The organism is Streptomyces sp. NPDC055632, from assembly GCF_053618675.1.
This window is the reverse complement of sequence record NZ_JBSHHY010000034.1, coordinates 1-57671: the sequence shown is the minus strand read 5'-3', so window position 1 is coordinate 57671 and position 57671 is coordinate 1. Positions and strand designations below refer to the sequence as shown.

The window sequence follows — 57671 nt, the reverse complement described above, 5'->3', positions numbered from 1 at the left end:
GCCACGCGTGCGCGTCCCGGAGGGCCCGTCCGGCCCCGCCCCGGTGCCGTCCGCCCAGACGAGCGGGTACGCCTCGCCGCCGGTCCGCTCGACCCACCGGAGGCGGTCGAGCACGACGGCGCGCCGGTCCTCGGGGGCCCGCTCCGCCAGCCCGCGCAGCAGGTCGCGCGTCCTGCGCAGCGCCATCGGGGACCCGGTGGCGGCGAAGAGCACGTCGTCGACGGCGGTCCGGACGCAGCGGTCCCAGCCCGGGACCGGAACGCTCACCCGCGTCCGTCCGGCGGGGTCGTGGAACCGTCCGACGTCCAGGTCGCGGCCGGCGAGGAGGAGCAGCAGGGCCTCCAGGCGGTCCAGGGCCTCCACCGCCGTGGCCGGGTCGTTCACCGCCGGGGACAGGGCGCGCAGGGCGATGTCGGCGAGGAGCCGCAGGGGGAGTTCGGGATCCTGGTCGAAGGTGCGCTCCACCCCCGTCGACAGGGCTCCGAGGAGCGTCGCCGCCCGCGGGCCGTCCCCGGTCACCCGGGCGATCACCGCGCCCTCCGACAGGGTCGTACCGGGAGCGACGCGGAAGGCGACCGAGGAACCGTCCTTCCGGGCGGCGTCCAGGAGGAAGGGCACGTCGACGCTCTGCAGCACGGCCGGCGGCCCCGTCCAGCGCACTTCCGCGTACGTGCCCGTGCTCGTGTCCGCGTCCGTACCCGTGCTCGTGCTCGTGCTCGTGTCCGTTTCCGGCTCCGGCTCCGGGGAGGGCGGCGCGTACGGGCGGACGTACAGGCCGTCGTACAGGGCGTGCGCGCGGGTGGTGATCGCGGTGAGCGAGTGGCCGAGCTGGATCGAGTCGAACGCCTTCATCTGCAGGGTGCGCATCAGACCGAGCGCGACCAGGGTGAGGAGCATGGCCGCGCACGGGACGAAGGTGGAGACGGTCTTCCGCGAGCCGATGGCCAGGCCCGAGGTGACGCAGAAGACGAACAGGCCGATGGTGAAGGCGAACGTCCGCCAGACGACCGGCTCGTGGCGGAACAGGCCGAGGCGCGGGGTGAACGTGCTCGCGGAGAACTGGACGACCAGGAAGAGCAGCGAGTAGATGACGCTCACCAGGCCGATGACGCCGAAGCCCAGGGTGAACAGCACGCTCACCACCCGGCCCGCGTCCACCTGCGGTCCGCCGGTGACCAGCGGTGCCGCCAGCCCCAGTCCCAGACCGGCGACCGCGCAGAGGAGTTGGGAGAGGTCCCGGCGCACGGCGCGCGAGGGGCGCCGGAACGGCGTGGCGCGCCGGGGGCGTCGCCGCGCCCCGGACCGGACGGCGCCGTCGGCATGACCCGGCATCCGGCCTCCTCCGGGGTTGCCGTGGACCGCGTGCGGAGAAGGGGTCGTTTGGCCGGCCGCCGCCCCGTGACCGAGGTCGGGAACACGGCGGCCGCCGGACCGGTGTCCGCCCGTCGACCGTACCCCGCGGAGTACGCGCTGTCGTCCGGGCACGTGGTCGCACGGCCGGTGGATCAGGTTCCGACGGACTCCCAGAAGTGGCCGACGATCCCGTCCAGATACACGCGCCCCTCGTCGCCCGTGGTCCCCGAGGCGCCCCAGCTGCTGACCGCCGCCATCCGGGCGTGGTACTCCGTGTGCAGCCGCTGGAGCGCGGACTCCACGGTCCGCCTGGGCAGCGGCACCGTCCGCGCCACCGGCTTCACGTACGCCTGCCAGCGGGTGGTGACCGCGTCGCGCAGCAGCTCGGCGAGGCGCTCGTCGCCGCCGGTCGCGGTGATCAGGGCGCGCGGGCCGAGGCCGAGGACCTCCGCGAGGGCGGCCGTCTGGCGTTCGGTGCCGCGCCAGCGCCCCTCGTCCTCCATCCGCCGGTACGCGGAGGCCGCGAGCCCCACCCGCCGCGCCAGCTCCTCGGGGGCGAGGCCGCGCGCCACCCGGTGCTCGCGCAGGGTGGAGGCGGTGGCGATCAGCTCGGCGGGGGAGCACCACAGGACGCCCGCGAGGGCCGTGAGCTCCTGCTCGGTGGGGACCGCCCGGCCGCGCTCCCAGGCGAGGACGGTCTCGGGGGTGGCGAAGACGCCGTACTGCGCCCGCAGGCCGTACGCGACGTGGCCGTGGGCCATGCCGAGGCCCTCGCGCAGGCGGCGGGCGGCCGGGGCGTCGAAGGGTGGGGAGGGCTGGTGCACGCGGCCACCGTAGGTGCGGAGGGTGACGGGTGGCTACGGTGCGTTCCCCCAAGGCCAGGGGTCGTAGGAACGTGTGAACCGCCCGGTAACACCGTTTCCCCTGTTCAGTGGCCGCGCGCGGGCCCCTCCAGCCAGCGGTACTGGAGCTCGGGCCGTCCGATCTGCCCGTACTGGGGCGCCCGCACGGCCCGGCCCTCTGTGACGAGGTGCTCCAGGTAGCGGCGCGCGGTGATCCGGGAGATCCCGACGGCAGCCCCCGCCTCGGCGGCGGTGAGCCCGTCCGGGGCGGCCCGTAGGGTGCGGGTGACCGCCTCCAGGGTGGGGGCGCTCAGGCCCTTGGGGAGCGCGGCGGGGTGCGGGGCCCGCAGGGCGGCGAGCGCCCGGTCCACCTCGTCCTGCCCGGAGGCCTCCCCGGCGGCGGCCCGGAACTCGGCGTACCGCACGAGCCGGTCCCTGAGGGTCGCGAAGGCGAAGGGCTTGAGCACGTACTGGACGACCCCCAGGGAGACGCCCTCCCGCACGACCGCCAGGTCCCGGGCGGAGGTCACCGCGATGACGTCGGCGGTGTGTCCGGCGGCGCGCAGCGCGCGCAGCAGCTGGAGGCCGTGGCCGTCGGGCAGGTACAGGTCGAGCAGGATCAGATCGACCCGCGTCCGGTCGAGCACCCGCACGGCGGCGGCCCGCGAGTGCGCGACCCCGACGACGGCGAACCCCTCGACGCGCCCGGCGTAGAGCGCGTGCGCGTCGGCGGCCACGGGGTCGTCCTCGACGACCAGGACCCGGAGGGGAGCGGCGCTCACGGGGTCGCCTCCGTTCCGGGGGCGGCGGGGGCGGCGCCCGCACCGATGATCCCGTCCGTGCGCGGGGCTCCGCCGGGGCCGGGGGCTCCGCCCATCCCGGGGGTCCCGTCCGGGCCGGTAGTGCCGTCCGTTCCGGGGGCCCCGTCCGGGGCGGAGATGCGGTCCGAGCCGGGGACCCCGCCCATCCCGGGGGCTCCGCCCTTCTCGGGGGCCCCGCCCGGGCCGGGAGTGCCGCCCTTCCCGGTGATCCCGTCCGGGCCGGGAACCCCGCCCGGACCAGGTGTCCCGTCCGTACGCGCGACGCCGCCCGCGCCGGAAGCGCGCCCCTCCCGCGGTGCGGGCACCCGCCCCGGTACCGGCTCCGCATCCGGCTCCGCCTCCGGAGCCCCCCGCAGCGGCAGTCGCACCGTGAACTCCGCCCCGCCCTCCTCCCCGTCCGCGAGGGCCAGCGTGCCCGAGGCGCGGGAGACCGCCTGGCGGACCAGGGCCAGGCCGAGGCCGCGGCCCGGGCCCCGGGTGGACCAGCCGCGCCCGAGGACCGCGTCCCGGTCGGCCGGGCGGACGCCGGGGCCGCTGTCCCCGACCCGGAGCAGCAGCTCGCCGTCCCCCGCGCGGGCCGCCACCGTGACCGTCACGCGCGCGTGCGGGGTGCCGCCCGCCGCCTCCACCGCGTTGTCGATCAGGTTGCCGAGGATCGTCACCAGGTCCCGGGCGGGCAGGGCCGACGGCACCCGCCCGTCGTCGATGCGGCTGTCCTCGGTGAGGACCAGCTCCACGCCCCGCTCGTTGGCCTGCGCCGCCTTGCCGAGCAGCAGCGCGGCGAGGACGGGCTCGCCGACCGCGTCCACGACCCGGTCGGTGAGCGCCTGGGCCAGCTCCAGTTCCGCCGTCGCGAACTCCACCGCCTCCGCCACCCGGCCCAGCTCGATGAGCGAGACGACCGTGTGCAGCCGGTTCGCCGCCTCGTGCGCCTGCGAGCGCAGCGCCTCCGTGAAGCCCCGCTCGGAGTCCAGCTCGCCCGACAGGGCCTGGAGCTCCGTGCGGTCCCGCAGGGTGACGACGGTCCCGCGCCGCTCCCCGCCCACCACCGGGCGGGTGCTGACGACGAGGACCCGGTCGTCCGTCAGGTGCGTCTCGTCCACGCGCGGCTCCGAGGAGAGCAGCGCGCCCGTCAGCGGCGCGGGCAGGCCGAGCTCCGCCGCCGGACGGCCCACCACCCCCTCGTCCAGGCCGAGCAGCTCCCGCGCCCCGTCGTTGATCAGGGCGATCCGCCGCCGCCCGTCGAGCATCACGAGCCCCTCCCGCACGGCGTGCAGCGCGGCCTCGTGGTAGTCGTGCATCCGGCTCAGCTCGGTCGCGTTCATGCCGTGGGTGTGGCGGCGCAGACGCGCGTTCACGACGTACGTCCCCGCCCCGCCGAGCGCGAGCGCCGCGCCCGCCATGCCGAGCAGGGCGGTCACCTGCTCCCGTACCTGCGCGCTGATCCGCTCGATCGTGATGCCCGCGCTGACCAGCGCGACGACCCGCCCGTCGGCGTCGAAGACGGGCGCGATCGTCCGCACGGAGGGCCCGAGGACCCCGAGGTGCGTCTCGGAGTGGATCTGTCCCCGCCGGGCCTCCTCGATGTGGCCGAGGTACGTGCGGCCGATCTGGTCCGGCTCCGGGTGCGTCCAGCGGGTGCCGTCCGGGGCCATGACCACCACGAAGGCGACGTCCGCGTGGCGGCGCAGCGACTCCGCGTACGGCTGGAGCGCCGCCGAGGGGTCGGCCGAGCGCGCGGCGGCGGCCACGGACGGCGAGTCGGCGACGGCCGCGGCGGTGGCCGTGGACTGGCGCCGCGCGGTCTCCTCGGCCTGCGCCCGGTCCGTGAGGTACGCGAAGACCGCGCACCCCGCCACGACGACGGCCACGAGCACGACCTGCATCGCGAAGAGCTGGCCGGCCAGGCTGCGGGGACGGGGGAGGCGGAGGCGCATGCGGGTAAGTGTGCACGCCCGGGACCGCGCGGCGGCTGCGCGGCCCCGCCCCTTCCGCGACCGGCGTCGTTTCGGCCGTGAACGAAACGTACGCAACCGTGACCCGGGTCACAGGCTGGTGGATAGTCGCGGAGGTCCACCGGGACGCGGACGCCCGGGGGGCACCCACCAGCACGAGGAGGACCCCCGTGGCCGCACGCCGGGACCGTACCCACTATCTGTATCTCGCCGTCATCGGCGCCGTCCTGCTCGGCATCGCGGTCGGCTTCCTGGCGCCGGGCTTCGCCGTCGAGCTCAAGCCGCTCGGCACCGGCTTCGTCAACCTGATCAAGATGATGATCTCCCCGATCATCTTCTGCACGATCGTGCTCGGCGTCGGCTCGGTCCGGAAGGCCGCGAAGGTCGGCGCCGTCGGCGGCCTCGCCCTCGGCTACTTCCTGCTCATGTCGACGGTGGCGCTCGCGATCGGCCTGCTCGTCGGCAACCTCCTGGAGCCCGGCTCCGGCCTCCACCTCACCAAGGAGCTGGCCGAGGCCGGCGCCAAGCAGGCGGAGGGCGCGAGCGAGTCCACGCCGGACTTCCTCCTCGGGATCATCCCCACCACCCTGGTCTCCGCCTTCACCGAGGGCGAGGTCCTCCAGACCCTCCTGGTCGCCCTCCTCGCGGGCTTCGCGCTCCAGGCGATGGGCGCGGCCGGCGAGCCGGTCCTGCGCGGCATCGGGCACATCCAGCGGCTGGTCTTCCGCATCCTCGCCATGATCATGTGGGCGGCCCCCGTCGGCGCGTTCGGCGCGATCGCGGCCGTCGTCGGCGCGACCGGCGTGGACGCCCTGAAGTCCCTCGCCGTCATCATGATCGGCTTCTACCTGACCTGCGGACTCTTCGTCTTCGTCGTGCTCGGCGCGATCCTGCGGCTGGTCGCCGGGATCAACATCTGGACCCTCCTGAAGTACCTGAGCCGCGAGTTCCTGCTGATCCTCTCCACCTCCTCCTCCGAGTCGGCGCTGCCGCGCCTCATCGCGAAGATGGAGCACCTGGGCGTCTCCAAGCCGGTCGTCGGCATCACCGTGCCGACCGGCTACTCCTTCAACCTCGACGGCACCGCGATCTACCTCACGATGGCCTCGCTCTTCGTCGCCGAGGCGATGGGCGACCCGCTGTCGCTCGGCGAGCAGGTCTCCCTCCTCGTCTTCATGATCATCGCCTCGAAGGGCGCGGCGGGCGTCACCGGCGCGGGCCTCGCCACCCTGGCGGGCGGCCTCCAGTCGCACCGGCCCGAGCTGGTCGACGGCGTGGGCCTGATCGTCGGCATCGACCGCTTCATGAGCGAGGCGCGCGCCCTCACCAACTTCGCCGGCAACGCCGTCGCCACCGTCCTCGTCGGCACCTGGACCAAGGAGATCGACAAGGCGCGGGTGACCGAGGTCCTCGCCGGCCGCATCCCCTTCGACGAGAAGACCCTCGTCGACGACCACGCCCCGACGACCCCGGTCCCGGACCAGCGGGCGGACGGGGAGGGCGAGAAGACGCCCGCGGCGGTCTGACCGGCCTCCGTCCTCTCCCCGCTCCCGCGAAGAACCTCCGGGTCCCGGGCCTTGAGCCGGATCCGGGCCCCGGGTACGGGAGGTCCCCGGCCGCAACGAGCGGCCGGGGACCTCCCGTTCACCCCCGCACCGCCGCCAGCTCCGCCAGCTCCTCCTCCGTCAGGACGAGCCCGGCCGCGGCCGCCGAGTCCCGGGCCGTCTCCGGGCGGCTCGCCCCCGGGATCGGCAGGACGGTCTCCGAGAGCGACAGCAGCCAGGCGAGCGCCACCCGCTGCGGGCCGACCCCGCGCGCCCGGGCCACCCGGTGGAAGGCGCCGAGCTCCGGGTCCTCCGCCAGGGCGGACGCCCCGTCCAGGGAGCTGCGCGAGATCCCGCCCAGCGGGCTCCACGGCAGGAAGGCGAGGCCGAGCTCCGCGCAGAGCCGCAGCTCCGCCCCGCCGTCCCGGACGGCGGGCGAGTACCGGTTCTGCACGGAGACGAGCCGGTCGCCCAGGACCTCCCGGGCCAGCAGGATCTGCTCCGCGTCCACGTTCGAGACCCCGGCCAGCCGGACCGTGCCCGCGTCCAGCAACTCCCGCACCGCGCCCAGCGATTCGGCGTACGGGACGGCCGGGTCCGGCTTGTGCAGCTGGTACAGGCCGATCGCGCCGCCCCCGAGCCGTCGGGCCGAGGCCTCCGCCGCCCGTCGCAGGTGCCCGGGCCGGCCGTCCACGGTCCAGCCGCCGTCGGCCGTCCGCCCCCGCCCGCCCTTCGTCGCCACCAGCACCCCGTCCGTACGGCCCCCGTACGAGGCCAGGGCCCGGGCCACGAGCAGCTCGCCCTCGCCCGGCTCCCCGCCCGGCGGGTGATAGGAGTCGGCGGTGTCGAGCAGGGTCACGCCCGCGTCCAGGGCCGCGTGGACCGTGGCGACGGCCCGCGCCTCGTCGGGCCGCCCCTCGACGGAGAGCGGCATCGTGCCCAGACCGACGGCCCCGACCCGTACGTCCCCCAGCATCCGGAAGGACGTCACCGCACCGCCCCGGCGGTCCCGGAAGCCCCGCCGGTTTCAGCAGTCCCCACCGCCTCGGAGACGGCCCGCGCGAGCCACTCCGAGGTGTGCGTGAAGGAGTAACCGAGCTCCGTGGCCCGCGAGTTGTCCATCGCGTAGGAGCGGGCGAAGGAGAACGGCGAGACCTCTCCGGCCCCGGCCTCCCCGGCCCCGGCCCCGGTCCCGGTCCCGGTCCCGGCCTCTCCGGCCCCGGTCTCCCCGGCCCCGGCCTCCTCGGCCCCAGCCCCGGCCCCGGTCCCCCCGACCGCCACCTCCCGGAACACCGTCCGGCCGCCCACCTGCCGCTCGATCTCCGCGCAGAGGTCGGCGGTGTGCAGCGGGCCGTGGGAGTGCGCGTTCACCGGCCCGGTGAAGTCCGCCTCCACGGCCCAGGCGAGGAACGCGGCGATCTCCTCCACGTACACGTAGGTCGCCGGACGGTTCACCGCCGGCACCGCGATCGGCTCGCCGTCCCGGACGCGCCGCACGTAGTGGTCGAGCCGGCCGGTGAAGTCGTCGTCGCCGCCGAGGACGTGCGCCACCCGGACCGAGGCCCAGGCGAACGGCGTCCCGGCCGCGAACACCGCCTCGGCCTGCCGCTTGCCCTCCCCGTAGTGCGCGTCGCGGAACTCCGGGTCGTCCCAGGCCGCGCCCGTGTCGACGACGACCGACGCCAGGTCGAGGGCGGTCTCCGGGAGCGGTGCGGGCGAGTCCTCGTCCCCGTACACCTCCACCGTCGACGTCATCACGTAGCGCCGGACGCGCCCCGCGAAGACCCGCCGGGCGATCTCCGCCTGGCGCGGGGTGTAGCAGACCTGGTCGAGGACGACGTCGAAGGAGCGGCCCGCGAGCACGGATTCCAGGGCGGCCTCGTCGTCGCGGTCGGCCACGAGGTGCCCGATTCCGCCGGAAGGCCCGCCGGGAACTCCGGAGGAACCCCGGTTGAGCACCGTGACGCGGTGCCCGGATTCGCGCAGGAGGGCGATGATCCGCTTGCCGAAATAACGGCTCCCGCCGATGACCAGAACGTCCATGAATTCCAACTCCCTTTCCTCCGGGGACAAGTGTTACGTTGAGCGCTCGCCGTCTGAAGGGGGAAACATGGGTCTCCAGGCCGTCGCGCCGAAGGAACCACGGCGTTCGCGGACCGCCGCCGACGAAACCTCGGTGGGCCCCCGTGCGCCCTTCGACGCCATCGACCGGCAGATCCTGGACCTCCTCCAGACCGACGGCCGGATCAAGCTGAGCGAGCTCGGCCGCCGCGTCCGGCTCAGCCCGGCGGCGGTCACCGAGCGGGTCCGCCGCCTGGAGGAGAACGGCGCGGTCACCGGCTACGGGGCCAGGGTCTCCCCGGCCCGCCTCGGCTACGGCCTCCAGGCCTTCATCCGCGTGAACCCGCACGGCGGCTACACCCTCAAGCACCCCCGCACCCTCGAACTGGCCGCCCGCCCCGAGGTCCTGGAGGTCCACCACGTGGTGGGCGAGGACTGCTGGATCCTCAAGGTCGCCGTCACCGACACCGTCCACCTCGAAGAGGTCCTGGAGCAGACCTCGCTCCTCGGCCGCACCACGACCTCGATCGTGCTCTCCTCCCCGGTGGAGGGGAAGCCGCTGCTGCCGCCGGACCGGGAACACGCTTGACGCGCGGCGGTGCGTGCGGCGGGAACGGGGGGACTCACGTCGCGTGCCGGTCCGCGTTCGAAAGCGGAGGCATGGAGGCAAGAGAACCGTAGGGACGGCTTTGCCCCTCCACTTCAACACCGGGATCATCGAAGAGTTCCGCACCAACGCCGGACGCCTCGGCGGCCCCTTCGAGGGATGGGCGCTCCTCCTCCTCACCACCACCGGCGCCAGGTCCGGAAGAGAACACACGACCCCGCTCGGCTTCGTGGAGCACGAGGACGGGAACCGTGACCGGCTGCTCGTCGTCGCCTCGGCCGGCGGCTCCGGCCGGCACCCGGACTGGTACCGCAACGTCCCGGCGAACCCCACGGTCACCGTGGAACTCGGCACCGGGACCTGGCGGGCCACGGCCGTCGCCGCCTCCGGCGCCGAACGCGACGCCCTCTTCGCGAAGGTCGTCGCGGCGGCCCCCGGCCACGCCGACTACCAGAAGGCGACCGACCGCGTCCTCCCGGTCGTCGTCCTCCACCGGCTCCCGGAGGACACGTACACCCCGCCGGACCGCCTCGACGCCCTCGCCGGCGAACCGATCGCGATCCACGACGGACCGCGCGCCGAACTCGCCGCGCTGAGCGAGGGCCTGGGCGCGCACGCGGCCCCCGACCTCACCGTGGAGCTGCGGCGGCACTGCGTCACCTTCTGCGCCGCCATGGCCGTCCGCCACGGCGGCGAGGACGCCGGCCTCTTCCCGTACCTCGCCCGGGTCGAGGAGACCGGGCTGCGGGGGCTGCGCGGCGAGTTCGAACGCCTCCGGAGCGAGCCGGAGGCCCACTCCGCGTACGAGGAGGCCGAGGTCGTCCCGCTGCTGCGGGCAGCCGCCCGACCCCTCCCGGGGGTGAGGTCCTTGCCTTGACGCCGACGTCAGGGCCTACGGTCGGCGCATGCGCATCGGAGAGCTGGCCGAGCGGGCCGGGACCACCACGCGGACCCTGCGGTACTACGAGTCCCGGGGCCTCCTGACCGCCCGGCGTACGGACCGGGGACACCGCACGTACGACGAGGACGACCTGCGGCTCCTCCAGCAGATCAGGACCCTTCAGGACTTCGGGTTCGAGCTGGAGGAGACGCGGCCGTTCGTCGACTGCCTGCGCGCGGGGCACCCGGCGGGTGACGCGTGCCCCGCCTCGATCGCCGTCTACCGGCGGAAGGTCGCCGAGCTGGACGGCCTGATCGAACAGCTCCGGGCGGTACGCGCCCAGGTGGGCGCCCAGCTCCTCCGGGCCGAGGCGGAACTGCCGCACGGCCCGGAGCCCCGGTGCGAACTGGCCGTGGAGGAAACGGCCGTGCAGACCGACACGGAGGAGGAAGAGCGATGACGACGTACGCGGAGGGCGTGGACGAGGTCACGGACGCGGACTTCGGGACGGAGGTGCTGGGTTCCGGGCTGCCGGTCCTGGTGAAGTTCACCGCCGAGTGGTGCGGGCCGTGCCGGCAGCTGAAGCCGGTGCTCGGCGCGCTCGCCCGGGAGGAGGCCGCACGCCTCCGGATCGTCGAGATCGACGTGGACCGCAACCCGGAGACCACGGTGCGGTACGGGGTCCTCGCCACCCCGACCCTCATGGTCTTCCAGGCCGGCGAGCCCGTGAAGTCCCTGGTCGGCGCCCGCCCGAAGCGCCGCCTCCTGGAGGAGCTGGAGGACGTCCTCGGCTCCTGAATCCGGGAGGGGGAGAGGGCCCCGGAGCTCCTGGATCCGGCCGGGCGGGGGCCCCGGAGCTCCTGGATCCGGCCGGGCGGGGCCCCTGGGCGCTCCCGGATCCGGCCGGGAGAGGGCCCCGGGACCCTGTGCCACACTCGGGCGGCATGAACCATGATCACGACATGACCGGCCTGACCGTCGGGGACCGTGACCCCGAGCTGGCGAAGCTCCTCGACCGGGGGCTCGACGCGTACAACTTCGCGGCCACCGGGACCGGCCTCAAGGACCAGAGCGAGTTCTCGGTGAAGGCCGTCGACCCGGCGACCGGCGAGGTCGTCGGCGGGATCACCGCCTGGACCTGGGCCGGACTGCTCGGCATCGACATGCTCTGGGTCCACGAGGAGCACCGCCGCGACGGCTGGGGCGGCAGGCTCCTGCGCGCCGCCGAGGCGGAGGCCCGCCGCCGCGGCTGCGACCGGGCCACCGTCTCCTCCTTCACCTTCCAGGCCCCGGACTTCTACCGCCGGCACGGCTACGTGGAGACCGGCCGCACCCTCGGCATCCCGGGCGGCGCCGAGGACGTCCACTTCCACAAGGAGCTGACCGGGGGCCCCGGGACCCCGGCGTAGGGGGACGGGACACCACCGGCGCCGCGGGACGGCTCTTCACGGGCCGGCCGTCGGGGTGTCCGTGCGGGTCACGGTGCCGTCGTGGCCGTCGTGGCCGTTCGAGAGCCGGGGTGCCGCGCGCCGGTGACGACGAGCGAGACGTTCTGCCCGCCGAAGCCGAAGGAGTTGCTGAGCACGGCCTCCTGGGGGGCGTCCCGTCGCTCCGCGACGACGTCGAGGCCGATGTCGGGGCCGACGCCGGCCGTGGCGAGGTTGCGGGTCGGCGGGACGACGCCGTGCTCCACGCTGAGGACGGCGACGAGCGCCTCGATCGCGCCGGCCGCGCCGAAGAGATGACCGAGTGCCGCCTTGGGGGCGGTCACGGTGGCGCGGCCGAAGACCTCCCCGATCGCGCGCGCCTCGGCGACGTCGCCGACCTGGGTTCCGGTGGCGTGGGCGTTGACGTGGGCGATCTGCTCGGGAGCCAGGCCGGCCTGCGCGAGCGCCTTGCGCATGGCCGCGATCTGGCCGGAGCCGTCGGGGGCGGGCGCGGTGATGTCGCGGGCGTCGGCGGCGATGCCGGCGCCCGCGAGCACCGCGCGGACGCGCGCGCCCCGGGCGGCGGCGTGCTCGGCGCTTTCGAGCACCACGACGGCCGCGCCCTCGCCGAGGACGAATCCGCTGCGGTCCGCGGCGAACGGCCGGGACGCCGAGGCGGGTTCGGCGGTGTACCGGGACAGCGCCTGCGCCTGGACGAAGCCGGCGACGGTGATCGGGGTGATCGCGGCCTCGGTCCCGCCCGCGATGACCACGTCCGCCTCGCCCGCGCGGATGAGCCGGGCCCCCAGGGCGATCGCCTCGGCACCGGAGGAGCACGCCGAGACGGGGGTGTACACACCGGCCCGCGCGCCGTACTCGATGCTGATCAGGGCCGCCGCCGCGTTGGGCATGAGCATCGGGACCGTGCGGGGCGAGACGCGCCGTGCTCCGGCCGTCTCCAGCACGTCGTCCTCCCTCAGCAGGGTCTGTACGCCCCCGATGCCCGTGCCGATCGCGGACGCGAGCCGGTCCGGGTCCACCCGCGGGGCACCGGCGTCGGCCCAGGCCTCGGCCGCCGCGACGAGGGCCGCCTGCTGCGAGCGGTCGAGCCGCCTGGCCCGCACCGGCGGCAGGGAATCGGCCGGGTCGGTCGCCATCGTCCCCGCGACGACGTCGGGAAGGCCGGCGTCCTCGTGGCCGGGCAGGACGCCGCCGCGGATGCCGGACTCGCCGGCGAGCAGGGCGTTCCAGGTGGACTCCACGTCCCCGCCGAGCGGTGTGATCGCGCCGAGTCCGGTCACGACGACCTCGGTCCGGTGCATGTCCCTCACCTTTCTTGTATGCGATACAAGCGAACGAGGTCTTGTTGTATCACATACAATTCGGGTGTGGAGAAGAAGCGAACCGAAGCCGGGGCGACCCCGGCCCGCCCGGCGCCGACCCGGTCGCGCGACCGGGGGCGCGCGACGAGGCGCCGGCTGATCGAGGCGACCGCGCGGCTCTGCGGGGAGCGGACCGGCGCCGAGCCGAGCGTCGCGGAGATCGCGAACGCGGCGGGCGTCTTCCCCAATCAGGTCACCTACCACTTCGGGTCCAAGGACGCGCTGCTCGTGCACGCGGCCTTCCTCGGCCTGCTGCACGACGCCCGGCGGATCGAGCGCATCGGCCGGCAGGCCCCCGACGCGGCGGCCTTCCGGCGCAACGTCGCCCGCGCCGTCCTCGCCATGCCCTCGCTCCCGTCGGTCGCGCGGGCGCTCGCCGCGGGGATCTCCAAGCCCGAGCTCGCCCCCGTGGTCGACCGGCACCTCCAACTGCTGTTCCGGCAGTCCGAGCGCTTCGCGGGCCGGCTCGTCGACGGTCGCGGCTGGGGGATCCGCCGACCGCTCGGCGCGGAGGTCAGGACGTTCTGGAGCACCGCGCTCGGCGCGGTGCTGCTCGTCCGCGCCGGGGCGCACGGCACCGTCGCCGACCTCGACCTCGCCGGAGCGCTGACCGTCCACGACGGACCCGCCCACGACGGACCCGGGCGCGACTAGGGCCCGGCCCGGAATTCACTCGCTGTCAGGGCATACGCCAGGGCATACAGAAATACCCCGACTAGAATTGACAGTCGGGGTATCGCATCGCGTATATTCGTGGATTCCGTGTCTCCGCACAGCGGCAACACGGAGAATTTCACTAAACGCACTGTATCGCGCCGGGAGTCGAATTGTCAACCGAGGAATTTCGGAACGAACAACAATTCATCACCGATCTCTACACACGACTCGACGACCTGAGGGACCAGGCCGAGGCCGCCGTCGACCGCGCCCTGCGCACCCCCGGCACCGGCAGCAACCAGGGCCGGCTCGAACGGGACGTGCTGGTCGCCGAGCAGTCCGGGCTGCTCGCCGCGCTCAACGCGGGGGAGAGCGGCCTCTGCTTCGGCCGGCTCGTCTTCCGCGACGGCCGCGACCACCACATCGGCCGGCTCGGCATCCGCGAGGACGACCCGAACCGCACCCCCCTCGTCGTCGACTGGCGCGCCGAGGTCGCCCGCCCCTTCTACCTCGCCACCGGGTACGAGCCGATGGGCCTCTCCCGCCGCCGCCACATCAGCACCACCGGCCGCACGGTCACCGCCCTCCACGACGAGGTCCTCGACCTCGCCGACGCCACCCGCACCGGCCACGAGAGCCGGGACGCCGACGAGGTGCTGCTCGCCTCGCTCGACGCCGCCCGCACCGGCCGCATGCACGACATCGTGCAGACCATCCAGGCCGAGCAGGACGCCATCATCCGCTCCCCGCACCGCGGCGTCCTCGTCGTCGAGGGCGGCCCCGGCACCGGCAAGACCGCCGTCGCCCTGCACCGCGCCGCGTACCTCCTCTACGCCCACCGCGAGCAGCTCGCGCGCCGGGCCGTCCTCATCGTCGGCCCCAACCCCGCCTTCCTCGGCTACATCGGCAACGTGCTGCCCTCCCTCGGCGAGACCGGCGTCCTCCTCGCCACCCCCGCCGAGCTCTTCCCCGGCGTCCGCGCCACCGGCACCGACACCCCGCGCGCCGCCGCCGTCAAGGGCTCCGCCGCCATGGCCGACGCCCTCGCCGCCGCCGTACGCGACCGCCAGCGGGTCCCCGAGCGCGGCGAGCCGCTGGTCGTCCCGCACGAGGACGGCGACCTGGTCGTCGACTGGGACATGGCCCTGGAGGCCCGCCACAAGGCCCGCGAGACCGCCCTCCCGCACAACCTCGCCCGCCCCTACTTCGTCTTCCGGATCCTCGACGCCCTCGCCGAGCAGCTCGCCGACCGCATCGGCGCCGACCCCTACGGCGGCCCCAACTTCCTCGGCCCCGACGACATCGCCCTGCTCGCCAAGGGCATCGCCGCCAACCCCGAGGTGTACGCCGCCCTCGACACCCTCTGGCCCGCCCTCACCCCGCAGGACTTCCTCGCCGACTACCTCGCCGACCCCACCCACCTGCCCGACGCCGACGCCGCCGCGATCCGGCGCGGGGGCGGCGCGTGGACCCCGGCCGACGTGCCCCTGCTCGACGAGGCCGCCGAACTGCTCGGCCAGGACGACTCGGCCCTCCGCGCCGCCGAGGAGGCCGAGCGGCAGAAGCGCATCCAGTACGCGCAGGGCGTCCTCGACGTCTCCTACGCCTCCCGCACCTACGAGTTCGAGGACAAGGAGGAGCAGGACAAGGACGCCTCCGAGGTCCTCTCCGCCCACGACATCATCGACGCCGAGCGGTTCGCCGAGCGCCACGAGGAGGACGACCACCGCACCGCCGCCGAACGGGCCGCCGCCGACCGCACCTGGGCCTTCGGGCACATCATCGTCGACGAGGCCCAGGAGCTCTCCGCGATGGCCTGGCGGCTCCTGATGCGCCGCAGCCCCACCCGCTCCATGACCCTGGTCGGGGACCCGGCCCAGACCGGCGACCCGGCCGGCGTCGGCGCCTGGCGGGACATCCTCGGCCCGTACGTGGAGGACCGCTGGGAGCTGGTCCGGCTCGGCGTCAACTACCGCACCCCCGCCGAGATCATGGCCGTCGCCGCCGACGTGCGGCGCGAGGCCGACCCCGGCTTCGAGCCGCCCAGCTCGGTCCGCTCCACCGGCGTCGAGCCCTGGGACCGCACGGTCGAGGACCCGGTGAAGGAGACCGCCGACGCGGTCGCCGCCGAGCGGCGCCCCGACGGACGGCTCGCCGTGATCGCCCCGCCGGAGCTGCACCCCGCCCTGGCCGGCGCCCTCCCGGACGCCGACCACGGCCCGGCCCCCGACCTCACCCGGCCGGTGGTCCTCCTCGACCCCCGGCAGGCCAAGGGCCTGGAGTTCGACACGGTCCTCGTCGTCGACCCGGACGGCATCCGGGCCGGCGCCCCGCACGGCGTGAACGACCTGTACGTGGCGCTGACCCGGGCCACCCAGCGCCTGGGCGTGATCAGGCCCGCGTGATCAGACCCGCGTGATCAGACCCGCCGTGCCCTTCAAGCCGGCCTGAGCCACACCGTCGCCAGCGGCGGCAGCGTCATCCGCACGCTGGACGAGCGCCCGTGCCACGGCACCGACTCGGTCTTCACCGGGTCGGTGCCGACCACGTCCGAGCCCCCGTACCGGCCCGCGTCCGTGTTCAGCACCTCCGTCCAGGCCGCGAAGGTGTCCGGGACCCCGAGCCGGTAGTCCTGCCGCACCACCGGCGAGAAGTTCGACACGGCGAGCAGCGGCGAGCCGAAGCCGTCGAACCGCAGGAACGCGAAGACGTTGTCGTCGGCCGCGTCCCCGACCACCCACTCGAACCCCTCCGGCGAGGTGTCCCGCTCCCACAGCGACGGCGTCGCCGTGTACACCGTGTTCAGGTCGCGGACCAGGTCCCGCACGCCCCGGTGGTCGGCCTCCGCCCCGTACGCCGGGTCGAGCAGCCACCAGTCCGGCCCCTGGTCCGCCGACCACTCCCCGCCCTGCGCGAACTCCTGGCCCATGTAGAGGAGCTGCTTGCCGGGGTGGGCCCACATGTAGCCCAGGTAGGCGCGGTGGTTGGCCCGCTGCTGCCACCAGTCGCCCGGCATCTTCGACACCAGCGACCGCTTGCCGTGCACCACCTCGTCGTGCGAGATCGGCAGGATGTAGTTCTCGCTGTAGGCGTACACCATCGAGAACGTCATCTCGTTGTGGTGGTACTTCCGGTGCACCGGCTCCTTCTGCACGTACTCCAGGGAGTCGTGCATCCAGCCCATGTTCCACTTCATGCCGAAGCCCAGGCCGCCGAAGCCGCCGGGGCCCACCTGGTCCGTCGGCCGCGTCACCCCGTCCCAGGCCGTGGACTCCTCCGCGAAGGTCACGATCCCCGGGCAGCGCCGGTACACGGTCGCGTTCATCTCCTGGAGGAACGCCACCGCGTCCGGGTTCTCCCGGCCCCCGAACTCGTTCGGCACCCACTCGCCGTGCTCGCGCGAGTAGTCCAGGTAGAGCATCGAGGCGACCGCGTCCACGCGCAGGCCGTCGATGTGGAACTCCTGGCACCAGTACACGGCGTTGGCGACGAGGAAGTTCCGCACCTCCTTGCGCCCGTAGTCGAACTCCAGGGTCCCCCAGTCCGGGTGGTGCGACCGGCGCGGGTCCTCGTGCTCGTACAGCGGCCGCCCGTCGAACTCCGCGAGCGCCCAGTCGTCCTTCGGGAAGTGCGCCGGGACCCAGTCCATCAGGACCCCGATCCCCGCCCGGTGCAGCGCGTCCACCAGGTGCTTGAAGTCGTCCGGGGTGCCCATCCGGGCCGTCGGCGCGTAGAACCCGGTCACCTGGTAGCCCCACGAGCCGCCGAAGGGGTGCTCGGCGACCGGCATGAACTCCACGTGCGTGAAGCCGAGGTCGCGCACGTACGCGGGAAGCTGCTCGGCCAGCTCGCGGTAGGTCAGCCCCGGCCGCCAGGACGCCAGGTGCACCTCGTACACCGAGAGCGGGGACTCGTGCGCCGGGCGGGCGCCCCGCCGCTCCATCCACTCCCCGTCGTTCCACACGTGGTGCGACTCGGTGACGATCGACGCCGTGTTCGGCGGGCACTCGGTCCGCCGGGCCATCGGGTCCGCCCGCAGCGTGTGCGAGCCGTCGGGCCGGGCGATGTCGTACTTGTAGACCGTGCCCTCGCCGAGGCCGGGCACGAACAGCTCCCACACGCCCGTCGAGCCGAGCGAGCGCATCGGCAGGCCCGCGCCCCAGTACGTGAACTCACCGGTGAGCCGCACCCCGCGCGCGTTCGGCGCCCAGACCGCGAACCGGGTGCCGGTCACGCCCTCGTGCGTCATGGTCCGGGAGCCGAGCGCCGTCCACAGCTCCTCGTGCCGGCCCTCCCCGATCAGGTGCAGGTCGAGGTCCCCGAGCGAGGGCAGGAAGCGGTACGGGTCCTGGACCTCCAGCTCGGGCCCTCCGTCGTACCGGACCCGCAGCTCGTACGCCGGCACCTTCCGCAGCAGCGGCAGCAGCCCCGAGAAGAGGCCGTCCCCGTCGTCGTGGAGCGCGATCCGGCGGCCCTTGGTGAGGACGGCGACCTCCCGGGCGAACGGGCGCAGCACCCGCACCACCACTCCGCCGCGCACCGGGTGCGCGCCGAGCACCCCGTGCGGGTCGTGGTGCTCCCCGGCGAGCAGCCGCGCCCGGTCGCCCGGGTCGAGCGGTGGCGCCTTCCGTACGGCGGGCCGCTCCGGCGCCGGCTCCTTCCGCACGGCGGGCAGGTCCGCCGCGGACGCCTTCCTGGCAGTGGCCGACGCGGGCGCCTTCTTGGCTGTGGACGTCTTTCCTGCGGATCGGGCGGTCACGGGGATGCCTCCTGGAGGACGGGAGAGGGGAAGGGGGGATTCATGGGGAACACGCCTGTGGAACGGGCCGCGGGGACGCCGGGACACTCGGCCGAACGGGGCCGGTGGGGGTTCTCGCGGGTGGGAGGGGGCCCGCAGGACGGGCCCGCTGCTCCGAACGGGGTACTCACGGGATCGCCGCCAGCCGTTCGATCGCCGCCATCGGGACCGGCAGCCAGTCCGGCCGGTGGCGGGCCTCGTAGACGACCTCGTACACCGCCTTGTCGGTCTCGTAGGCGCGAAGGAGCGCCGGATCCGAGCGCGGGTCGGCGCCCGCCGCCTCCGCGTAGCCGGTGCAGAAGGCGGCGCGGCAGCGGGCCGCCCAGTCGGCGTTCCACGGGCGGTGGGTGCGGGCCGCGTAGTCGAAGGAGCGGAGCATCCCGGCGACGTCCCGGACCGTGGGCTGGGGGCTGCGCCGCTCGTCCAGCGGCTTCGCGGGCTCGCCCTCGAAGTCGATGACGGCCCAGGCCCCGTCGGAGCCCCGCAGGGTCTGCCCGAGGTGCAGGTCGCCGTGGATGCGCTGGAGCGCCCCCGCCCCGGCGGCCCCGCCCGCCGCCGCGAAGACGGCCCGGAGCCCCGGCACGTGCGGCAGCAGCGCGGGCACGGCCTGCGCCGCCGCGTGCAGCCGCCGGTCCATCGCGTCGGCGAGCAGCTCGGCCTCGGCCTTCCCGAGCCGCCGCGTCGGCAGCGCCCCGGCGAGCGCCAGGTGCACCTCGGCCGTGGCGCGGCCGAGCGCCCGCGCCTCGCCGGTGAACTCCCGGCCGTCGGCCAGCGCGTCGAGCGCGAGCCGCCAGCCGTCCCGGGAGTCCCGCAGATAGGGCTGGAGGACGCCGAGGGTCGCGGCCCCCGACTCGAACCAGGCGACCGGCGCGGGCACCCGGGCGCAGCCGGCCCGGCTGAGCGCCAGCGGCAGCTCCAGGTCGGGGTTGGCGCCGGGGCTGACCCGCCGGAAGATCTTGAGGATGTACGCGTCGCCGTAGACCAGCGAGGAGTTGGACTGCTCGGCGTCGAGCACGCGGGGCGCGAGCGCGGCCGGCAGGGCGGTGGTGGCGTGGAAGCGCAGCGGGCCGGTCCGGCCCGGGGTGCGCAGCCGCTCGTAGAGGAGCCCGGCGAGCCGCGGGTCGCGCAGCCCTTCGTAGACGGCCCGCCCGGCGAGCGGCCCCTGCCGGATCCGCCCGATCAGGGCGGGGGCGAGGCGGGGCGGGAGCTGGGTCCGTACGCCCAGGAGCAGTTGGTAGCAGTCGGAGGGCGAACCGGCCGGGCGGCCCGGCTGTTCGACCCGTACGAGCAGATGGAGGAGGCCGGGCCCCGGGCCGTCCGGCGGCAGCAGCTCGGTGGCCGCGTCCAGTGTGAATCCGGTGACCCGGCGGCCCTTGCCCGCGAACCAGCGCTGCCGTGGCAGCCATTCGTGGAGCAGGGGGGCGAGGGACGGAAGGAGGGCGTCCGGGGCCCGGGTGTCGGATGCGGTCTCCGGCATGGCATCGCGTCCTTTCCCCGGGGCGCGCAGATGGGTTTCGTATACGTTCAAATGCGCAGAGTGTCCCGGATGGCGGCTTGGACTGTCCGGATGTGCGGGACGTGTCGGAAAGGGAAGATCCGTACGGGCCCGGGAAGAAGGCCCGTATGGACCTGAATCGTGCTGTCGTTCACAGTGCCCCCGGCGGGACGGGCGAAACCGCCCCGCCGCGGACGTGGCCGAACCGTCGCGGTCTCAGGCCTTCTTGAGGCGGAACCAGTAGAACCCGTGGCCCGCGAGGGTCAGGAGGTACGGGAGTTGCCCGATGGCAGGGAACTTCACGCCACCGACCAGTTCCGTCGGGTGCAGCCCGGCGAAGCTGCGCAGGTCGAGCTCGGTCGGCTGCGCGAACCGCGAGAAGTTGTTCACGCAGAGCACCAGGTCGGCGTCCTGTCCCTCTTCGGGGGCGGACTCACGGAGGAACGCGAGCACCGCCGGGTTGGACGACGGCAGTTCCGTGTACGTCCCCGTGCCGAAGGCCCGGTTCTGCTTGCGGATCTCGATCATCCGCTTCGTCCAGTGCAGCAGCGACGACGGCGAGGCCATGCCGGCCTCGACGTTGGTCACCTGGTAGCCGTGGACCGGGTCCATGATGGCCGGAAGGTAGAGCCTCCCCGGGTCGCAGGAGGAGAACCCGGCGTTCCGGTCGGGCGTCCACTGCATCGGGGTGCGCACCCCGTCCCGGTCGCCCAGCCAGATGTTGTCGCCCATGCCGATCTCGTCGCCGTAGTACAGCACCGGTGAACCGGGCAGCGAGAAGAGCAGCGCGGTGAACAGCTCCATCTGGTTGCGGTCGTTGTCCAGGAGCGGGGCGAGCCGGCGCCGGATGCCGATGTTGGCCCGCATCCGCGGGTCCTTGGCGTACTCCGCGTACATGTAGTCGCGCTCTTCGTCCGTGACCATCTCGAGCGTCAGCTCGTCGTGGTTGCGCAGGAAGATGCCCCACTGGCAGCCGGAGGGGATCGCCGGGGTCTTCGCCAGGATCTCGGAGACCGGGTAGCGGGACTCGCGCCGCACGGCCATGAAGATCCGCGGCATGACCGGGAAGTGGAAGGCCATGTGGCACTCGTCGCCGCCCGACCGGAAGTCGCCGAAGTAGTCGACGACGTCCTCCGGCCACTGGTTCGCCTCGGCGAGCAGCACCGTGTCCGGGTAGTGCTCGTCGATCTCCTTGCGGACCCGCTTCAGGAAGGCGTGGGTGGCCGGGAGGTTCTCGCAGTTGGTGCCCTCCTCCTGGTAGAGGTACGGCACCGCGTCGAGCCGGAAGCCGTCGATCCCCAGGTCCAGCCAGAACTTCAGCGCGGACAGGATCTCCTTCTGCACCGCCGGGTTCTCGTAGTTGAGGTCCGGCTGGTGCGAGAAGAACCGGTGCCAGTAGTACTGCTTGCGCACCGGGTCGAAGGTCCAGTTGGAGGTCTCCGTGTCGACGAAGATGATCCGGGCGTCCGGGTACTGCTTGTCGTCGTCGGCCCAGACGTAGTAGTCGCCGTACGGCCCGTCCGGATCGCGCCGCGACTCCTGGAACCACATGTGCTGGTCGCTGGTGTGGTTCATGACGAAGTCGATGATCACGCGCATGCCGCGCTGATGGGCCGCGTCCACGAACTCCACGAAGTCGGCCAGGTCGCCGAACTCCGGGAGCACCGAGGTGTAGTCGGCCACGTCGTAGCCGCCGTCCCGCAGCGGGGACTTGAAGAACGGCGGCAGCCAGAGGCAGTCCACGCCCAGCCACTGGAGGTAGTCCAGCTTGGACGTGATGCCCTTCAGGTCGCCGACGCCGTCGCCGTTGCTGTCCTGGAAGGAGCGGACGAGGACCTCGTAGAAGACGGCCCGCTTGAACCAGTCGGGATCGCGGTCCTTGGCGGGGGTGTCCTCGAACTTGTCGGGGACGGGCTCGTTGACAGTCATGAGGTGGGTGACCCTCCGGTCTGCGGGGACGGTCGCAGGGCCAGCACGTGCGCGGGCGTGACGCCCGGTTCCAGGCGCACGTAGTTGGACCTGCCCCAGTGATAGGTCTCGCCGGTGAGCTCGTCGCGCACCGGCGCGGTCTCGTGCCAGTCGAGGCCGAGTTCCGGCATGTTCAACGAGACCGTCGCCTCCTGGGTGTGGTGCGGGTCGAGGTTGACGACCACCAGAACGGTGTTCGAACCGGAGCGCTTGCTGTACGCGATCACCTGCGGGTTGTCCACGTCGTGGAAGGTCAGGTTCCGCAGCCGGCGCAGCGCCGGGTGGCGGCGCCTGATCCGGTTCAGGTTCGTGATCAGCGGGGTGATCGTCCGCCCCGCGCGTTCCGCCGACTCCCAGTCACGGGGCCGCAGTTCGTACTTCTCCGAGTCGAGGTACTCCTCGCCGCCCTCCCGCAGCGGGGTGCTCTCGCACAGCTCGTACCCGGCGTACATGCCCCAGGACGGCGAGAGCGTCGCCGCGAGCACCGCCCGCGCCTCGAACGCGGGCCGGCCGCCCTTCTGGAGGTGGCCGGGCAGGATGTCGGGGGTGTTCACCCAGAAGTTCGGCCGCATCTGCGCGGCCGTCTCGCGGGACAGCTCCGTGAGGTACTCCGTCAGCTCCTCCTTGGTGTTGCGCCAGGTGAAGTACGTGTACGACTGCTGGAAGCCGATCGCGCCCAGGGTCCGCATCATCGCGGGCCGCGTGAACGCCTCCGCCAGGAAGATCACGTCCGGATCTGCCTTGTTGACCTCCCCGATCACCCGCTCCCAGAACACCACCGGCTTGGTGTGCGGGTTGTCGACGCGGAAGATCCGGATCCCGTGGTCCATCCAGTGCCGCAGCACCCGCACGGTCTCCTCGACGATCCCGTCCATGTCCTTGTCGAACGCGATGGGATAGATGTCCTGGTACTTCTTCGGCGGGTTCTCCGCGTACGCGATCGAGCCGTCGGGGCGGTGGTGGAACCAGTCCGGGTGCTTCTCCACCCACGGGTGGTCCGGCGAGCACTGGAGCGCGAAGTCGAGCGCGATCTCCAGACGCAGCTCCCGGGCCCGCGCCACGAAGGCGTCGAAGTCCTCGAAGGTGCCCAGGTCCGGGTGGAGCGCGTCGTGCCCGCCCTCCGGCGAACCGATCGCCCACGGCACGCCCACGTCGCTCGGCGACGCCGACAGGGAGTTGTTCGGGCCCTTGCGGTGCGTCTCGCCGATCGGGTGCACCGGCGGCAGGTACAGCACGTCGAAGCCCATCGCCGCCACCGCCGGCAGCCGCTCGGCGGCCGTCCGGAAGTTCCCCGGGACCGTGCGCCCGTCGACCGTCCGCGCCCCCTCCGAACGGGGGAAGAACTCGTACCACGAGCCGTACAGGGCCCGCTCGCGCTCCACCCGGAGCGGGAACTTCGGCGAGGAGGTGAGCAGTTCGCGCAGCGGGTGGCGGTCCAGGACCTCCACCACCCGGGGGGCGAGGGCCGCCGCGAGCCGCACGGCGGCGGGGCGCGACGGGTCGCGCAGGGTGTCCGCCGCCGCGAGCACCGCCTCCCGGCCGCCGCCCTTCTTCGGGACGCCCTTCGCGGCCCGCTCGTACAGCTCGGCCCCCTCGGCGAGGACCAGTTCGGAGTCGATCCCGGCCGGGATCTTGATCTTCGCCGCGTGCCGCCAGGTGGCGACCGGGTCGCTCCAGGCCTCCACGGCGTACGTCCACGAGCCCTCGGCGTCCGGAGTGACCTCGGCACCCCAACGGTCGGTGCCCGGGGCCAGTTCGCGCATCGGGATCCAGGGGCCGGGACGGCCCGACGGGCCGCGCAGCACGACATTGGCGGCGACCGCGTCGTGTCCCTCGCGGAAGACGGTCGCCGTCACCTCGAAGGTCTCTCCGGCCACCGCCTTCGCGGGGCGCCGGCCGCAGTCGACCAGTGGGCGGACGTCCAGTACGGGAATGCGTCCCATGAGCGGATTCACAGCATCACCTGACGGGTTACGGGGGTGCGGGTGGTGGTGCGCTCTTTCTAGCTCCGCCGACGGCCGGCGGGTCGGGGGCGTGCCCTCTCCCGTCCGCGTTCACCCGGACGGCCGAACCGAGGGGGTGAAAGGGGGTCAGGAAGGGGCGCGTGCCGGGCGTTACCGGAGGAGCCTTCCCATGGTGCACCCTCGGGCAATCCGGCGCTTTGTTAACTACCGGGTCGTAGCAAATCGGGCCAGGACTGAAGTCGGACACGAAGCCGTCATCGCCCCTGTGGCACCGGGAGGTTGCTCCCGCACGGCCCGTCACAAGGGTGTCCGTACCCGTCGGTTCCCGTTGCTCCGATCCGGTCGGGGCTACCATCGGAGCGGCACGCCGGACACACAGCGTGGTGCGTCCACTCCGGTCCGTACTCGCCTGCGAAGGTGGAACACGTGAAGGCAATCCGTCGATTCACCGTGCGTCCCGTCCTCCCCGACACCCTTCGACCCCTCGCCGACCTGGCGCGCAACCTGCGCTGGTCCTGGCACGAGCCCACCCGGGCCCTCTTCGACTCCCTCGCCGCCGACCCGTCCCGGCCGGGCTCCCGGGCAGGCGCCGACCCCGTCCGGGTCCTCGGCGCCCTCGAAGCCCCCCGCCTCGCCGCGCTCGCCGCCGACCAGGACTTCCTGGCCCGGCTCCGCGCCGCCGCCGAGGACCTCGACGCCTATCTGCACGCCCCCCGCTGGTACCAGGAGCAGTCCGGCGACCTCCCGGCCGCCGTCGCCTACTTCTCGCCCGAGTTCGGCGTCGCCGCCGCCCTGCCCCAGTACTCCGGCGGCCTCGGCATCCTCGCCGGCGACCACCTCAAGGCCGCCAGCGACCTCGGCGTCCCCCTGATCGGCGTCGGACTGCTCTACCGGCACGGCTACTTCCGCCAGTCCCTCGGCAGGGACGGCTGGCAGCAGGAGCAGTACCCCGTCCTCGACCCCGGCGAGCTGCCCGTCACCCTGCTCCGCGAGCCCGACGGCGCCCCCGCCCGCGTCACCCTCGCCCTCCCCGGCGGCCGCAGCCTGCACGCCCACCTGTGGACCGCCCAGGTCGGCCGCGTCCCGCTGCTCATGCTCGACTCCGACGTCGAGGAGAACGCCCCCGGCGAACGCGGCGTCACCGACCGCCTCTACGGCGGCGGCAGCGAGCACCGGCTCCTCCAGGAGATGCTGCTTGGCATCGGCGGCGTCCGCGCCGTCCGCACGTACACCCGGCTCACCGGCCACCCCGTCCCCGAGGTCTTCCACACCAACGAGGGCCACGCCGGCTTCCTCGGCCTCGAACGCATCCGTGAACTCCAGCGCGACGGGCTCGACTTCGACGGCGCCCTGGAGGCCGTCCGGGCCGGGACCGTCTTCACCACCCACACCCCCGTCCCGGCCGGCATCGACCGCTTCGACCGCACCCTGGTCGCCCGCCACCTCGGCGAGGACGGCGCCCTGCCAGGCGTCGACACCGGCCGCGTGCTCGCCCTCGGCGACGAGCTCCCCCTCGGCGGCGAACCCGGCGTCTTCAACATGGCCGCCATGGGCCTGCGCCTCGCCCAGCGCGCCAACGGCGTCTCCACCCTCCACGGCGCCGTAAGCCGCGCCATGTTCGCCGGACTATGGCCGGGATTCGACCCCGAAGAAGTGCCCATCACCTCCATCACCAACGGCGTCCACGCCCCCACCTGGGTCGCCCCCGAGGTCGGCCCGCTCGGCCCCGACGCGAGCGACCGGGAGCTGTGGGACCTGCGCCGCACCCTGCGCGAACGGCTCGTCGCCGACGTGCGGGACCGGCTGCGGGCCTCCTGGCGGCAGCGCGGCGCGGCCGCCGCCGAACTCGGCTGGACCGACTCCGTCCTCGACCCCGACGTCCTCACCATCGGCTTCGCCCGCCGCGTCCCCTCGTACAAGCGGCTCACCCTGATGCTGCGCGACAAGGACCGGTTGCGGTCGCTGCTGCTCCACCCCGAGCGGCCCGTGCAGCTCGTCGTCGCCGGCAAGGCCCACCCCGCCGACGACGGCGGCAAGCGGCTCGTGCAGGAACTCGTCCGCTTCGCCGACGACCCCCGTGTCCGGCACCGGATCGTCTTCCTGCCCGACTACGGCATGGAGATGGCCCGCGGCCTCTACCCCGGCTGCGACGTCTGGCTCAACAACCCCCTGCGCCCCTTGGAGGCCTGCGGCACCAGCGGCATGAAGGCCGCCCTCAACGGCTGCCTCAACCTCTCCGTCCTCGACGGCTGGTGGGACGAGTGGTTCGAGCCCGACTTCGGCTGGGCCATCCCCACCGCCGACGGCGCGGCCGCCGCCGACGAGGAGCGCCGCGACGACCTGGAGGCCGCCGCCCTCTACGAGCTGATCGAGCGCCGCGTCGCCCCCCGCTTCTACGACCGGGGCGCCGACGGCGTCCCGGCCGGCTGGACGGCGATGGTCCGGCGCACCCTCACCGACCTCGGCCCCAAGGTCCTCGCCGACCGCATGGTCCGCGAGTACGTCGAGCGGCTCTACGCCCCCGCCGCCTCCGCCCGCCGGGCGCTCACCCCGGACCGGGCCCGCGAACTCGCCGCCTGGAAGGCCCGGGTCCGGGAGGCCTGGCCCCGGGTGACCGTCGACCGCGTCGAGGTCGGCGACGGCCTCGCGGACGACGTGGCCGACGCGGAGCTGGGCGCCACCCCGGTCGTCCGCGTCCGGGTCGCCCTCGGCGCGCTCGGCCCCGACGACGTCGAGGTCCAGGCCGTCACCGGCCGGGTCGACGCCGACGACACCCTCACCGCCCCCCGCACCGTCGCCCTCAAGCCGGCGGGCGGCCCCGACCTGGAGGGCCGCCTCCCGTACGAGGGCACCCTGGAACTCGACCGCACCGGCTCCTTCGGCTGCACCGTCCGGGTCCTGCCCACCCACCCCCTCCTCGCCCACCCCTCCGAACTGGGCCTGGCGGCCCTGCCGGAGGAGACGACGGGGGAGGGAGCGGGGGTGCTGCTGCGGTAGCGGTCCGTCGGGTGCGGTTCGGGGCGCCGGGTGGGATCCGGCGCCCCGAACCCTCTTCACGCCGACGGCTAGCGTTTGATGCGCCCGCGGACGGCGAGGACGGCCAGGGCGAGAAGGGCGGGCTCGAAGAGGCGCGAGGCCATCTCGATGTAGGTGCCGGCCGTGGTCAGGTCTTCTCCGTTGGAGCGGAAGACCACGGATTTGAGCGTGATGTTCAGGGCCTTCTCGAAACGCCTGCCGGTGAACCTTTCGCCGGTGGGGTTCCGGGGGTCGCCCTTTTCGGGGTCGGGCGTACGGGCGGGATCCGGATGGTGCGGTCCGACCCGCCGGCGCCGGGGCGAGGGCGGGCGGTCCGCCCGCGGGACGGGAACGGCCATGCCGTCACGGAAATACTGGATCTGGCGTGAGGGCTCCGGGGCCTGGCCGGCGCTCTGGGCGCGCCAGTGGTGTTCTTCCGCCAGGGTGCGCCGCCGCGTCCAGCGGATCGGCCGTACGCCCTTGAAGTGCCACCCGGTGGGCGGCGAGGCGAAGACCGTGTTGCCTTCCAGGCGGAGCTGGTCGAGGTGGAAGGTCCCGGAGAACAGGCACTCGGACAGATCCGTGTCGGTGAGGACCAGGAGCGCGGCGTCCACGCCCTGCACCGAGGCCACCAGTGTCGACGCGGAACCGGACAGGAGACTCTCGTCCAGGTCCCGGCCGTGCGAGGAGAGGAAAGGGGCGGGATGGGCGACGACGGCGACGGGGGCCGTCAGCACCGCATGGTCGAGGTACGCCGTGGCGTAGCGCAGGTGACCGGCCCCCACGTGGACGCCGCCGGGAACCGCGCCCCGACGAACCAGGCGTCCCGGGAGAGCTTCGCCCCTTCGAACCAGGCCGCGCCGGAAAACTGCGCGGCGACGAAATGGGCGTGGCCGGAGAAGATCGCCGAGCCGAAATGCGCGGCACCGGAAAACTGTACGTCGTCGAACCAGGCGCCGGAGAACTCCGCCAGGTGGAAACCGGCGCTGCCGGTGAACCGCGCCCCGGAGAATCTGGCCTCGCCGGTGAACCGCGCCCCGGAGAAACCGGCCTCGCCGTGGAAGACCGCCTCGTCGAACCGGGCATCACCTCTTTCGGCCCGTCCGGTGGTGCCGACCACGAGGGCTCGCAGCAGTCTCCTCAGGAGGTCTTCCGTCAGAGGCGTTCCCCGGTGGTCGATGTCGGAGCCGGGTGCCAGGCCGGCCAGGTGCGCGTCACGGTCGGCATCGGTGAGATGGGCGAGACACACGGCGTGGCCGGGCACCTGGACGCCCCGGCAGCCGACGGGATCCGTGACCGGGTCCGCGCCGTGGCCGCAGTACGGCCAGGACGGGGCGGGCGGCAGGGCCGGAGGCGTGACCACGACGGGGCGGCTCCTGACGGTGTGCGGAGACGATCGACGACAGTGATCCTTCCCAACCGGACTGCGAAGATTGGCGGTTGGGCCGAAAACGTCACGCGGGCCGAGCGGAGGGCCACGTCACTGCGGACCGGGGTCCTCGCCCCGGGACACCTCGGCCTTGTCGGCGAGGCGCCCCGCCGTGAAGCACAGCCGGTACACCGGGAGGGCGGCGAGCAGGGTCGTCCGGTAGTAGCGGCACTCGTCCGTCCCGGGCGGTTCGGCGGGGGCGCCGTGGGGCGGGCCGTCCAGGGGGCGGGCGGGTAGTTCCTCGGCGGCCTCCGCGTACGACTGGCCGATCCGCAGCCGGGCGTACTCCTCCGGTTCCAGGTGCGACCGGTGCTGGGTCCACAGCGCGACCCCGCCCATCAGCAGGCCGAGTGCGGTGAGGAGTGCCAGGGGGATCCAGATCGCCTGCGTGAGGCCCCGGCGCACCTTCCGGCGGGCCCGGTCCAGCTCCCGCGCGGAGGTGGGTGCGGCGGGCCGGGGTGGCGGGGGGTTGCGGGGCAGGACGGCCGTCAGGGCGAAACCGCCGTCCGCCGTCGCCCGGTGCGTCAGCGAGCCGCCCGCGAGCCGCACCCGCTCGTCCAGGGCGACGAGGCCGGTGCCGCCGGAGGGGAGGGGGGTGCTCGCCGAGCCGCCGGGGCCGCCGGAGGGGAGGAGGGTGCTCGCCGAGCCGCCGGGGCCGCTGATCACTTCGACCCGTACGCCCGTCGCGCCCGTCGTCTCCGGTGCCACCGTGACCGAGACCGCCGCGCCGGGTGCGTGCTTGGCCGCGTTGGTCAGGCCCTCCTGGACGACCCGGTGCAGGGCGGGGCCCGTCATTCCCGGCAGGGCCGGCAACGGTGGCGTGGTGAGCGTGACGGGCAGGCCCGACGCGCGGGCGCGGGCCACCAGTTCCTCGACCGTCTCGCCCGGCGGGGTCGTCGGCGCCCCCGCGCCGTCCTCGCGCAGGACGCCGATGACGTCCCGCAACCGGGTCGTCGCGTCCGCCGCCGCGCGCCGCAGCTCGCCCGCCGCCCGCCGCTGGTCCGGGCCGAGCCCCGGATCCACCTCCAGGGCGCCCGCGCGGATCGCGATCAGGGCCAGGTCGTGGCCGAGGGAGTCGTGCATGTCGCCCGCGATCCGGGAGCGTTCCCGCAGCCGCTCCCGGTCGGCGACCGCCGCCCGCTCCCGCTCCATCCGGTCCGCCAGCTCCCAGCCGCTGCGCACCAGCCGGTCGTACTGGCGCGCGTACCGGCCGATCAGCCAGGGCGCCACGACCGCCAGCGCCAGCGCGAGCAGCAGCGTGAACCACTGGCCGAGGGGCGTGCCCGTGACCGTGGTCAGGAGCAGCCCCGCCGCCGCGATCGCGGCGAACAGCCACAGCGCCCTGCGCGTCCGTGCCCGCCGCCGTCCCGCCAGGTACCCGAAGGCCACCAGGGCCAGGCCGTACGAAGGGGTGAACAGCTCCAGGGTGACGGTCAGGCTCGTCGCGACCGTGACCGCGAGCGGCACCAGCGGCCACCGCCGGCTCACCGCGACGCAGCCGCCGAGGACCGTCACGCCCAGGGCGACCAGGGGCCAGGAGCCGCCGTCGTTCGGGTCCGACTTCAGCAGGACCGGGACGCAGAGCAGGAGCCAGAGCGCCGCGTCGAAGAGACGCTCACGCATCCGGGACCAGACCCGCCTCGTACGCCAGGACCGCGAGCTGGACCCGGTTGCGCAGGCCCAGGCGGGCCAGGACCGCGCTCACGTGCGCCTTGACCGTGCCCTCGACCACGTACATGCGGTCCGCGATCTCCTGGTTCGAGAGCCCGGCGCCGAGGAGCGCGACGACCTCCCGCTCCCGGCCGGTCAGCGGCTCCAGGCGGGCCCGCGCCCCGGCGGCGCGCGTGAACCGTTCGCCGCCCAGGGTGTCGATGACCCGGCGGGCGACCGAGGGGGAGAGCGCGGCGCCGCCGGCCGCCACCGCCTTCACCCCGGCGATGAGTTCGCGCGGATCCCCCGACTTCAGCAGGAAGCCGCCGACGCCCGAGCCGAGCGCCCGCGCGATGAAGGCGTCCTCGGAGAAGGTCGTCAGCATGACGACGGCCGCGCCCGGCACGGTCCTGCGCAGCTCCTCGGCGGCGGCGAGCCCGTCGAGCCGGGGCATCCGGACGTCGAGCAGCACGACGTCCGGCCGGTGCTCGCGGGCGAGCGCGACGGCCTCGTGCCCGTCGCCCGCCTCCGCCACCACCTCGATCCCGGGGTCGGTGGTGAGGATGGCCCGCACCCCGGCCCTGATCATCGTCTCGTCGTCGGCCAGCAGCACCCTGATCACGTGTTCCACCCTACGGAGGACGCGCGGACGCCCCGGGGGCGTTGCCCCCGGGGCGTCCGTCACTTCGTTCCGGCCCTACCCGTGACGGTTACGGGAAGGTCAGCTTGAAGGCGTTGATGTAGCCGGTGTCGGCCGAGGCCTTGTCCTGGACGCGGAGCTTCCAGGCGCCGTTGGCGACCTCCGAGGAGGCGTTGACGGTGTAGGTCTGGACGATGTTGTCGGCGCTGCCGCCGGTGCGGTTGTGCAGGTTGTAGACCGAGCCGTCGGGGGCGACGAGGTCGACGATCAGGTCGCCCTTGTAGGTGTGGACGATGTCCACGCCGACGGAGAGGTTGCTGGGCGCGTTGCCGGTGACGCCGGTGACGTCGACCGTCGAGGTGACCGCGGCGCCGTTGTCCGGGACGGCGACGTCGGCGGTGTTCTCGAAGACCTTGCCACCGGGGTTGCCGCCGCCGGGACGGGCGCCGACGTTGATGGCGGCCCAGGCGTTCTCGACGGCCGTCACCTCGGGGCTGGTGGCGCCGTAGAGCGCCTTCGCCACGTCGACCGTGCCCGTGCGGGCGGCCGCGTAGTTGGTGTTCGAGCCGAACTTGGTGGTGAGCGCCTTGAACCAGATCAGCGCGGCCTTGTCCCGGCCGATGCCCGTGACGGGCAGGCCGTCCGAGGTCGGCGAGTCGTAGTTCACGCCGTTGATCGTCTTGGTGCCGCTGCCCTCGGAGAGCAGGTAGAACCAGTGGTTCGCCGGGCCCGAGGAGTAGTGGACGTCGATCGAGCCGATGCCCGAGTACCAGGCGTCCTTGGACGAGCCGTCCTTGCTCGGCTTGTCCATGTAGCGCAGCGGGGTGCCGTTGCCGCGGATGTCGATCTTCTCGCCGACCAGGTAGTCGCCCTGGTCCTGGGCGTTGTTGGCGTAGAACTCGACGGCCGCCGCGAAGATGTCCGAGGTGGCCTCGTTGAGGCCGCCGGACTCGCCGCTGTAGACCAGCTTGGCGGTGACCGAGGTCAGGCCGTGCGTCATCTCGTGCGCGGCCACGTCGATCGAGGTCAGCGGCTTGGCGTTGCCCGCGCCGTCGCCGTACGTCATGCAGAAGCAGGAGTCCTGCCAGAAGGCGTTGACGTACGCGTTGCCGTAGTGGACCCGGGAGTACGCGCCGACGCCGTCACCGCGGATGCCGGTGCGGCCGTGCACGTTCTTGTAGTAGTCCCAGGTGAGCGCGGCGCCGTAGTGCGCGTCGGCGCCCGCGGTCTCCTTGTTGGACGGGTTGCCGTTGCCCCACACGTCGGTGGAGTTGGTGAACAGCGTTCCCGTGCCGGAGCTGCCGCCGTTGAGGTTGTACGTCTTGTGGTTGCCGCGGCCCGTGTCCGTCAGCGTGTACGAGGGCGCGGTGCCGAGCGTCACCTGGCCGCTGTACTGCGTGTTGCCGGTGCCGGTCTCGACGGCCTGCCACTCGTAGAGCTTCGCGCCCGTCTTGGCGTCCGTGACGACGTGCAGCTCGTTCGGGGTGCCGTCGTGCTGGAGGCCGCCGACGACGGTCTCGTACGCGAGGACCGGGGAGCCCTCGGCGAGCCAGACGACCTTGCGCGGGGCGCGGCTGGCGGCGGTCTTCTCGGAGCCGTCCGCCTGGGCGAGGCCGACGGCCTGCTTCTCGGCGGCGGCCGGGGCGACCTTGGCGGTCGTGTCGACGTTCTTCAGCTCCGTGCGGACCGCCTTGGTGACGCTCTGCCGGGCGCCGGCCTTCGACTCCTCGACGACCAGGTCGCCGCCGAGCACGGGCAGGCCCGCGTAGGTCCGCTCGTAGCGGGTGTGGGTCGTGCCGTCGCGGTCCTGGACGACGTCGCGGACGACCAGCTTCTCCTGGGCGCCGAGGCCGAGGGACTTGGCCGTGGCGGCCTTGTCGGCGTCGGCCGCCTTGATCAGCGCGGTGCGCTGGGCCGGGGTGAGGTCGGCCGGGAGCTTGCCGGGGTTCGCCGAGGTGCCCTGCTGGGCCTTGGGGGCAGCGCTGAACGGGGTGTCCGCCGCGGTGGCGGCGCCCGTCTGGACGCTCACGGCGAGCATGGCGGCGGCGGCTATCAGGGCACCGGTCGCGGTGGCGCGACGGCTGGGCGTGGATCTCACGCGGACTCCTTTTGCGAGGGGGGTACCGGCGGGCTTGGGTGAGTCCGTCGGGCAGAGCAAGGAGAGCGGTTGAGCACGTTCGGCTGAGCGCGTTCGGGTGATGCGGTGAACTTTCGTTCGTACAGCCGGGGAGAGAGTGACAGGGATGACGGGGACCTGTCAGGAGTGCGGCTGGAAGTTGGCCAGAAATCGTCCGCTGCTGGTACGGGCGCGTTCGTTAAGCGGACGTTTCGTGGGCTGTGGGGTGGGTGATGGGTGGTGTTCGGGCGGAGGCGTGTTTTTGCCCGTAGGGGTTGGGCGGTGGGGCGCACTCCGGTTTTTCGGGGGCGTGGGGGCCGTTCCGGGGGCCGCGTTCGGGACTGCATGATTCACGGCACCTGCGGGTCCCGGCGGAGTGACCGGTTCTCGCGCGCCCCACATCACGCTCTACGTCCCGAACACGGCCCCCTCCACGGCCCCCACTCGCGTATGAGGATGAGCTCGCGACCGTGGGACTTTCCCTCAGCCCACCAGGCTGTCCCGCCACGCCTGGTGCAGGCCCGCGTAGTGGCCGTCTCCCGTCACCAGGGCCGACGGCGGGCCGTCCTCGACGATCCGGCCCGACTCCATCACCAGGACCCGGTCCGCCACCTCGACCGTCGACAGGCGGTGGGCGATGACCACCGCCGTACGGCCCTTCAGGACCGTGTCCATGGCCTGCTGGACCGCCCTTTCGCCCGGTACGTCCAGGGAGCTCGTCGCCTCGTCCAGGATCAGGACCGCCGGGTCCGCCAGGAGCGCCCGGGCGAAGGCCACCAGTTGGCGCTGGCCCGCCGAGATCCTGCCGCCGCGCTTCCGTACGTCCGTGTCGTAGCCGTCGGGCAGTCCCTCGATGAAGTCGTGGGCGCCGATGGCCTTCGCCGCCTCCTCGATCTCCGCGCGCGTCGCGTCCGGGCGGCCGATCGCGATGTTCTCCGCCACCGTGCCCGAGAAGAGGAACGCCTCCTGGGTGACCATGACGATTCCCCGCCGTAGCTCGGGGGTCGTCAACTGCCTGAGGTCGACGCCGTCGAGGAGGACCCTGCCCTCCGTCGGGTCGTAGAAGCGGGCCAGGAGTTTGGCCAGGGTCGACTTGCCCGCGCCCGTCGCTCCTACCACCGCCACCGTCTGGCCGGCCGGGATCTTCAGGTCGAAGGTCGGGAGGACTTCGCCCCCCGTGCGGTACGCGAACCTCACGTCGTCGAAGACCACCTCCCGGCCCGGAGCACCCTCGCGGTGCGGGAGTTCGCGGGGCGTCGTCGTCTCCGGGACGCCCGGTTCCTGGGCCAGGAGGCCCGCGATCTTGGCGAGGGACGCCGCCGCCGACTCGTACGAGTTGAGGAACATGCCCAGGCGGTCGATCGGGTCGTACAGGCGCCGCATGTAGAGGACGGCTGCCGCCAGGACGCCCAGTTCCAGGGAGCCCTCCGCCACCCGGTACGCGCCCCAGAGGCACATTCCGGCCACCGCCGTGTTCGCGACGAGGCGCGAGCCGACGACGTAGCGGGCCATTTCGAGGAGGGCGTCGCCGTTGCTTCGTTCGTGGCGGTGGTTGAGGGCTGTGAATTCCGTGTCGTTGGTTTCTTCGCGGCGGAACGCGCGGACGGGCCTGATGCCGTTCATCGTCTCCGCGAACTTCACGATCACGCCCGCGATCGCCGTGGAACGCTCGCCGTACACCCGGCCCGCGCGGCGGCGGTAGAGCTGCACCAGGAGGTAGAGCGGGACGAAGGACGCCGTCGCTACCGCGCCGATGCCCAGGTCCAGCCAGAGGAGGACCAGGGTGATCGAGACGAAGGAGAGGACCACGCCGATCAGTTCCTGGAGGCCCTCCGAGAGCAGTTCGCGCAGTGACTCCACGTCCGTGGTGGAGCGGGAGATCAGCCGGCCCGAGGTGTAGCGCTCGTGGAAGTCGACGCTGAGCAGCTGTGCGTGGCGGAAGATCCGGCCGCGCAGGTCCAGGAGGACGTCCTGGTTGACGCGGGCCGCTCCCCGGACGAAGACGTACTGGAGGAGGCCCGAGAGGACCGAGCAGAGGAGGTAGCCGAGGGCCACCACGACCACCGGGCCGTGGTCGCCCGCGCGGAAGGCCGGGACGGCGCGGTCGATGGCGTACGCGACGAGCAGCGGGCCCGCCTGGACCGCCGCCTCCTTGACCAGGAGGACGAGCGCGGCGACCGCGACCCGTGCGCGGTGCGCGGACAGGAGGGAGCGGAGCAGGGCGCCCGTCGCCCCCGGGGGAGCGGGCAGGTCGTCGCGGTCGAAGGGGTCCGGCTCGTCCGGCGCGGTGGTGGGCGGCTTCGTGAGCGTGGTGTCCGTCATCGCCGTTCCTTCTCGCCCGACATCAGCCAGGCGTACTCCTCGCTGCTCCGCAGCAGTTCCTGGTGGGTGCCCACGGCCGCGATCCGGCCCCCGGACAGCAGCGCGACCCGGTCGGCCAGCATCACCGTCGACGGGCGGTGCGCCACCACCAGGGCCGTCGTCCCCCGCAGCACCTCCCGCAGGGCCGCCTCCACCCGCGCCTCCGTGTGCACGTCGAGGGCGGAGAGGGGGTCGTCCAGGACGAGGAAGCGGGGGCGGCCGACCACCGCGCGGGCCAGGGCGAGGCGCTGCCGCTGGCCGCCCGACAGGCTCAGGCCCTGCTCGCCGACCTGGGTCGCGGCGGCCTCGGGCAGCCGGTCCACGAAGTCGTCCGCCTGGGCCACGGCGAGGGCGCGCCGCAGCTCCGGTTCGCCCGCCGTGCCGTCGGCTCCCATCAGGACGTTCTCGCCGACGGACGCGGAGAACAGGGTGGGCTCCTCGAAGGCCACCGACACCAGGGAGCGGAGGCGGCGGCGCTCCATCAGCGCGATGTCCTCGCCGTCGAGGAGGATCCGGCCGTCCGTCGTCTCGTGCAGGCGCGGGACGAGGGCGGTGAGGGTCGTCTTCCCGGAGCCCGTGCCGCCGACCAGGGCCAGCGTCTCGCCGGGGCGGATGTGCAGGTCCACGCCGTCCAGGACCGGCGGAGCGCCCTCGGGGGCGTCCGGGTAGCGGAAGGTGACGTTCTCGAAGCGGACCCCGTCCGGGCCGTCGGCCCGCGGGGCCCCGGGGAAGGCCGTGTCCGGCTCCTCCTCGGCGTCCATCACCTCGAAGTACCGCTCCGTGGCCGTCGCCGCCTCCTGGCTCATCGCGAGCAGGAAGCCGATCGACTCCACCGGCCAGCGCAGCGCGAGCGCCGTCGACAGGAACGCCACGAGCGTGCCCGCCGACAGGTCGCCGTCCGCGACCTGCACCGTGCCGAGGACGAGCGACGCGCCGATGGCCAGTTCCGGTACGACCGTGATGACCGCCCAGATCATGGCGAGCAGCCGGGCCTTGACGAGCTCGGTGCCCCGCAGGCGCTCGGAGAGCTCGCGGAAGGCGCGCGCCTGGCTGCGGTGCCGGCCGAAGCCCTTGACGATCCGGATGCCGAGGACGCTCTCCTCCACGACCGTCGTCAGATCGCCCACCTGGTCCTGGGCCCGGCGCGCCACCAGGCCGTACCGGCCCTCGAAGAGCGAGCAGACCACCACCAGCGGCAGCACCGGGGTCAGCAGCACCAGGCCGAGGGACCAGTCCTGGGAGAGCAGCAGCACGTATCCGGCGAGGATCGTCACGCCGTTGACCAGGAGGAAGGTCAGCGGGAAGGCGAGGAACATCCGGACCAGCATCAGGTCCGTCGTCCCGCGCGACAGGAGCTGGCCCGACGCCCACCGGTCGTGGAAGGCGATCGGCAGCCGCTGGAGCCTGCCGTACAGGTCCGACCGCATCCGGGCCTCCACCCCGGCGAGCGGCCGCGCCACCAGCCAGCGCCGGAAGCCGAAGAGGACCGCCTCCGTGATCCCGAGCAGCAGCAGGTACAGCGCGCCGAGCCACACGCCGCCGGGGTCCCGGTCCGCGACGGGCCCGTCCACCAGCCACTTCAGGACGAGGGGGATGACGAGCGACAGACAGGAGGCGACTATCGCGACGAAGGCGGCCGTGAACAGCCGCCCCCGCACGGGTCGTACGTACGGCCACAGGCGGAGCAGGACGCGCACCGCCGACCGGTCGGCGGTGTCCGCCGGGTTCGCTGGGGGCAAGGGTTTCTCGGGCATCAGGTCCGACCTTACGGTTCGCCACTGACACCGCTCATCCGGTTTTTCGTCCGCCTCCGCCTCCGCCATCTCCGGAGCCGCCGCCTCCGCCTCCGCCGCCTCCGGAACCGCAGCCCTCCGGGTCGCGGCTCCTCGGGTCGTACCCGCCGTCGACCGATCGGCCGATGGCCGGTACGAGCGGATCGGCCGATACCGGCGGGCCGCCCCGGACGGGAGGCTCGGGGCATGACGACAGCAGCGATCGAAGTGCGGGGACTGCACAAGTCCTACGACGGTCGGAAGGTCGTCGACGGAGTCTCCTTCGAGGTCGGCGAGGGGGAGGTCTTCGGGATCCTCGGACCCAACGGCGCCGGCAAGACCACCACCGTGGAGTGCGTCGAGGGGCTGCGGGCCCCCGACGAGGGCCTGGTCCGCGTCTGCGGGTACGACCCGGCCGCGCGGCGCGCCGAGGTCACCCGGGTCCTCGGCGTCCAGCTCCAGGAGAGCGAGCTCCAGCCCAAGCTGACCGTCCGCGAGGCCCTCGACCTGTACGCCTCCTTCCACGAGCGGCCCGCCGACCCGCACGCGCTCGCCGAGCGGCTCGGGCTCCTGCCCCATCTGAAGGTGCGGTTCGCGAAGCTGTCCGGGGGCCAGAAGCAGCGCCTGTTCATCGCCCTCGCGCTGATCGGGGACCCCAGGGTCGTCGTCCTCGACGAACTCACCACCGGCCTCGACCCGCGCGCCCGCCGCGAGGTCTGGGCGCTCGTCGATGCGGTCCGGGACACCGGGGTGACCGTCCTGCTCGTCACGCACTTCATGGAGGAGGCCCAGCGCCTCTGCGACCGGATCGCCGTCCTCGACCGCGGCCGGATCGCCGCCCTCGACACCCCCGAGGGGCTGATCGGGCGCTCCGGCAGCGCCAAGGAGATCTCCTTCGCCGCCGGCGTCCCGGTCGACCCGGCCGCACTGCGGGCGCTCCCCGGGGCCGTCTCCGTCACGACCGCCGACGGGCGGACGGTCGTCGGCGGCACCGACGAGACCGTCACCGCCTTCGTCTCCCTCCTCGCCCGCCACGGCGTCACCGCCCACCAGCTGCGGGTCACCGACGCCACCCTCGACGACGCCTACCTCGACCTGACGGGAGACGACCACCGATGAGCACCCCCACCGCGACCGTCCTGAAGACCGAGGCGCGGCTCTTCGGCCGCGAGCCCGGAAGCCTGTTCTGGGTGATGCTCTCGCCGACCCTGCTGCTCGTGATCCTCGGCCTGATCCCCTCCTTCCGGGAGGCCTCCGAGGACCTCGGCGGGCGCCGGGTCATCGACCTCTACGTCCCCGTCTCCGTCCTCTTCGCCCTCATCATGTCCGGGATCCAGGCCATGCCCCCGGTCCTCTCCGGCTACCGCGAACGCGGCATCCTGCGCCGGATGTCCACCACCCCCGTACGGCCCGGGGCCCTGCTCACCGCCCAGCTCGCGCTGCACGGCGCCGCCGCGCTCGTCTCCGCGCTGCTCGTGATCACGGTCGGCCGCCTCGCCTTCGGCGTCGCCCTGCCGGGAAACCCCGCCGGGTACCTGCTCGCCCTGCTGCTCGCCGTCGCGAGCGGGCTCGCGCTCGGCGCGACCGTGTGCGCCGCCTCCCGCACGCAGAAGATCGCCACCGCCGTCGGCTCGGTCGTCTTCTTCCCCGCCATGTTCACCGCCGGGGTCTGGGTCCCGGTCCAGGCCATGCCGGATACCCTGCAGCGGATCGTCGGGCTCACCCCCTTCGGCGCCGCCTCCGAGGCCCTCGACACGGCCGCGTCGGGCGGCTGGCCCGGCTGGGCCGCGCTCGGGGTCATGACCCTGTGGACGGTCGTCCTGACCGGCGCGTCGGCGCGCTGGTTCCGCTGGCAGTGAGCGAGTGAGCGAGGGGGGCGGGGCGGATGCCGACCACCGTCGAGGAACGCTGGCGCCAGTTCTTCCGCTGGGGGCCGTACGCGCTGCTCGGCATCGCCACCGCGATCGCCGGGGCGTCGGCGGGCACGCTGATGGACCGCGCGGAGACGCTGACCGCCGGCGCCCTGGTGGCCGTCGCCCTCCTCCTCCACCTGGTGTGGGACCGACGCTGCGCCCGCTTCGTCGCGACCCACGGCCGAACGCCCGAACGCCCCGGCACCGGGGCCGTACAGGGGGAGTCGGGTCCCGTAGGGGAAGGGCTGGACCCCGTACGGGATCGGCCGCGACCCGTGCCCGGCGGCGCGGAAGAGCTCGCGCCCGGCGACGTGGAAGGGCCCGCGTCCGGCCCCGACCCCGCCCCGGAAAGGCCCGCGGGCCAGGGCCCCGCCCCGGAAAGGCTCACACCCGGCCCGAACCCCGCCCCGGAAAGGCCCGCGCCCTGCCCCGGCCCCGTCCCGGAAGCGCTCACATCCGGCCCCGGCCCCGCCCCGGAAGGATCCGCCCCCGTCCTCGTCCCCGGCGCGCCCGGCCCCGCCTCCATCGCGTACTTCGGCCTCCGCGCCGCCCTCGCCTTCGTCCTGACCTGGCTCAACCCCTTCTTCGCGGTCTACGCCTGCGTCGGCTACTTCGACGCCGTCCACCTGCTGCCCCGCCGGCTCGCCCGCGCCGGGCTCCTCCTCGTCGCCGTCACGATGGCCGGGTCCCAGTCCGGCGGCCTGCCGCCCGCCTCCCTCATGCAGTGGCTCGCCTTCGGCGGCCTGTTCGCCCTGAACGCCTGCCTCGTCGTCGGCTTCTCCCACCTCGCCGAGAAGGACGCCGAGAAGGCCGCCGAGCGGGCCGCCACCATCGCGGAGCTCGGCCGCGCCAACCGGCGCCTCGAACAGGCCCTCGCCGAGAACGCCGCCCTCCACGCCCAACTCCTCCTCCAGGCGCGGGAGGCCGGGGTCGCCGACGAGCGGCGGAGGCTGGCCGCCGAGATCCACGACACCATCGCCCAGGGCCTCACCGGGGTCGTCACCCAGCTCCAGGCCGCCTCCGCGGCCCCCGACCGGGACCGCGCCGAGGTCCACCTGAGGCGCGCCGCCGACCTCGCCCGGCACGGCCTCGGCGAGGCCCGTCGCTCCGTGCGGAACCTGAGCCCCGTCGCCCTGGAGCACGACGCCCTCCCCGGCGCCCTGCGCAAGACCGTCGAGGAGTGGGCCGAACGCACCGGCGTCGAGACCCGGTTCACCGTCACCGGCACCGAGGCCCCGCTCCACGACGAGGTCGCCGCCACCCTGCTGCGGATCGCCCAGGAGGCCCTGTCCAACACCGCCCGCCACTCCGGGGCCGCCCGGGCCGGCGTCACCCTCTCCTACATGGGCGACGAGATCACCCTGGACGTACGGGACGACGGCCGCGGCTTCGACCCGCTCGCCCGGCCCGAACGCGGCGGCTCCGGCGGCGGGTTCGGTCTCGACGGCATGCGGGCCCGCGCCGAGCGCCTCACCGGGACCGTCACCGTCGAGACCGCCCCCGGCGAGGGCACGGCGGTCTCCGCCCGCGTACCGTTGGCCACACCATGACCGACATCACCCTGCTGATCGTCGACGACCACCCCGTCGTACGGGACGGCCTGCGCGGCATGTTCGCCGCCGAGGGCTCCGGCTTCCGCGTCCTCGGCGAGGCCTCCGACGGCGTCCGGGGCGTCGAACTCGCCCTGGAACTGGACCCCGACGTGGTCCTCATGGACCTGCGGATGCCGGGCGGCGGCGGTGTCGACGCCATCGCCGCGCTCGCCCGGCACGGCGCCCGCGCCCGGGTCCTCGTCCTCACCACGTACGACACGGACACCGACACCCTCCCGGCGATCGAGGCCGGCGCCACCGGCTACCTCCTCAAGGACGCCCCGCGCGAGGAACTGTTCGCGGCCGTGCGGGCCGCCGCCGGGGGCCGCACCGTCCTCTCCCCGGCCGTGGCCTCCCGGCTCGTCACCGCCGTCCGCGCCCCCGCCGCCCCGCCCGCCGACACCACCCTCTCCGCGCGCGAGGCCGAGATCCTCGCCCTCGTCGCCCGGGGCACCGCCAACCGGGCCATCGCCGCCGAACTCTTCATCAGCGAGGCCACCGTCAAGACCCACCTCACCCACATCTACGCCAAGCTGGGCGCGAAGGACCGGGCGGCGGCCGTCGCCGCCGGGTACGAGCGGGGGATCCTGGGCCGCTCCTGAGCGCCCGGGCCCCCTCGCGGCCCCCTAGCGGGACACCCGCAGCAGCACCACCGACCGGGCCCCCACCGCGAGCACCTCCCCGCCCCGGTGGACCGTGCCCGGCGGCCCGGACTGGTCCTCGCGGGCCGTGTCCACGACCAGTTCGTACGTCTCCGCCCACGGCGGGCCCGGCAGCCGGAAGTCCAGGGGGCGGTGGCCGGAGTGCAGGACGGCGAGGAAGCTGTCGTCGGTGATCCGCTCGCCCCGCGCGTCCCGGCCCGGGATGTCCCGGCCCGACAGGTAGAGGCCCAGCGTCCCCGTCCGCGCGTACCAGTCGCCCTCCGTCATCTCGGTCCCCCCGGCCGTGAACCAGGCCAGGTCCCGCAGCCCGTCCGCCCGCTGCGGCCGGCCGGAGAAGAAGGCCCGGCGGCGCAGCACCGGATGCCGGTGGCGCAGCGCGAGCAGCCGCCGGGACAGGGCGAGGAGCTGGGCCCGGCCGGGGTCCTCCGGCAGCGACCAGTCGAGCCAGCCGATCTCGTTGTCCTGGCAGTACGCGTTGTTGTTGCCGCCCTGGGTGCGGCCCATCTCGTCGCCGGAGACCAGCATCGGCACCCCGGTCGACAGGAGGAGGGTGGTGAGCAGGTTGCGCTGCTGGCGCAGCCGCAGCGCCCCGATCTCCGGGTCGTCGGTCTCGCCCTCCGCGCCGCAGTTCCAGGAGCGGTTGTCGTGGGTGCCGTCCCGGTTGCCCTCGCCGTTGGCCTCGTTGTGCTTCCGCTCGTACGTGACGAGGTCCCGCAGCGTGAAGCCGTCGTGGGCGGTGACGAAGTTGACCGAGGCGTACGGCCGGCGCCCGCCCCAGGCGTACAGGTCGCTGGAGCCGGAGAGCCGGTAGCCCAGGTCCCGCACGTCCGGCAGCGCCCCGCGCCAGAAGTCCCGCACCGCGTCCCGGTAGCGGTCGTTCCACTCGGTCCACAGGGGAGGGAAGGCCCCCACCTGGTAGCCGCCGTTGCCCACGTCCCAGGGCTCCGCGATCAGCTTCACCCGGCGCAGCACCGGGTCCTGGGCGATGACCGCGAGGAAGGGGGAGAGCATGTCGACGTCGTGGAAGGAGCGGGCGAGCGCCGCCGCCAGGTCGAAGCGGAAGCCGTCCACCCCCATCTCCGTCACCCAGTAGCGCAGGCTGTCGGTGATGAGCCGCAGCACCTGCGGCTGCACCACGTGCAGGGTGTTGCCGCAGCCCGTGTAGTCGGCGTACCGGCGGGCGTCGGACTGGAGCCGGTAGTAGCCCCGGTTGTCGATGCCCTTCAGGGAGAGGGTCGGGCCCAGCTCGCCCGCCTCCGCCGTGTGGTTGTAGACCACGTCGAGGATGACCTCGATCCCGGCCGCGTGCAGCGCCCGCACCATCTTCTTGAACTCGCCGACCTGCTGCCCGGCCGTCCCCGAGGACGAGTAGCCGGCGTGCGGCGCGAAGTAGCCGACGGAGTTGTACCCCCAGTAGTTGCGCAGGCCCCGCCGCAGCAGGTGGTCCTCGTGCGCGAACTGGTGCACCGGCAGCAGCTCGACCGCCGTCACCCCGAGCCGTACGAGGTGGTCGACCGCGGCCGGGTGCGCGAGCCCCGCGTACGTGCCGCGCAGGTGCTCGGGGATGCCCGGGTGCAGCTTGGTGAAGCCCTTGACGTGCACCTCGTAGATGACCGAGTCCTGCCAGGGCGTCTTGGGCCTGCGGTCGTCGGACCAGTCGTCGTCGTCGTGGACGACGACCCCCTTCGGGACGTGCGGGGCGGAGTCCCGCTCGTCGCGGACGGTGTCGGCCACGTGCTGCTGCGGCCAGTCCCGCACGTGCCCGTACACCTCGTGCGGAAGGGAGAACTCGCCGTCGACGGCCCGCGCGTACGGGTCGAGGAGCAGCTTCGCCGGGTTCCACCGGGCGCCCGTCCAAGGGTCCCAGCGGCCGTGCACCCGGTAGCCGTACCGCTGTCCCGGGCCGATCCCGGGCACGAAGCCGTGCCAGATCTCGTGGGTCAGCTCGGTCAGCGGCAGCCGCGTCTCCGTCCCGTCCCCGTCGAACAGACACAGCTCGACGGCCTCCGCCCCGCCCGCCCACAGGGCGAAGTTGGTGCCCGCGACCCCGCCGGGTCCGACCCGGCAGCGGGCGCCCAGGGGCGTCGGCGCCCCCGGCCACACGGGCGGCCCCGCCCGCTCCAGGGCACGCTGCTGTACCGCCTCCTGCTCGGCTGCGCTCGCCACCGTCCGGCCTCCCGCGGCTCCGTCGGGTCCGCGCGCGGGGAGCGGTGGCGTCCCGGCCACCGCTCCCCGCGCGAGGTTCTCCCCCTGTTCTGCCCGCACGGCCGTGCTCCCAACATGGCCCGCGCGCACGTTTCCCCTGGAGGGTGGCCGTCGTTGGGCCGGGCGTGAGATCTGTATGGAAGAGGGCGGGGCACGTCCTCGCGGTGGCGGGACTGCTGGCGGGCCTCGCGGGCTGCACCGGAGCGGACGGCGGCAGGGGCGTCGACCTCTCCCTGCCGGGCAAGGGGCGGGCCCCCGGCGACGTCATCCGGGTCACCCCGGAGGACGGCAGCCGCGCGGTCCCGACCGGAGGACCGGTCGAAGTGAGGGTGGACAGCGGACGGCTCGAACGGGTGAACGTCGCCCGGGTGGAGGACGGCCGGCGGACCGAGCTCGCCGGGGAGGTCTCCGCCGACGGGCTGCGCTGGCGGCCGTCGGCCCCCGGCGGGCTCGCGCCGGCCGCCAAGTACAGCGTGGACGCCGTCGCGCTCGACGCGCACGGACGCCGCTCGGCCCGCCACACCACCTTCAGCACCGTGGTGCCCGAGTCCCGCTTCATCGGCTACTTCAAGCCGGAGAACCGTTCCACGGTCGGCACCGGCATGATCGTCTCCTTCACCTTCAGCCGGCCCGTCGAGAACCGGGCCGCGGTCGAGCGCGCCGTCCGGATCACCTCGGACCCGCCGGTGGAGGTCTCCGGCCACTGGTTCGGCAAGGAGCGGCTCGACTTCCGCCCGGAGCGGTACTGGGCCGCCGGCACCCGGGTCACCGTCGACATCGGCCTGCGGGACGTCGAGGGGGCGCCCGGCGTGTACGGGATCCAGCGGAAGAAGGTCGGCTTCACCGTCGGCCGCTCCCAGGTCTCCGTCGTGGACGCCGCCGCGCACACCATGGAGGTCCGCAGGGACGGCGAGGTCCTGGCCACCCTGCCGATCACCGCGGGAGCGCCGAAGACCACCACGTACAACGGGAAGATGGTCGTCACCGAGCTGTACGACGTGACCCGGATGAACGGCGCCACGGTCGGCTTCGGCGGCGAGTACGACATCAAGGACGTGCCGCACGCGATGCGGCTCACCGAGTCCGGGACCTTCCTGCACGGCAACTACTGGGCCCCGCCCGAGACCTTCGGCACCGCCAACGTCAGCCACGGCTGCGTGGGGCTCCGGGACGAGAAGGGCGGCAGCGAACGCTCGCCCGCGGGCTGGTTCTTCGACCGGACCCTCGTCGGCGACGTGGTGGAGGTGGTCAACTCCCGGGACCGGAAGGTCGCCCCCGACAACGGGCTCGGCGGCTGGAACACGGACTGGAAGAGCTGGAAGGCCGGCTCCGCGCTCCGCTGACCCCCGTCGCTCCCGTCGCCCCCGCCACCCCCGCCGCTTCCATCGTCGTCGCACGTCGATCGGGACGGAACGGTGACATGCGCGAGGATCTTTCGTGTCCTGCGGTGTGATTATCTAGCGCCGTGTGCGCGAGCGATGCGCACGGGGGTGGGGCCGTGGCGTTGCCGGGCCGTGCGAGGGGAGACGACCACAGTGAACGGGCAGCCGATATCGGGGGCACCGGCGGGGACCACGGGGAGGGGCCGGCGACGCGGGGGCGTCCGGCTCCAGGCCCTGGCGGCGGGGGCGCTGCTCCTGGTGCTCACCGCCTGCGGCGGGGGCGGCGGGGACGCCGCCGACGGCGCGAAGGGCCCGCAGGCCCAGGACGCCGGCCGGCAGGACAACGCGGCCTCCCAGGCCGTCGTGACGATCCTTCCGAAGGACGGCGCCGACTCGGTCGCCACCAGCGGCGCCCTCAAGGTGACCGCCCAGCAGGGCAAGCTGACCACGGTCACGGTCGCCGACTCCAAGGGCACCGCGGTCGAGGGCGAGATCGCGGCGGACGGCGCGAGCTGGCAGCCGACCGCGCACCTGGCCGGGGGCACCCAGTACAAGGTGCACGCCGTCGCGAAGGACGCCGAGGGCCGCGAGTCGGCGAAGGACACCACCTTCACGACCCTGGTCCCGAAGAACACCTTCATCGGCCACTACACGCCGGAGGACGGCTCGACCGTCGGCGTCGGCATGCCGGTCTCCATCAACTTCACCCGGGGCATCACCGACCCCGAGGCCGTCGAGAAGGCCATCAGGGTGACGGCCGTGCCGTCCGTCCCGATCGAGGGCCACTGGTTCGGCAACGACCGCCTCGACTTCCGCCCCGAGCAGTACTGGGCGGCCGGCACCAAGGTGACGGTCCATCTGAACCTGGACGGCGTCGAGGGCCGCCCCGGCGTCTACGGCAAGCAGAAGAAGACCATCACCTTCACCATCGGCCGCCGCCAGGTCTCCACCGTCGACGCCGGCGCCAAGACGATGAAGGTCGAGCGCGACGGGAAGATCGTCAAGACGCTGCCGATCACCGCGGGCGCGCCGTCCACGACCACGTACAACGGTCAGATGGTCATCAGCGAGAAGTACAAGGTGACCCGGATGAACGGCGCCACCGTCGGCTTCGGCGGGGAGTACGACATCAAGGACGTGCCGCACGCGATGCGCCTGTCCACCTCGGGCACCTTCGTGCACGGCAACTACTGGGCCCCGAAGAGCACCTTCGGCTCGCAGAACGTCAGCCACGGCTGCGTCGGCCTCTCGGACACCCGGGGCGCGGGGGACGGCTCGACGCCGGCCGCCTGGTTCTACGACAGCTCGATCATCGGTGACGTGGTCGTCGTGAAGAACTCCAAGGACAAGCAGATCAAGCCGGAGAACGGCCTCAACGGCTGGAACATGCCGTGGTCGGAGTGGACCGCCTAGGCGTTCCGGAGCTTTTCGGCGGGGCCCGGTGCTGTGAGCAACAGCACCGGGCCCGTTGTCGTTAACGACCCCTAACCTTCTCCCATGACTGTGAACCTCGAAGTCGCCGAAGGCGTCGGCACGATCCGCCTCGACCGCCCCCCGATGAACGCCCTGGACGTCGCCACCCAGGACCGGCTGCGCGAGCTCGCCCAGGAGGCGACCGACCGCGACGACGTGCGGGCCGTGGTCCTGTACGGCGGCGAGAAGGTGTTCGCGGCCGGCGCGGACATCAAGGAGATGCAGGTCATGGACCACGTGGCCATGGTCAAGCGCTCGCGCGCCCTCCAGGACGCCTTCACCGCCGTCGCCCGCATCCCCAAGCCGGTCGTCGCCGCGATCACCGGCTACGCGCTCGGCGGCGGCTGCGAGCTGGCGCTCTGCGCCGACTACCGGATCGCCGCCGACAACGCCAAGCTCGGCCAGCCCGAGATCCTGCTCGGCCTGATCCCGGGCGCGGGCGGCACCCAGCGCCTCTCCCGCCTCGTCGGCCCCTCCAGGGCCAAGGACCTCATCTTCACCGGCCGGATGGTGAAGGCGGACGAGGCCCTCTCCCTCGGCCTGGTCGACCGGGTCGTCCCGGCCGCCGAGGTGTACGAGCAGGCGCACGCGTGGGCCGCGAAGCTGGCGCAGGGCCCGGCCGTCGCCCTGCGGGCCGCGAAGGAGGCGGTCGACCAGGGTCTGGAGACCGACATCGACACCGGTCTGGCCATCGAGCGCACCTGGTTCGCCGCCCTGTTCGCCACCGAGGACCGCGAGCGCGGGATGCGCAGCTTCGTCGAGGAGGGCCCGGGGAAGGCGAAATTCGGCTGACCTGACCGAAAGCGGCCCGTAGGACGGTCCGCCGGGGATCCGCCGGGGGTCGATTCCGGCGGAACGGCCCCCGCGGGCCGCTCCGTGCGGCCATGATGAGGGGCATGGCGGGCCTGGAGGACAGGGAACAACCACGGCGGCGCGCGAGCGCCGCCGCGGAGCGGTGGTCACTGACCGCGGACGACCAACAGGCCGCCGAAGCGGTGGAGTTGTACGGCAATCCGGCGGAGGACGACGTCCGGTTGCCGTCCCTGCCCGAGTCCGCGTGGGTGGCCCGCAGACTCACGCAGTACGTGCTGATGAACCAGTGGGGGCTGGGACCGCAGCTCACCGAGCACGCGGTCCTCCTGGTCTCGGAGCTGGTGGGCAACGCCGTCCGGCACACCGGCGCCCGGGTCTTCGCGCTCCGGTTGCAGAAGGGCCGGGGCCGGATCCGGGTCGAGGTGCGCGACCCCTCGCGCGGGCTGCCCTGTCTGATGCCGGTGCACGAGCTGGACACGAGCGGCCGGGGGCTCTTCCTCGTCGACAAGCTGGCGGACCGGTGGGGCGCGGACCTGGCGCCGCGCGGCAAGACGACCTGGTTCGAGATGCGGGTCGCGGACCGCCCCTGAAGCACCTGCCCCCGGACGCACGGAAGCCCCCGTGCGCCGTGGTGGGGCGAGCTGGGGGCTTCCGTGTGAGGCGCCGTGGACGGGGGGGTGTATCCACGGCCGCTGTGTCGACCTGGCCCGGGTCAATGGGGGTCGTGTCGACGACTATGTCAGACAAGTACCCGCATCACCAAACGTCCCTAGCGGGGCAAAATCGGGCAAACATGAACACTTTAACTGTGAATCGTTGGTGACATATGGAACTCGCCTTGCAAACAGTGAATGGCTATGCGGTTCACTGTTTGTTTCCCGGGGTCGTCCGCATGCTGGATGCCTGGCGAGGGGCTGTGGACGTCCCGGATCGGCCCACCGAGCCGGGGCGGCTAATCTGACCCCGTCAGACAAGCACCATGAAGGGGCGGAAACAGTGGCGGACATCGAGTCGGCACGCACGGCATTCAACCGGTACGACGTGGACGGGGACGGCTTCATCACCGCCGCGGAGTACAAGAGCGTGATGGCGCAGCTGGGCGACTTCAACGTCACCGAGACGGTCGCCGAGGCGCTCATCAAGCAGCGCGACGACAACGGCGACGGCCGGCTGTCGTGGGACGAGTTCTGGTCGCACCTCAGCAAGGCCTGATCCGCCCGCCCGGACGGGCCGCGCGACCCGTGGTCGCCGCCCGTCCGGGGCCCGGCCCGACACCCGGAGGAACCCGATGGGCCTGGTGGACCACCAGGAGGTGGACGTCACCGTCACGGCCGTGGCCCGTGTCGGGTCACAGGTGGACGCGGACGGGGTCACCGGCTTCGTCGACCAGGCGAAACACCCGTCGTGGCGGTCGGCCGACGTCCCTCCTCCGCGGGTCGGCGACCGCCTCCACGCCGTGGTCCTCGACGATTCCAGGACCCCTCCGCGGCTCAGCGCCCTCGAAAGGGACATCGAGATCGCGCGCGTGCTGCGCGGGCGCGCCTGAGCCCGTACGGCGGCCCGCCCGAGGCCGACGGCCTCAGCACTCGATGATGTTCACCGCCAGCCCGCCGCGGGCCGTCTCCTTGTACTTGACGCTCATGTCGGCGCCCGTCTCCTTCATGGTCTTGATGACCTTGTCCAGGGAGACCAGGTGGCTGCCGTCGCCGCGCATCGACATCTTCGCCGCCGTGACGGCCTTGACCGCCGCCATGCCGTTGCGCTCGATGCACGGGATCTGGACCAGGCCGCCGACCGGGTCGCAGGTCAGGCCCAGGTTGTGCTCCATGCCGATCTCGGCCGCGTTCTCCACCTGCTCCGGGGAGCCGCCCAGGACCTCGGCGAGGGCGCCCGCCGCCATCGAGCAGGCCGAGCCGACCTCGCCCTGGCAGCCGACCTCGGCGCCGGAGATCGAGGCGTTCTCCTTGAAGAGCATGCCGACCGCGCCGGCCGCGAGGAGGAAGCGGACCACGCCGTCCTCGTCCGCGCCCGGGACGAAGTTCATGTAGTAGTGCAGGACGGCGGGGATGATGCCGGCCGCGCCGTTCGTCGGGGCGGTGACCACCCGGCCGCCCGCCGCGTTCTCCTCGTTCACCGCCATCGCGTACAGGGTGATCCACTCCATGGCGTGCGCCGCCGGGTTCCCCTCGGAGCGCAGCTTGCGGGCCGAGTTCGCGGCGCGCCGGCGCACCTTCAGACCGCCGGGCAGGATGCCCTCGCGGGACATGCCGCGCGAGACGCAGGACTGCATGACCCGCCAGATCTCCAGGAGGCCCGCCCGGATCTCGTCCTCGGTCCGCCAGGCCTTCTCGTTCTCCAGCATCATTGCGGAGATCGACAGGCCGGTCTCCTTCGCGAGGCGGAGCAGCTCGTCGCCGGTGCGGAAGGGGTACTTCAGGACGGTGTCGTCCGGGACGATCGGGTTCTCGCCGGCCACCGCGTCCTCGTCGACCACGAAGCCGCCGCCGACCGAGTAGTACGTCTTCTCCAGGACGAGCCCGCCCTCCGCGTCGTACGCGAAGACCGTCATGCCGTTGGCGTGGTACGGGAGCGCCTTGCGCCGGTGCAGGACCAGGTCGGCGTCGAAGTCGAAGGGGATCTCGTGGGCGCCGACCAGGTTGATCCGGCCGCTCGCCTTGATCCGCTCGAACTCCTCGTCCGCGTGCTCGACGTCGACCGTGCGGGGCGAGTTCCCCTCCAGGCCGAGCAGGACGGCCTTCGGGGTGCCGTGGCCGTGGCCGGTGGCGCCGAGCGAGCCGTACAGCTCCGCCCGCACCTTCGCCGTGTGGGCCAGCAGGCCCTCGTTCTTCAGCCGGCGGGCGAACATCCGGGCCGCGCGCATGGGGCCCACCGTGTGGGAGCTCGACGGGCCGATGCCGATCGAGAACAGGTCGAAGACCGAGATGGCCACGGGAGGACTCCTTGTGGGGGCTGGACGTCGTTGTCTGCCGGGGTAGTGCAGAGAAGGCGTGCGGGCGGGGGACATGGGTCGGGGCACCGCGCCCGTTGTTCCAGTGTGCGCGGTGCCCCGGATGTCCGTACGAACAAAAGCGTACGAAATTACTTCAGTATCACTTCAGGCCGGGGTACAGCGGGTGCTTGTCCGCCAGGGCGGTCACCCGGGCCTTGAGGGCCTCGGCCTTCTCGGCGTCGAAGCCCGGCTTCAGGGTCTCGGCGATGACGTCCGCGACCTCGCGGAAGTCCTCGGCCCCGAAACCGCGGGTCGCGAGCGCCGGCGTGCCGATGCGCAGGCCGGAGGTGACCATCGGGGGGCGCGGGTCGTTCGGGACCGCGTTCCGGTTGACCGTGATGCCGACCTCGTGGAGGCGGTCCTCGGCCTGCTGGCCGTCCAGCTCCGAGTCGCGCAGGTCGACCAGGAGCAGGTGCACGTCCGTGCCGCCGGACAGGACCGAGACGCCGTGGGCCTTCACGTCGTCCTGGACCAGGCGCTCGGCGATGATCCGGGCGCCGTCCAGGGTGCGCTGCTGGCGCTCCTTGAACTCCTCCGAGGCCGCGACCTTGAAGGAGACGGCCTTGGCCGCGATCACGTGCTCCAGGGGGCCGCCCTGGAAGCCCGGGAAGACGGAGGAGTTCAGCTTCTTCGCGAACTCCTTCTTCGCCAGGATGATGCCGCCGCGCGGGCCGCCGAGCGTCTTGTGCGTGGTGGAGGTCACCACGTCCGCGTGCTCGACCGGGTTCGGGTGCAGACCGGCGGCGACCAGGCCCGCGAAGTGGGCCATGTCGACCCACAGGTAGGCGCCGACCTCGTCCGCGATCCGGCGGAACTCCGCGAAGTCCAGCTGGCGCGGGTAGGCCGACCAGCCCGCGATGATCACCTTCGGGCGGTGCTCCTTGGCGAGGCTCTCGACCTCGGCCATGTCGACCAGACCGGCCTCGTCCACGTGGTACGCGACCACGTCGAACTGCTTGCCGGAGAAGTTCAGGCGCATGCCGTGGGTGAGGTGGCCGCCGTGCGCCAGGTCCAGGCCCAGGATCGTGTCGCCCGGCTGGGCGATCGCGAAGAGGGCGGCCTGGTTCGCGGAGGCGCCGGAGTGCGGCTGGACGTTGGCGTACTCGGCGCCGAACAGGTCCTTGATCCGGTCGATGGCGATCTGCTCGGCCACGTCGACGTGCTCGCAGCCGCCGTAGTAGCGGCGGCCCGGGTAGCCCTCGGCGTACTTGTTGGTGAGGACGGAGCCCTGCGCCTCCATGACCGCGACCGGAGCGAAGTTCTCCGAGGCGATCATCTCGAGGGTGGACTGCTGACGGCGGAGCTCGGCGTCGACGGCGGCGGCGACGTCGGGGTCCAGCTCGTGGAGGGGAGTGTTCAGAAGCGACATGAATCGATCCCTAAGGGGTCTCGGGCCCGGTCTCAGTTCCCGGCGGAGAACGCGGCGTACTCGTCGGCGGTGAGCAGGTCGTCCGGCTCACCCGCGACGCGCACCTTGAACAGCCAGCCACCCTCGAACGGAGCCGTGTTCACCAGCGACGGGTCGTCCACCACGTCCTGGTTGGCGGCGACGACCTCACCCGAGACGGGGGAGTACAGGTCGCTCACGGACTTCGTCGACTCCAGCTCGCCGCAGGTCTCGCCCGCGGTGACGGTGTCGCCGACCTCGGGGAGCTGGGCGTAGACGACGTCACCGAGCGCGTTGGCCGCGAACTCCGTGATGCCGACGGTCGCGACGCCGTCCTCGGCGTCCGACAGCCACTCGTGCTCCTTGGTGTACCGCAGCTGCTGGGGGTTGCTCATGACCTGATTCTCCTGGATCGGGGGAGTGCTGATGAACGTCGGTCTTGCGGGGTGAGACGCGGAGTGGGACGGACGCGTCACTTCCGGCGCTTGTAGAACGGCAGCGCCACGACCTCGTACGGCTCGTGGGTGCCCCGGATGTCCACACCTACACCCTGGGCGCCGGGCTCCGCGTGCGCCGCGTCCACGTACGCCATCGCGATCGGCTTTCCGAGGGTCGGGGACGGGGCCCCGGAGGTGACCTCGCCGACGACCTCGCCGTCCTTGACGACGGAGAACCCGGCGCGCGGGACCCGGCGGCCCTCGGCGATCAGGCCGACCAGCCTGCGCGGCGGGGCGGTCTCGGCGCGCTCGGCGGCCTTCTCCAGGGCCTCGCGGCCGACGAAGCGGCCCCCATTGGTCGTCTTCTCGAACTTCACGACCCGGCCGAGACCGGCGTCGAAGGGGGTCAGGGAGGTGGTCAGCTCGTGGCCGTACAGCGGCATGCCCGCCTCCAGGCGGAGCGTGTCGCGGCAGGACAGGCCGCAGGGGATCAGGCCGACGCCCTCGCCCGCCCCGGTCAGCGCCCTCCACACGCCCTCGGCGTGCTCCGGCTTCAGGAAGAGCTCGAAGCCGTCCTCGCCGGTGTAGCCGGTGCGGGCGATCAGCGCGGGCACGCCCGCGACCGTGCCCGGCAGGCCGGCGTAGTACTTCAGGCCGTCCAGGTCGGCGTCGGTGACCGACTTCAGGATGCCGGGGGACTCCGGGCCCTGGACCGCGATCAGGGCGTACGCGTCGCGGTCGTCGCGGACCTCGGCGTCGAAGCCGGCGGCGCGCTCGGTGAGGGCGTCCAGGACGGTCTGGGCGTTGGAGGCGTTGGCGACGACCATGTACTCGGTCTCGCCCAGGCGGTAGACGATCAGGTCGTCCAGGATGCCGCCGTCCTCGCGACAGATCATCGTGTACCGGGCGCGGCCCGTGCCCACCGTGGAGATGTTGCCGACCAGGGCGAAGTCGAGCAGCTCGACGGCCTGCGGCCCGGTGACGGTGATCTCGCCCATGTGGGAGAGGTCGAAGAGGCCGGCCCGGGTGCGGACCGCGTTGTGCTCGTCGCGCTCGCTGCCGTACCGCAGCGGCATGTCCCAGCCGGCGAAGTCGGTCATGGTCGCGCCCAGCGAACGATGCAGGGCATCGAGGGCGGTCAGGCGGGGGGCAGAGGTCATGGGGTGGCTCCCGGGTCCCAAGGGCGTGATCGGTGACGAAGGCATGACGGGCGAGGACGTCCTCCCCATCTGTCATGGAACCTGAGAGGTTCACCGGGGGCACCTCGTCACCGAGAGCCCGGCTTGCACCTTGGGTGGGGACACTGGGTGTCCCGCTTTTCAGATCTGCCTCATCCACGCGGTACGGGGCCTGAGAGATTCAAGGGAGGGTCTTGCTCCTTCGGCGCCCGGACGCACCGGGTGGTCACCCACTCCGTGGTCCGGAACTCTCCCGCGCGGATTCGAACGGCCGGTATGCGGTTGTACAGGCGACCGTGGGCGCCTGGCGCGCACATCATTGCACGCGGTGTCGGCGCGGCAAATCGCTTGTGCCCCATTACCGTTTCTTTACACTTCTTGGGAAGGGTCTCCTGAGGCCCGTCAGGGGGAGACAGCGATGACGTTCCAGCACACCGGTACGTATGCGACGAGTACCGGCATACCGTCCCCACGGGCCCGCGCCCGGACCCGGAGACGGGGCCGGACCCTGCGGGACCTGCGCGAGCGCGGCGGCCGGGGCCCCCGCGCCCTGGTGTTCGCGGCCGGGGACCTCGTGGTCGTCTCCGGGCTGCCCGGCAGCGGCAAGTCCACCCTGATGAAGCGGACCGCCGGGGGCCGGGGCATCGACTCCCAGGACGCCCGGGAGCGCTGGGAGGCCCGGATGCCCCGCCTCCTGCCGTACGCCCTCTACCGCCCCCTGGTCCGGATCGCGCACTACGCCGGGCTGCGCCGCGCCCTGCGCTCCGGCGCGAGCGTGGTCGTGCACGACTGCGGCACCCAGTCCTGGGTGCGCGGCTGGCTCGCCCGCGAGGCCCGCCGCCGGGGGAGCGACCTGCACCTGGTCCTCCTCGACGTCACCCCGGACACCGCGAGGGCCGGGCAGCACGCCCGGGGCCGGGGCGTCTCCGCGTACGCCTTCGCCCGGCACCGGCGCGCGGTCGGCCGGCTGCTGCGGGCCGCCGAGACCGGCCGGCTCCCGCACGGCTGCGCCTCGGCGACCCTGCTCGACCGGGAGGCCGCCGACACCCTCCGGACGATCACCTTCGGGGAGACGGCCTGACCCCCCCTCACGGCGCGTCCGGGGCGCTCGTACCCTTCTCTTCCGGCCACGGCGGCGCCGGGGCGGCGTTAGGGTGCTGCCGGGCGGCCGGGTACGGCAGGCCGTGCGGAGAAGGGGAGTGGGACCGTGGACGTGACGTGGCCGGGCAACGAGCTCGAAGAGGTCCTCGCCGCCTCGCTCGGCAATCCCGAGGCGGGCGGCCGCCTCGTCGAGGTGCTGGGCCGCAGCCCGGTCTGGATCCCCCTGCCCAACGGCGGCGGCCCCGACAGCACCGACCTGGACCTCGCCACCATGGAGATCGACGGCGCGGCCTACGTGCCCGTCTTCAGCTCCGAGCAGCAGTTCCGCGCCTGCGCCGGCGACCACATGTCCTTCGCCGTCGCCCCCGCCCGCGACTTCGCCCGCGGCCTGCCCCCGCAGCTCGGCATCGCCGTGAACCCCGGCGGCACCGTCGGCGTCCCGCTGCCCCCGCCCGCCGTCGCCGAGCTCTGCCGCGTCGGCCGGACCCCGCTCGACGGTCCCGCGTCCGGCGGCCGCGTCCGGCTCTTCGAGCCCGACTGGCAGGACGACCCCGTCGACTTCCTCGCCGCCGCCTCCGCCGAGTTCGAGGCCACCGGCGTCGTCACCAGCGCCCGCCGGGCCCTCGCCAGCGTCGAGGGCACCGAACCGGCCCTCTTCATCGGCGTCCAGCTCTCCCGCTGGGAGGGCGCCGACCGCACCGCGCCCCTGGACGCCCTCGGCCGGGCCCTCGGCCGCGTCGAGGTCGCCTGGCCGGTCAACCTGATCCTGCTCGACATGGCGCAGGACCCGGTGGGCGACTGGATGGTGGACCGGGTCCGCCCCTTCTACCAGCGCGCCGCCGTGTGAGCGGCACCCCGTTCGGGGCCTGCCGGACGCCGCGGTCTGTCCGGCCCTGACCCGCCGGGCAGGCCCTAAGCTGAACTGACTCGACGGCCGCACCTGACCCGGTGGCCGCACAGACGTGGTGGACGGAAGAGGGGCGGGACCCAGGGTGAGTGCGTCAGGCACCGCTGCGACCGGTCAGATCGAGCACATGCTGCGCCAGGTGGCACCCGGACGCTACGACGCGTACGAGCGGCTGCTGCACGCCCTCGCCGACGGCGAGCTCCGGATGCTGCTCTGGCAGGGCTCGCCCGGCTCGCCCGACGCCCAGTACGGGAACATGGAGGTCGACGGCTTCGGCTACGCGCCCTGCGTCACCTCCGACCAGGAGCTCGCCGCCTCCGGCTGGAACCGCGCCCACGAGCGCGTCACCGGCCGCGAGATCGCCCGCGCCCTCTACCCCGACCGCTGGGGCGTCTGGCTGAATCCGCACGCCCCCGGCGGCGGCGTCGGCATCCCCTGGGCCGATCTGCGCCGGATCGCCACCGGCCTCGACCGGATGCCCGCCGGACCGCTGCGCGTCACCGAGCCCGCGCTGGAGGTCCCGCAGTTCTACGCCCTGATCACGCAGAACGCGCACCGCACCCCGGCCGTCCGGGCGCTGCGCCGCGGCTGGGTGCAGCCCGCGCTCGGCTCCCCGTACCTGGTCATCGGGCTCGACCTGTACGACACCTCCCCGGCGGCCGTCGACACGGTCCGGTCGATGATGCGCCAGTCCATCGGCTCCGTCCCCGACGGGCTGCCCGTCTCGACGGTCGCCCTCTCCGACGCGTACGACCCGGTGGCGCTCTGGCTGCGGGCGAACGCGCGCCCCTTCTACGACCGCGAGGCGCACGCCGCCCCGCCTGCCCCGGGATACGGCTATCCGCCCCGAGCGTGACCGGAAGACCGGGATGGCCGATCTGTCCGGTCGCGACACCTCCCGTTAACTCGCCCGCGCGCCAAGGGCGTTCGCCCAGGCCACGCACTTGTCCCGGAACTGCCCGGTTTGGCAAGTGTCCGGGTCTCGACTAGGTATCACCGTTATCCGGACTGTTCTCCAGCTCGTTGCCCGTGGGTAGTGTTCGGCCGGTCAAGACCTCTCCACACGGCTGATCCTGGGGTGGCCCCATGCGAATATTCAATTCCCGTACCGTTCGGGCGATCACGGTGGTGGCTGCCGCCGCGCTCGTCGCGACGGGCTGCTCCAGCGAGCGCGGAAAGGACGGCGCGAAGGGCGGTGCGAAGGACACCTTCGTGTTCGCCGGCGCCGGTGACCCCGGTTCCCTGGACCCCGCCCTCGCGAGCGACGGCGAGACCTTCCGGGTGACCCGGCAGGCCTTCGAAGCACTCCTGGAGCACGAGTCGGGAGGCAGCAAGCTCGTCGGCGGCCTCGCCGAGACGTGGTCCGCCAACCCCGCCGGCACGGTGTGGACGTTCAACCTGCGCAAGAACGTGAAGTTCCACGACGGCGAGGCGTTCAACGCCGCCGCCGTCTGCGCGAACTACGACCACTGGTTCAACTGGAAGGGCACCTACCAGTCCAGCTCGGTCTCGTACTACTGGCAGTCCATCATGGGCGGCTTCGCGAAGAACGAGGACGCCGAGGCGCCGAAGCCCAACTACAAGTCCTGCACGGCGAAGGACGAGAACACCGCGGTCATCGAGGTCAACGAGCCCTCCGCGCAGCTCCCCGGCGGCTTCTCCCTCCAGGCCCTCGCGATCCACTCGCCGAAGGCGATCAAGGAGTACGTGAAGCAGGACGCGTCCGCCAAGGGCGACGCCATCACGTACCCCAAGTACAGCCAGGAGGCCGGCACGGTCGCCGGCACCGGGCCGTACAGGATCACGAAGTGGAACAAGGGCAACAAGGAAGTCACCCTGGAGCGCTTCGACGACTACTGGGGCGACAAGGCCAAGGTGAAGAACCTGGTCTTCCGCACGATCGACACCGAGGAGGGCCGCCGCCAGGCGCTCCAGGCCGGTGACATCGACGGCTACGACCTGGTGTCGCCCGCGGACGTGAAGACCCTGGAGAAGGAGGGGTACAACGTCCCGACGCGTGACGTCTTCAACCTCTTCTACGTCGGCATGAGCCAGGAGAAGAACGCGGCGCTGAAGAAGCCCGCGGTCCGCCAGGCCATCGCCCACGCCATCGACCGCGAGAACCTCGTGAAGACCCAGCTGCCCGAGGGCGGCAAGGTGGCCACGCAGTTCATGCCCGACACCATCGCGGGCTACTCGGACAAGGTGAAGACGTACGCGTTCGACACCAACAAGTCCAAGGAGCTCCTGAAGGGCGCCGGCGAGTCCGCCCTCAAGGTCGAGTTCTGCTACCCGACCGAGGTCACCCGCCCGTACATGCCCGCCCCGCAGGACATGTTCGAGCTGATGAAGGCCGACCTGGAGAAGGCCGGCGTCACCGTCACCCCGAAGCCGATGAAGTGGGCCCCGGACTACCTGGACGCCACCGAGGCCGGCTCGTGCGACCTGCACATGCTCGGCTGGACCGGTGACTTCAACGACGGCTTCAACTTCATCGGCACCTGGTTCGCCGGGTACGACAAGCAGTGGGGCTTCAAGGAGCCGAAGGTCTTCGACGCCGTGAACGGCGCCTCCAAGATCGCCGACCCGGTCAAGCGCGTCGAGGCCTACAAGGCGGCCAACGAGGCGATCATGGAGTACCTGCCGGGTCTCCCGATCTCCTCCTCGCCCCCGGCCATCGCGTTCGGCAAGAACGTCAACCCGCCGAAGGTCTCCCCGCTGACGCAGGAGAACTTCGCCGAGGTCTCCTTCAAGTAATCGCCACCCGAGCGGGATTCGCCCGGCCACGTCGGACGTGGGGGGGGGGCGCCCCCCGCAGAACCCCCCCCCCAACAAAGGGGCCCCGGGGGGGGGGGCGGGGGGGACGGAAAAAAG

45 protein-coding genes, 1 pseudogene and 1 riboswitch (1 of these 47 running past the window's edge) are annotated in these 57671 nt (G+C 73.2%); of the genes and pseudogenes, 23 read left to right on the top strand and 23 right to left on the bottom strand.

The annotated features are described in order from the left end of the window. From ACWGSR_RS30990 to ACWGSR_RS30975, 4 genes and pseudogenes are all read right to left on the bottom strand, one after another. Positions 1–1332: the 5' portion of a DUF2254 family protein gene (locus ACWGSR_RS30990; RefSeq protein ID WP_453571429.1), read on the bottom strand. It extends 12 nt beyond the left edge of the window; only the first 1332 of its 1344 coding nucleotides appear in the window; its start codon is at positions 1330–1332; its stop codon lies beyond the left edge, outside the window. A gap of 173 nt (positions 1333–1505) precedes the next feature. After that, complete coding sequence (locus ACWGSR_RS30985; protein WP_376236666.1) at positions 1506–2114, bottom strand: helix-turn-helix domain-containing protein; 609 nt, start codon at positions 2112–2114, stop codon at positions 1506–1508. A 167-nt stretch (positions 2115–2281) separates the two neighbouring features. Beyond that, positions 2282–2977 carry a response regulator gene (locus tag ACWGSR_RS30980; protein ID WP_376236558.1) on the bottom strand — a complete coding sequence of 232 codons (696 nt, stop codon included), beginning with the start codon at positions 2975–2977 and terminating at the stop codon, positions 2282–2284. A 379-nt stretch (positions 2978–3356) separates the two neighbouring features. Continuing rightward, positions 3357–4953 (bottom strand): annotated as a pseudogene (locus ACWGSR_RS30975) (sensor histidine kinase); the annotation flags it as partial. 188 nt (positions 4954–5141) lie between these two features. On the opposite strand from ACWGSR_RS30975, the gene ACWGSR_RS30970 reads away from it, so the two are divergent. Beyond that, the gene (locus tag ACWGSR_RS30970; protein WP_453571426.1) at positions 5142–6497 is read left to right on the top strand and encodes a cation:dicarboxylate symporter family transporter; all 1356 of its coding nucleotides are present in this window, start codon (positions 5142–5144) and stop codon (positions 6495–6497) included. Positions 6498–6615: 118 nt separating this feature from the next. Here ACWGSR_RS30970 and ACWGSR_RS30965 read toward each other — a convergent pair whose 3' ends face one another. Both ACWGSR_RS30965 and ACWGSR_RS30960 read right to left on the bottom strand, forming a co-directional pair. Beyond that, positions 6616–7491 (bottom strand): aldo/keto reductase, encoded by an 876-nt coding sequence (locus ACWGSR_RS30965; RefSeq protein WP_453571460.1) that lies wholly within the window; start codon positions 7489–7491, stop codon positions 6616–6618. A gap of 11 nt (positions 7492–7502) precedes the next feature. After that, the gene (locus ACWGSR_RS30960; RefSeq protein ID WP_453571423.1) at positions 7503–8558 is read right to left on the bottom strand and encodes an NAD-dependent epimerase/dehydratase family protein; all 1056 of its coding nucleotides are present in this window, start codon (positions 8556–8558) and stop codon (positions 7503–7505) included. A gap of 67 nt (positions 8559–8625) precedes the next feature. On the opposite strand from ACWGSR_RS30960, the gene ACWGSR_RS30955 reads away from it, so the two are divergent. The 5 genes from ACWGSR_RS30955 to ACWGSR_RS30935 all read left to right on the top strand — a co-directional run bounded on the left by ACWGSR_RS30955 (position 8626) and on the right by ACWGSR_RS30935 (position 11472). Continuing rightward, on the top strand, positions 8626–9165 hold the full coding sequence (locus tag ACWGSR_RS30955; protein WP_453571420.1) for an Lrp/AsnC family transcriptional regulator: 540 nt from the start codon (positions 8626–8628) through the stop codon (positions 9163–9165). Positions 9166–9265: 100 nt separating this feature from the next. Beyond that, positions 9266–10060: a nitroreductase family deazaflavin-dependent oxidoreductase gene (locus ACWGSR_RS30950; protein ID WP_453571417.1), complete on the top strand. Its 795-nt coding sequence runs from the start codon at positions 9266–9268 to the stop codon at positions 10058–10060. A 28-nt stretch (positions 10061–10088) separates the two neighbouring features. Continuing rightward, positions 10089–10523, top strand: a complete 435-nt coding sequence (locus ACWGSR_RS30945; protein ID WP_453571413.1) for a MerR family transcriptional regulator — start codon at positions 10089–10091, stop codon at positions 10521–10523. Beyond that, a complete protein-coding gene (locus ACWGSR_RS30940; RefSeq protein ID WP_376236576.1) occupies positions 10520–10861 on the top strand; it encodes a thioredoxin family protein in 342 nt (113 codons plus the stop codon). Before ACWGSR_RS30945 ends, ACWGSR_RS30940 begins: the two co-directional genes overlap by 4 nt. Positions 10862–11007: 146 nt before the next feature. Further along, entirely contained in the window at positions 11008–11472 is a 465-nt protein-coding gene (locus ACWGSR_RS30935) for a GNAT family N-acetyltransferase (RefSeq protein WP_376236578.1), read from the top strand. Between the two features lie 68 nt (positions 11473–11540). Here the strand turns inward: ACWGSR_RS30935 and ACWGSR_RS30930 are convergent, their stop codons facing one another. Further along, the gene (locus ACWGSR_RS30930; protein WP_453571409.1) at positions 11541–12812 is read right to left on the bottom strand and encodes a beta-ketoacyl-[acyl-carrier-protein] synthase family protein; all 1272 of its coding nucleotides are present in this window, start codon (positions 12810–12812) and stop codon (positions 11541–11543) included. A 66-nt stretch (positions 12813–12878) separates the two neighbouring features. Between ACWGSR_RS30930 and ACWGSR_RS30925 the strand changes: the two genes are divergently transcribed. Both ACWGSR_RS30925 and ACWGSR_RS30920 read left to right on the top strand, forming a co-directional pair. Then, positions 12879–13526 carry a TetR/AcrR family transcriptional regulator C-terminal domain-containing protein gene (locus ACWGSR_RS30925; protein WP_453571406.1) on the top strand — a complete coding sequence of 216 codons (648 nt, stop codon included), beginning with the start codon at positions 12879–12881 and terminating at the stop codon, positions 13524–13526. Between the two features lie 173 nt (positions 13527–13699). Continuing rightward, positions 13700–15934 (top strand): HelD family protein, encoded by a 2235-nt coding sequence (locus ACWGSR_RS30920; protein WP_453571404.1) that lies wholly within the window; start codon positions 13700–13702, stop codon positions 15932–15934. Between the two features lie 32 nt (positions 15935–15966). Here the strand turns inward: ACWGSR_RS30920 and glgB are convergent, their stop codons facing one another. The 4 genes from glgB to ACWGSR_RS30900 form a co-directional block, all read right to left on the bottom strand. Then, positions 15967–18288: a 1,4-alpha-glucan branching enzyme gene (gene glgB / locus ACWGSR_RS30915; protein WP_453571401.1), complete on the bottom strand. Its 2322-nt coding sequence runs from the start codon at positions 18286–18288 to the stop codon at positions 15967–15969. 166 nt (positions 18289–18454) lie between these two features. Beyond that, entirely contained in the window at positions 18455–19804 is a 1350-nt protein-coding gene (locus tag ACWGSR_RS30910) for a maltokinase N-terminal cap-like domain-containing protein (RefSeq protein WP_376236591.1), read from the bottom strand. Between the two features lie 234 nt (positions 19805–20038). Beyond that, on the bottom strand, positions 20039–21751 hold the full coding sequence (gene treS, locus ACWGSR_RS30905; protein WP_376236593.1) for a maltose alpha-D-glucosyltransferase: 1713 nt from the start codon (positions 21749–21751) through the stop codon (positions 20039–20041). Further along, positions 21748–23733: an alpha-1,4-glucan--maltose-1-phosphate maltosyltransferase gene (locus ACWGSR_RS30900; RefSeq protein WP_453571397.1), complete on the bottom strand. Its 1986-nt coding sequence runs from the start codon at positions 23731–23733 to the stop codon at positions 21748–21750. Before ACWGSR_RS30900 ends, treS begins: the two co-directional genes overlap by 4 nt. A 447-nt stretch (positions 23734–24180) precedes the next feature. Between ACWGSR_RS30900 and glgP the strand changes: the two genes are divergently transcribed. Continuing rightward, complete coding sequence (glgP, locus tag ACWGSR_RS30895; RefSeq protein WP_453571394.1) at positions 24181–26751, top strand: alpha-glucan family phosphorylase; 2571 nt, start codon at positions 24181–24183, stop codon at positions 26749–26751. Between the two features lie 68 nt (positions 26752–26819). Here glgP and ACWGSR_RS30890 read toward each other — a convergent pair whose 3' ends face one another. The 7 genes from ACWGSR_RS30890 to ACWGSR_RS30860 form a co-directional block, all read right to left on the bottom strand. Next, on the bottom strand, positions 26820–27554 hold the full coding sequence (locus ACWGSR_RS30890; RefSeq protein WP_453571391.1) for a hypothetical protein: 735 nt from the start codon (positions 27552–27554) through the stop codon (positions 26820–26822). Next, on the bottom strand, positions 27500–28033 hold the full coding sequence (locus tag ACWGSR_RS30885) for a pentapeptide repeat-containing protein (protein ID WP_453571388.1): 534 nt from the start codon (positions 28031–28033) through the stop codon (positions 27500–27502). Before ACWGSR_RS30885 ends, ACWGSR_RS30890 begins: the two co-directional genes overlap by 55 nt. 216 nt (positions 28034–28249) lie before the next feature. Continuing rightward, entirely contained in the window at positions 28250–29821 is a 1572-nt protein-coding gene (locus ACWGSR_RS30880; protein WP_453571385.1) for a sensor histidine kinase, read from the bottom strand. Continuing rightward, positions 29814–30470, bottom strand: a complete 657-nt coding sequence (locus ACWGSR_RS30875) for a response regulator (RefSeq protein WP_453571382.1) — start codon at positions 30468–30470, stop codon at positions 29814–29816. The genes ACWGSR_RS30880 and ACWGSR_RS30875 overlap by 8 nt, the downstream gene beginning before the upstream one ends. Before the next feature lie 88 nt (positions 30471–30558). Continuing rightward, positions 30559–32586: a M4 family metallopeptidase gene (locus ACWGSR_RS30870; protein ID WP_453571379.1), complete on the bottom strand. Its 2028-nt coding sequence runs from the start codon at positions 32584–32586 to the stop codon at positions 30559–30561. 501 nt (positions 32587–33087) lie between these two features. After that, positions 33088–34926 carry an ABC transporter ATP-binding protein gene (locus ACWGSR_RS30865; RefSeq protein ID WP_453571376.1) on the bottom strand — a complete coding sequence of 613 codons (1839 nt, stop codon included), beginning with the start codon at positions 34924–34926 and terminating at the stop codon, positions 33088–33090. Beyond that, positions 34923–36719, bottom strand: a complete 1797-nt coding sequence (locus ACWGSR_RS30860) for an ABC transporter ATP-binding protein (protein ID WP_453571373.1) — start codon at positions 36717–36719, stop codon at positions 34923–34925. The genes ACWGSR_RS30865 and ACWGSR_RS30860 overlap by 4 nt, the downstream gene beginning before the upstream one ends. A gap of 225 nt (positions 36720–36944) precedes the next feature. Here ACWGSR_RS30860 and ACWGSR_RS30855 point away from each other — a divergent pair, with 225 nt between their 5' ends. The 4 genes from ACWGSR_RS30855 to ACWGSR_RS30840 are packed head-to-tail and all read left to right on the top strand — an operon-like array spanning position 36945 to position 40844. Then, positions 36945–37856, top strand: a complete 912-nt coding sequence (locus ACWGSR_RS30855; RefSeq protein WP_453571370.1) for an ABC transporter ATP-binding protein — start codon at positions 36945–36947, stop codon at positions 37854–37856. After that, the gene (locus ACWGSR_RS30850) at positions 37853–38596 is read left to right on the top strand and encodes an ABC transporter permease (RefSeq protein WP_453571367.1); all 744 of its coding nucleotides are present in this window, start codon (positions 37853–37855) and stop codon (positions 38594–38596) included. Before ACWGSR_RS30855 ends, ACWGSR_RS30850 begins: the two co-directional genes overlap by 4 nt. 26 nt (positions 38597–38622) lie before the next feature. After that, positions 38623–40200 (top strand): ATP-binding protein, encoded by a 1578-nt coding sequence (locus tag ACWGSR_RS30845; RefSeq protein WP_453571364.1) that lies wholly within the window; start codon positions 38623–38625, stop codon positions 40198–40200. Next, entirely contained in the window at positions 40197–40844 is a 648-nt protein-coding gene (locus ACWGSR_RS30840) for a response regulator (protein ID WP_376236628.1), read from the top strand. The genes ACWGSR_RS30845 and ACWGSR_RS30840 overlap by 4 nt, the downstream gene beginning before the upstream one ends. A 24-nt stretch (positions 40845–40868) precedes the next feature. Here the strand turns inward: ACWGSR_RS30840 and glgX are convergent, their stop codons facing one another. Continuing rightward, a complete protein-coding gene (gene glgX / locus ACWGSR_RS30835) occupies positions 40869–43070 on the bottom strand; it encodes a glycogen debranching protein GlgX (protein WP_453571361.1) in 2202 nt (733 codons plus the stop codon). Between the two features lie 164 nt (positions 43071–43234). On the opposite strand from glgX, the gene ACWGSR_RS30830 reads away from it, so the two are divergent. The 6 genes from ACWGSR_RS30830 to ACWGSR_RS30805 all read left to right on the top strand — a co-directional run bounded on the left by ACWGSR_RS30830 (position 43235) and on the right by ACWGSR_RS30805 (position 48323). Further along, a complete protein-coding gene (locus ACWGSR_RS30830) occupies positions 43235–44452 on the top strand; it encodes a L,D-transpeptidase (RefSeq protein ID WP_376236635.1) in 1218 nt (405 codons plus the stop codon). Positions 44453–44644: 192 nt separating this feature from the next. Next, positions 44645–45904, top strand: a complete 1260-nt coding sequence (locus ACWGSR_RS30825; protein ID WP_376236638.1) for a L,D-transpeptidase — start codon at positions 44645–44647, stop codon at positions 45902–45904. Positions 45905–45988: 84 nt separating this feature from the next. Beyond that, entirely contained in the window at positions 45989–46756 is a 768-nt protein-coding gene (locus tag ACWGSR_RS30820; protein ID WP_453571358.1) for an enoyl-CoA hydratase/isomerase family protein, read from the top strand. 104 nt (positions 46757–46860) lie between these two features. Further along, positions 46861–47367, top strand: coding sequence for an ATP-binding protein (locus tag ACWGSR_RS30815; RefSeq protein WP_453571355.1), 507 nt, complete (start codon positions 46861–46863; stop codon positions 47365–47367). Between the two features lie 406 nt (positions 47368–47773). Next, positions 47774–47989: an EF-hand domain-containing protein gene (locus tag ACWGSR_RS30810; protein ID WP_015036303.1), complete on the top strand. Its 216-nt coding sequence runs from the start codon at positions 47774–47776 to the stop codon at positions 47987–47989. Positions 47990–48065: 76 nt separating this feature from the next. After that, positions 48066–48323 carry a hypothetical protein gene (locus ACWGSR_RS30805; protein ID WP_453571353.1) on the top strand — a complete coding sequence of 86 codons (258 nt, stop codon included), beginning with the start codon at positions 48066–48068 and terminating at the stop codon, positions 48321–48323. 33 nt (positions 48324–48356) lie between these two features. Here the strand turns inward: ACWGSR_RS30805 and ACWGSR_RS30800 are convergent, their stop codons facing one another. The 4 genes from ACWGSR_RS30800 to gcvT form a co-directional block, all read right to left on the bottom strand. Further along, a complete protein-coding gene (locus tag ACWGSR_RS30800; protein WP_376236649.1) occupies positions 48357–49727 on the bottom strand; it encodes an L-serine ammonia-lyase in 1371 nt (456 codons plus the stop codon). 160 nt (positions 49728–49887) lie between these two features. Beyond that, complete coding sequence (locus ACWGSR_RS30795; protein ID WP_383157566.1) at positions 49888–51156, bottom strand: serine hydroxymethyltransferase; 1269 nt, start codon at positions 51154–51156, stop codon at positions 49888–49890. Positions 51157–51188: 32 nt separating this feature from the next. Beyond that, positions 51189–51569: a glycine cleavage system protein GcvH gene (gene gcvH / locus ACWGSR_RS30790; RefSeq protein WP_030218599.1), complete on the bottom strand. Its 381-nt coding sequence runs from the start codon at positions 51567–51569 to the stop codon at positions 51189–51191. A gap of 77 nt (positions 51570–51646) precedes the next feature. Next, a complete protein-coding gene (gene gcvT, locus ACWGSR_RS30785) occupies positions 51647–52771 on the bottom strand; it encodes a glycine cleavage system aminomethyltransferase GcvT (protein ID WP_453571348.1) in 1125 nt (374 codons plus the stop codon). 169 nt (positions 52772–52940) lie between these two features. Continuing rightward, positions 52941–53055: riboswitch (glycine riboswitch) on the bottom strand. Between the two features lie 152 nt (positions 53056–53207). Here gcvT and ACWGSR_RS30780 point away from each other — a divergent pair. The 4 genes from ACWGSR_RS30780 (at position 53208) to ACWGSR_RS30765 (ending at position 57554) form a co-directional block, all read left to right on the top strand. After that, positions 53208–53870, top strand: a complete 663-nt coding sequence (locus tag ACWGSR_RS30780) for an AAA family ATPase (RefSeq protein WP_453571345.1) — start codon at positions 53208–53210, stop codon at positions 53868–53870. Positions 53871–53996: 126 nt separating this feature from the next. Then, complete coding sequence (locus ACWGSR_RS30775) at positions 53997–54737, top strand: enhanced serine sensitivity protein SseB (protein WP_376236658.1); 741 nt, start codon at positions 53997–53999, stop codon at positions 54735–54737. A gap of 145 nt (positions 54738–54882) precedes the next feature. Then, positions 54883–55653, top strand: a complete 771-nt coding sequence (locus tag ACWGSR_RS30770) for an enhanced serine sensitivity protein SseB C-terminal domain-containing protein (protein ID WP_376236661.1) — start codon at positions 54883–54885, stop codon at positions 55651–55653. Positions 55654–55883: 230 nt separating this feature from the next. Beyond that, positions 55884–57554 carry an ABC transporter substrate-binding protein gene (locus tag ACWGSR_RS30765; RefSeq protein WP_376328739.1) on the top strand — a complete coding sequence of 557 codons (1671 nt, stop codon included), beginning with the start codon at positions 55884–55886 and terminating at the stop codon, positions 57552–57554. Positions 57555–57671: the final 117 nt, after the last annotated feature.

Excerpts from the sequence above, each read along its gene's own strand:
- ACWGSR_RS30845 (WP_453571364.1), top strand. The coding sequence starts at position 38,623 with ATGCCGACCACCGTCGAGGAACGCTGGCGCCAGTTCTTCCGCTGGGGG.
- treS (WP_376236593.1), bottom strand. The coding sequence starts at position 21,751 with ATGACTGTCAACGAGCCCGTCCCCGACAAGTTCGAGGACACCCCCGCC.
- ACWGSR_RS30855 (WP_453571370.1), top strand. The coding sequence starts at position 36,945 with ATGACGACAGCAGCGATCGAAGTGCGGGGACTGCACAAGTCCTACGAC.
- ACWGSR_RS30985 (WP_376236666.1), bottom strand. The coding sequence starts at position 2,114 with ATGGCCCACGGCCACGTCGCGTACGGCCTGCGGGCGCAGTACGGCGTC.
- ACWGSR_RS30780 (WP_453571345.1), top strand. The coding sequence starts at position 53,208 with ATGACGTTCCAGCACACCGGTACGTATGCGACGAGTACCGGCATACCG.
- ACWGSR_RS30935 (WP_376236578.1), top strand. The coding sequence starts at position 11,008 with ATGAACCATGATCACGACATGACCGGCCTGACCGTCGGGGACCGTGAC.
- ACWGSR_RS30820 (WP_453571358.1), top strand. The coding sequence starts at position 45,989 with ATGACTGTGAACCTCGAAGTCGCCGAAGGCGTCGGCACGATCCGCCTC.
- gcvH (WP_030218599.1), bottom strand. The coding sequence starts at position 51,569 with ATGAGCAACCCCCAGCAGCTGCGGTACACCAAGGAGCACGAGTGGCTG.
- ACWGSR_RS30850 (WP_453571367.1), top strand. The coding sequence starts at position 37,853 with ATGAGCACCCCCACCGCGACCGTCCTGAAGACCGAGGCGCGGCTCTTC.
- gcvT (WP_453571348.1), bottom strand. The coding sequence starts at position 52,771 with ATGACCTCTGCCCCCCGCCTGACCGCCCTCGATGCCCTGCATCGTTCG.
- ACWGSR_RS30805 (WP_453571353.1), top strand. The coding sequence starts at position 48,066 with ATGGGCCTGGTGGACCACCAGGAGGTGGACGTCACCGTCACGGCCGTG.
- ACWGSR_RS30900 (WP_453571397.1), bottom strand. The coding sequence starts at position 23,733 with ATGGGACGCATTCCCGTACTGGACGTCCGCCCACTGGTCGACTGCGGC.
- ACWGSR_RS30965 (WP_453571460.1), bottom strand. The coding sequence starts at position 7,491 with ATGCTGGGGGACGTACGGGTCGGGGCCGTCGGTCTGGGCACGATGCCG.
- ACWGSR_RS30945 (WP_453571413.1), top strand. The coding sequence starts at position 10,089 with ATGCGCATCGGAGAGCTGGCCGAGCGGGCCGGGACCACCACGCGGACC.
- ACWGSR_RS30840 (WP_376236628.1), top strand. The coding sequence starts at position 40,197 with ATGACCGACATCACCCTGCTGATCGTCGACGACCACCCCGTCGTACGG.
- ACWGSR_RS30815 (WP_453571355.1), top strand. The coding sequence starts at position 46,861 with ATGGCGGGCCTGGAGGACAGGGAACAACCACGGCGGCGCGCGAGCGCC.
- ACWGSR_RS30930 (WP_453571409.1), bottom strand. The coding sequence starts at position 12,812 with ATGCACCGGACCGAGGTCGTCGTGACCGGACTCGGCGCGATCACACCG.
- ACWGSR_RS30955 (WP_453571420.1), top strand. The coding sequence starts at position 8,626 with ATGGGTCTCCAGGCCGTCGCGCCGAAGGAACCACGGCGTTCGCGGACC.
- ACWGSR_RS30960 (WP_453571423.1), bottom strand. The coding sequence starts at position 8,558 with ATGGACGTTCTGGTCATCGGCGGGAGCCGTTATTTCGGCAAGCGGATC.
- ACWGSR_RS30860 (WP_453571373.1), bottom strand. The coding sequence starts at position 36,719 with ATGCCCGAGAAACCCTTGCCCCCAGCGAACCCGGCGGACACCGCCGAC.
- ACWGSR_RS30880 (WP_453571385.1), bottom strand. The coding sequence starts at position 29,821 with ATGCGTGAGCGTCTCTTCGACGCGGCGCTCTGGCTCCTGCTCTGCGTC.
- ACWGSR_RS30940 (WP_376236576.1), top strand. The coding sequence starts at position 10,520 with ATGACGACGTACGCGGAGGGCGTGGACGAGGTCACGGACGCGGACTTC.
- ACWGSR_RS30765 (WP_376328739.1), top strand. The coding sequence starts at position 55,884 with ATGCGAATATTCAATTCCCGTACCGTTCGGGCGATCACGGTGGTGGCT.
- ACWGSR_RS30865 (WP_453571376.1), bottom strand. The coding sequence starts at position 34,926 with ATGACGGACACCACGCTCACGAAGCCGCCCACCACCGCGCCGGACGAG.
- ACWGSR_RS30795 (WP_383157566.1), bottom strand. The coding sequence starts at position 51,156 with ATGTCGCTTCTGAACACTCCCCTCCACGAGCTGGACCCCGACGTCGCC.
- ACWGSR_RS30910 (WP_376236591.1), bottom strand. The coding sequence starts at position 19,804 with ATGCCGGAGACCGCATCCGACACCCGGGCCCCGGACGCCCTCCTTCCG.